Source organism: Rhodococcus sp. 105337 (assembly GCF_012844225.1).
GTDB lineage: Bacteria > Actinomycetota > Actinomycetes > Mycobacteriales > Mycobacteriaceae > Rhodococcus.
In genome coordinates, this window is the sequence record NZ_JABAGQ010000015.1 from 1 (window position 1) to 57,671 (window position 57,671).

The 57,671-nt window shown below is 67.5% G+C and carries 49 protein-coding genes and 3 tRNA genes (1 of these 52 running past the window's edge); 30 read left to right on the forward strand and 22 right to left on the reverse strand.

What is annotated here, in order from left to right; genetic code table 11:
* The first annotated feature begins 397 nt into the window (after nucleotides 1–397).
* The 4 genes from ehuB to ehuA are packed head-to-tail and all read left to right on the forward strand — an operon-like array spanning nucleotide 398 to nucleotide 3,422.
* On the forward strand, nucleotides 398–1,213 hold the full coding sequence (gene ehuB, locus HF886_RS19040) for an ectoine/hydroxyectoine ABC transporter substrate-binding protein EhuB (RefSeq protein ID WP_240952126.1): 816 nt from the start codon (nucleotides 398–400) through the stop codon (nucleotides 1,211–1,213).
* 16 nt (nucleotides 1,214–1,229) lie between these two features.
* Nucleotides 1,230–1,967 carry an ectoine/hydroxyectoine ABC transporter permease subunit EhuC gene (ehuC, locus tag HF886_RS19045; RefSeq protein ID WP_169620404.1) on the forward strand — a complete coding sequence of 246 codons (738 nt, stop codon included), beginning with the start codon at nucleotides 1,230–1,232 and terminating at the stop codon, nucleotides 1,965–1,967.
* Nucleotides 1,964–2,608, forward strand: a complete 645-nt coding sequence (gene ehuD / locus HF886_RS19050) for an ectoine/hydroxyectoine ABC transporter permease subunit EhuD (protein ID WP_169620405.1) — start codon at nucleotides 1,964–1,966, stop codon at nucleotides 2,606–2,608. The genes ehuC and ehuD overlap by 4 nt, the downstream gene beginning before the upstream one ends.
* Before the next feature lie 49 nt (nucleotides 2,609–2,657).
* The gene (ehuA, locus tag HF886_RS19055; RefSeq protein WP_169653184.1) at nucleotides 2,658–3,422 is read left to right on the forward strand and encodes an ectoine/hydroxyectoine ABC transporter ATP-binding protein EhuA; all 765 of its coding nucleotides are present in this window, start codon (nucleotides 2,658–2,660) and stop codon (nucleotides 3,420–3,422) included.
* A gap of 15 nt (nucleotides 3,423–3,437) precedes the next feature.
* On the opposite strand, the gene HF886_RS19060 is transcribed toward ehuA, so the two are convergent.
* On the reverse strand, nucleotides 3,438–4,982 hold the full coding sequence (locus HF886_RS19060; RefSeq protein WP_169620407.1) for an adenylate/guanylate cyclase domain-containing protein: 1,545 nt from the start codon (nucleotides 4,980–4,982) through the stop codon (nucleotides 3,438–3,440).
* Between the two features lie 42 nt (nucleotides 4,983–5,024).
* Here HF886_RS19060 and nucS point away from each other — a divergent pair, with 42 nt between their 5' ends.
* The 3 genes from nucS to HF886_RS19075 all read left to right on the forward strand — a co-directional run bounded on the left by nucS (nucleotide 5,025) and on the right by HF886_RS19075 (nucleotide 6,839).
* The gene (gene nucS, locus HF886_RS19065) at nucleotides 5,025–5,699 is read left to right on the forward strand and encodes an endonuclease NucS (protein WP_169620408.1); all 675 of its coding nucleotides are present in this window, start codon (nucleotides 5,025–5,027) and stop codon (nucleotides 5,697–5,699) included.
* 2 nt (nucleotides 5,700–5,701) lie between these two features.
* Nucleotides 5,702–6,028 carry an ATP/GTP-binding protein gene (locus tag HF886_RS21190; protein ID WP_169620409.1) on the forward strand — a complete coding sequence of 109 codons (327 nt, stop codon included), beginning with the start codon at nucleotides 5,702–5,704 and terminating at the stop codon, nucleotides 6,026–6,028.
* 136 nt (nucleotides 6,029–6,164) lie between these two features.
* The gene (locus HF886_RS19075; protein ID WP_169653185.1) at nucleotides 6,165–6,839 is read left to right on the forward strand and encodes a DNA alkylation repair protein; all 675 of its coding nucleotides are present in this window, start codon (nucleotides 6,165–6,167) and stop codon (nucleotides 6,837–6,839) included.
* A gap of 12 nt (nucleotides 6,840–6,851) precedes the next feature.
* On the opposite strand, the gene HF886_RS19080 is transcribed toward HF886_RS19075, so the two are convergent.
* On the reverse strand, nucleotides 6,852–8,105 hold the full coding sequence (locus tag HF886_RS19080) for a hypothetical protein (protein ID WP_240955229.1): 1,254 nt from the start codon (nucleotides 8,103–8,105) through the stop codon (nucleotides 6,852–6,854).
* A 90-nt stretch (nucleotides 8,106–8,195) separates the two neighbouring features.
* Nucleotides 8,196–8,681, reverse strand: a complete 486-nt coding sequence (gene mce, locus HF886_RS19085; protein WP_169620411.1) for a methylmalonyl-CoA epimerase — start codon at nucleotides 8,679–8,681, stop codon at nucleotides 8,196–8,198.
* A gap of 102 nt (nucleotides 8,682–8,783) precedes the next feature.
* Between mce and HF886_RS19090 the strand changes: the two genes are divergently transcribed.
* The 3 genes from HF886_RS19090 to HF886_RS19100 all read left to right on the forward strand — a co-directional run bounded on the left by HF886_RS19090 (nucleotide 8,784) and on the right by HF886_RS19100 (nucleotide 11,416).
* Entirely contained in the window at nucleotides 8,784–9,974 is a 1,191-nt protein-coding gene (locus HF886_RS19090) for an acetyl-CoA C-acetyltransferase (protein WP_169653186.1), read from the forward strand.
* Between the two features lie 101 nt (nucleotides 9,975–10,075).
* Nucleotides 10,076–10,435 (forward strand): DUF3817 domain-containing protein, encoded by a 360-nt coding sequence (locus HF886_RS19095; RefSeq protein ID WP_169620413.1) that lies wholly within the window; start codon nucleotides 10,076–10,078, stop codon nucleotides 10,433–10,435.
* A 93-nt stretch (nucleotides 10,436–10,528) separates the two neighbouring features.
* Nucleotides 10,529–11,416: a tetratricopeptide repeat protein gene (locus HF886_RS19100; RefSeq protein ID WP_169620705.1), complete on the forward strand. Its 888-nt coding sequence runs from the start codon at nucleotides 10,529–10,531 to the stop codon at nucleotides 11,414–11,416.
* Nucleotides 11,417–11,454: 38 nt separating this feature from the next.
* Here HF886_RS19100 and HF886_RS19105 read toward each other — a convergent pair whose 3' ends face one another.
* The 3 genes from HF886_RS19105 to HF886_RS19115 are packed head-to-tail and all read right to left on the reverse strand — an operon-like array spanning nucleotide 11,455 to nucleotide 17,162.
* Nucleotides 11,455–12,906 (reverse strand): metallopeptidase, encoded by a 1,452-nt coding sequence (locus HF886_RS19105; protein WP_169653187.1) that lies wholly within the window; start codon nucleotides 12,904–12,906, stop codon nucleotides 11,455–11,457.
* A 30-nt stretch (nucleotides 12,907–12,936) separates the two neighbouring features.
* Nucleotides 12,937–15,141, reverse strand: a complete 2,205-nt coding sequence (glgB, locus tag HF886_RS19110) for a 1,4-alpha-glucan branching protein GlgB (RefSeq protein ID WP_296549323.1) — start codon at nucleotides 15,139–15,141, stop codon at nucleotides 12,937–12,939.
* Between the two features lie 2 nt (nucleotides 15,142–15,143).
* Nucleotides 15,144–17,162, reverse strand: a complete 2,019-nt coding sequence (locus HF886_RS19115; RefSeq protein ID WP_169620416.1) for a maltotransferase domain-containing protein — start codon at nucleotides 17,160–17,162, stop codon at nucleotides 15,144–15,146.
* 390 nt (nucleotides 17,163–17,552) lie between these two features.
* On the opposite strand from HF886_RS19115, the gene glgP reads away from it, so the two are divergent.
* Nucleotides 17,553–20,129 (forward strand): alpha-glucan family phosphorylase, encoded by a 2,577-nt coding sequence (gene glgP / locus HF886_RS19120; protein WP_346765415.1) that lies wholly within the window; start codon nucleotides 17,553–17,555, stop codon nucleotides 20,127–20,129.
* A 53-nt stretch (nucleotides 20,130–20,182) separates the two neighbouring features.
* Here glgP and HF886_RS19125 read toward each other — a convergent pair whose 3' ends face one another.
* Both HF886_RS19125 and HF886_RS19130 read right to left on the reverse strand, forming a co-directional pair.
* Nucleotides 20,183–22,210 carry an ATP-dependent DNA helicase gene (locus tag HF886_RS19125; RefSeq protein ID WP_169653188.1) on the reverse strand — a complete coding sequence of 676 codons (2,028 nt, stop codon included), beginning with the start codon at nucleotides 22,208–22,210 and terminating at the stop codon, nucleotides 20,183–20,185.
* A 64-nt stretch (nucleotides 22,211–22,274) separates the two neighbouring features.
* The gene (locus tag HF886_RS19130; RefSeq protein ID WP_169653189.1) at nucleotides 22,275–23,606 is read right to left on the reverse strand and encodes a nicotinate phosphoribosyltransferase; all 1,332 of its coding nucleotides are present in this window, start codon (nucleotides 23,604–23,606) and stop codon (nucleotides 22,275–22,277) included.
* A gap of 111 nt (nucleotides 23,607–23,717) precedes the next feature.
* On the opposite strand from HF886_RS19130, the gene clpS reads away from it, so the two are divergent.
* From clpS to rdgB, 7 genes are all read left to right on the forward strand, one after another.
* A complete protein-coding gene (gene clpS / locus HF886_RS19135) occupies nucleotides 23,718–24,008 on the forward strand; it encodes an ATP-dependent Clp protease adapter ClpS (protein WP_240952139.1) in 291 nt (96 codons plus the stop codon).
* A 27-nt stretch (nucleotides 24,009–24,035) separates the two neighbouring features.
* Entirely contained in the window at nucleotides 24,036–24,614 is a 579-nt protein-coding gene (locus HF886_RS19140) for a DUF2017 domain-containing protein (RefSeq protein ID WP_169620421.1), read from the forward strand.
* Nucleotides 24,611–25,705: a P1 family peptidase gene (locus HF886_RS19145; RefSeq protein WP_169653190.1), complete on the forward strand. Its 1,095-nt coding sequence runs from the start codon at nucleotides 24,611–24,613 to the stop codon at nucleotides 25,703–25,705. Before HF886_RS19140 ends, HF886_RS19145 begins: the two co-directional genes overlap by 4 nt.
* A 27-nt stretch (nucleotides 25,706–25,732) precedes the next feature.
* Entirely contained in the window at nucleotides 25,733–26,359 is a 627-nt protein-coding gene (locus tag HF886_RS19150; protein WP_169653191.1) for a rhomboid family intramembrane serine protease, read from the forward strand.
* 130 nt (nucleotides 26,360–26,489) lie between these two features.
* Nucleotides 26,490–27,251, forward strand: coding sequence for a cyclic nucleotide-degrading phosphodiesterase (locus HF886_RS19155; RefSeq protein WP_169653192.1), 762 nt, complete (start codon nucleotides 26,490–26,492; stop codon nucleotides 27,249–27,251).
* 32 nt (nucleotides 27,252–27,283) lie between these two features.
* Nucleotides 27,284–28,072, forward strand: coding sequence for a ribonuclease PH (gene rph / locus HF886_RS19160; RefSeq protein ID WP_169620425.1), 789 nt, complete (start codon nucleotides 27,284–27,286; stop codon nucleotides 28,070–28,072).
* A gap of 1 nt (nucleotide 28,073) precedes the next feature.
* Nucleotides 28,074–28,700, forward strand: coding sequence for an RdgB/HAM1 family non-canonical purine NTP pyrophosphatase (rdgB, locus tag HF886_RS19165; RefSeq protein ID WP_169620426.1), 627 nt, complete (start codon nucleotides 28,074–28,076; stop codon nucleotides 28,698–28,700).
* Between the two features lie 111 nt (nucleotides 28,701–28,811).
* On the opposite strand, the gene HF886_RS19170 is transcribed toward rdgB, so the two are convergent.
* Both HF886_RS19170 and HF886_RS19175 read right to left on the reverse strand, forming a co-directional pair.
* Nucleotides 28,812–29,270: an ATP-binding protein gene (locus HF886_RS19170; RefSeq protein WP_169620427.1), complete on the reverse strand. Its 459-nt coding sequence runs from the start codon at nucleotides 29,268–29,270 to the stop codon at nucleotides 28,812–28,814.
* Between the two features lie 24 nt (nucleotides 29,271–29,294).
* The gene (locus tag HF886_RS19175; protein ID WP_346765083.1) at nucleotides 29,295–29,687 is read right to left on the reverse strand and encodes an STAS domain-containing protein; all 393 of its coding nucleotides are present in this window, start codon (nucleotides 29,685–29,687) and stop codon (nucleotides 29,295–29,297) included.
* A gap of 127 nt (nucleotides 29,688–29,814) precedes the next feature.
* Here HF886_RS19175 and HF886_RS19180 point away from each other — a divergent pair, with 127 nt between their 5' ends.
* From HF886_RS19180 to HF886_RS19190, 3 genes are all read left to right on the forward strand, one after another.
* Entirely contained in the window at nucleotides 29,815–31,017 is a 1,203-nt protein-coding gene (locus HF886_RS19180; RefSeq protein WP_169653193.1) for a fused response regulator/phosphatase, read from the forward strand.
* A gap of 119 nt (nucleotides 31,018–31,136) precedes the next feature.
* Nucleotides 31,137–32,663, forward strand: a complete 1,527-nt coding sequence (locus tag HF886_RS19185) for a sensor histidine kinase (protein ID WP_240955232.1) — start codon at nucleotides 31,137–31,139, stop codon at nucleotides 32,661–32,663.
* Nucleotides 32,660–33,100 carry a response regulator gene (locus tag HF886_RS19190; protein ID WP_169620430.1) on the forward strand — a complete coding sequence of 147 codons (441 nt, stop codon included), beginning with the start codon at nucleotides 32,660–32,662 and terminating at the stop codon, nucleotides 33,098–33,100. The genes HF886_RS19185 and HF886_RS19190 overlap by 4 nt, the downstream gene beginning before the upstream one ends.
* A 91-nt stretch (nucleotides 33,101–33,191) precedes the next feature.
* On the opposite strand, the gene HF886_RS19195 is transcribed toward HF886_RS19190, so the two are convergent.
* From HF886_RS19195 to HF886_RS19210, 4 genes are all read right to left on the reverse strand, one after another.
* Nucleotides 33,192–33,572 carry a DUF3817 domain-containing protein gene (locus HF886_RS19195; RefSeq protein WP_169653195.1) on the reverse strand — a complete coding sequence of 127 codons (381 nt, stop codon included), beginning with the start codon at nucleotides 33,570–33,572 and terminating at the stop codon, nucleotides 33,192–33,194.
* On the reverse strand, nucleotides 33,569–33,985 hold the full coding sequence (locus HF886_RS19200) for a transcriptional regulator (protein WP_169620432.1): 417 nt from the start codon (nucleotides 33,983–33,985) through the stop codon (nucleotides 33,569–33,571). Before HF886_RS19200 ends, HF886_RS19195 begins: the two co-directional genes overlap by 4 nt.
* A 68-nt stretch (nucleotides 33,986–34,053) precedes the next feature.
* Nucleotides 34,054–34,138, reverse strand: a tRNA-Leu gene (locus tag HF886_RS19205).
* A 17-nt stretch (nucleotides 34,139–34,155) separates the two neighbouring features.
* A complete protein-coding gene (locus tag HF886_RS19210; protein ID WP_169620433.1) occupies nucleotides 34,156–34,653 on the reverse strand; it encodes an HNH endonuclease in 498 nt (165 codons plus the stop codon).
* 418 nt (nucleotides 34,654–35,071) lie between these two features.
* Here HF886_RS19210 and HF886_RS19215 point away from each other — a divergent pair, with 418 nt between their 5' ends.
* Complete coding sequence (locus HF886_RS19215; protein ID WP_169653196.1) at nucleotides 35,072–44,356, forward strand: type I polyketide synthase; 9,285 nt, start codon at nucleotides 35,072–35,074, stop codon at nucleotides 44,354–44,356.
* Between the two features lie 21 nt (nucleotides 44,357–44,377).
* Nucleotides 44,378–44,782 carry a holo-ACP synthase gene (locus HF886_RS19220; RefSeq protein WP_169620435.1) on the forward strand — a complete coding sequence of 135 codons (405 nt, stop codon included), beginning with the start codon at nucleotides 44,378–44,380 and terminating at the stop codon, nucleotides 44,780–44,782.
* A 10-nt stretch (nucleotides 44,783–44,792) separates the two neighbouring features.
* Here HF886_RS19220 and HF886_RS19225 read toward each other — a convergent pair whose 3' ends face one another.
* Nucleotides 44,793–45,581, reverse strand: coding sequence for a TetR family transcriptional regulator (locus HF886_RS19225; RefSeq protein WP_169653197.1), 789 nt, complete (start codon nucleotides 45,579–45,581; stop codon nucleotides 44,793–44,795).
* 215 nt (nucleotides 45,582–45,796) lie between these two features.
* On the opposite strand from HF886_RS19225, the gene HF886_RS19230 reads away from it, so the two are divergent.
* Complete coding sequence (locus HF886_RS19230; protein ID WP_169653198.1) at nucleotides 45,797–47,161, forward strand: dipeptidase; 1,365 nt, start codon at nucleotides 45,797–45,799, stop codon at nucleotides 47,159–47,161.
* On the opposite strand, the gene bcp is transcribed toward HF886_RS19230, so the two are convergent.
* Nucleotides 47,158–47,631 carry a thioredoxin-dependent thiol peroxidase gene (gene bcp / locus HF886_RS19235; RefSeq protein WP_169620438.1) on the reverse strand — a complete coding sequence of 158 codons (474 nt, stop codon included), beginning with the start codon at nucleotides 47,629–47,631 and terminating at the stop codon, nucleotides 47,158–47,160. The genes HF886_RS19230 and bcp overlap by 4 nt on opposite strands.
* Before the next feature lie 73 nt (nucleotides 47,632–47,704).
* Here bcp and HF886_RS19240 point away from each other — a divergent pair, with 73 nt between their 5' ends.
* Nucleotides 47,705–47,929: a DUF3618 domain-containing protein gene (locus tag HF886_RS19240; RefSeq protein ID WP_169653199.1), complete on the forward strand. Its 225-nt coding sequence runs from the start codon at nucleotides 47,705–47,707 to the stop codon at nucleotides 47,927–47,929.
* Nucleotides 47,930–48,051: 122 nt separating this feature from the next.
* Here the strand turns inward: HF886_RS19240 and HF886_RS19245 are convergent.
* Nucleotides 48,052–48,127: transfer RNA gene (locus tag HF886_RS19245), tRNA-Lys, on the reverse strand.
* 337 nt (nucleotides 48,128–48,464) lie between these two features.
* Here HF886_RS19245 and HF886_RS19250 point away from each other — a divergent pair.
* Complete coding sequence (locus tag HF886_RS19250; protein ID WP_240955235.1) at nucleotides 48,465–49,604, forward strand: Ig-like domain-containing protein; 1,140 nt, start codon at nucleotides 48,465–48,467, stop codon at nucleotides 49,602–49,604.
* Nucleotides 49,568–50,785 (forward strand): lipase family protein, encoded by a 1,218-nt coding sequence (locus tag HF886_RS19255; RefSeq protein WP_346765416.1) that lies wholly within the window; start codon nucleotides 49,568–49,570, stop codon nucleotides 50,783–50,785. The genes HF886_RS19250 and HF886_RS19255 overlap by 37 nt, the downstream gene beginning before the upstream one ends.
* A 92-nt stretch (nucleotides 50,786–50,877) precedes the next feature.
* On the opposite strand, the gene HF886_RS19260 is transcribed toward HF886_RS19255, so the two are convergent.
* Both HF886_RS19260 and orn read right to left on the reverse strand, forming a co-directional pair.
* Nucleotides 50,878–50,950: transfer RNA gene (locus HF886_RS19260), tRNA-His, on the reverse strand.
* A gap of 84 nt (nucleotides 50,951–51,034) precedes the next feature.
* The gene (gene orn, locus HF886_RS19265; protein ID WP_169653200.1) at nucleotides 51,035–51,634 is read right to left on the reverse strand and encodes an oligoribonuclease; all 600 of its coding nucleotides are present in this window, start codon (nucleotides 51,632–51,634) and stop codon (nucleotides 51,035–51,037) included.
* 85 nt (nucleotides 51,635–51,719) lie between these two features.
* On the opposite strand from orn, the gene HF886_RS19270 reads away from it, so the two are divergent.
* Nucleotides 51,720–53,327 carry a helicase HerA-like domain-containing protein gene (locus HF886_RS19270; RefSeq protein ID WP_169653201.1) on the forward strand — a complete coding sequence of 536 codons (1,608 nt, stop codon included), beginning with the start codon at nucleotides 51,720–51,722 and terminating at the stop codon, nucleotides 53,325–53,327.
* Here HF886_RS19270 and cmrA read toward each other — a convergent pair.
* On the reverse strand, nucleotides 53,324–54,130 hold the full coding sequence (cmrA, locus tag HF886_RS19275; protein ID WP_169653202.1) for a mycolate reductase: 807 nt from the start codon (nucleotides 54,128–54,130) through the stop codon (nucleotides 53,324–53,326). The genes HF886_RS19270 and cmrA overlap by 4 nt on opposite strands.
* A gap of 111 nt (nucleotides 54,131–54,241) precedes the next feature.
* Here cmrA and HF886_RS19280 point away from each other — a divergent pair, with 111 nt between their 5' ends.
* Nucleotides 54,242–55,573: an MFS transporter gene (locus HF886_RS19280; protein ID WP_169653203.1), complete on the forward strand. Its 1,332-nt coding sequence runs from the start codon at nucleotides 54,242–54,244 to the stop codon at nucleotides 55,571–55,573.
* 24 nt (nucleotides 55,574–55,597) lie between these two features.
* Here HF886_RS19280 and HF886_RS19285 read toward each other — a convergent pair whose 3' ends face one another.
* Nucleotides 55,598–56,281, reverse strand: a complete 684-nt coding sequence (locus tag HF886_RS19285; protein ID WP_346765417.1) for a TetR/AcrR family transcriptional regulator — start codon at nucleotides 56,279–56,281, stop codon at nucleotides 55,598–55,600.
* A 135-nt stretch (nucleotides 56,282–56,416) separates the two neighbouring features.
* On the opposite strand from HF886_RS19285, the gene HF886_RS19290 reads away from it, so the two are divergent.
* Nucleotides 56,417–57,643 carry an oxygenase MpaB family protein gene (locus tag HF886_RS19290; protein WP_169653205.1) on the forward strand — a complete coding sequence of 409 codons (1,227 nt, stop codon included), beginning with the start codon at nucleotides 56,417–56,419 and terminating at the stop codon, nucleotides 57,641–57,643.
* A gap of 21 nt (nucleotides 57,644–57,664) precedes the next feature.
* Here the strand turns inward: HF886_RS19290 and HF886_RS19295 are convergent, their stop codons facing one another.
* Nucleotides 57,665–57,671 carry the 3' end of an alpha/beta hydrolase gene (locus tag HF886_RS19295; protein WP_169653206.1) on the reverse strand. It continues 839 nt past the right edge of the window, so only the last 7 of its 846 coding nucleotides appear in the window; its start codon lies off the right edge, out of view; it ends in the stop codon at nucleotides 57,665–57,667.

The window sequence follows — 57,671 nt, forward strand, 5'->3', positions numbered from 1 at the left end:
CTAAGCCCCATTGCGCCGATGGTACTGCACTCGACAGGGTGTGGGAGAGTAGGACACCGCCGAACACCCGTTTGCTGGAGGCCCCCAACTTTTGTTGGGGGCCTTCAGTGTTTTGTGTGGAGGAGGGGACCCGCGGGTGTGGTTCCCTTTTTTCGTTCGCGCGGAACCGTCAGGTTACGAGATGGTAACGACGTGGTTCCGGGTCCCGCTTTGCCACGTGATGTGGGTAACGTCCGCTGGTGCAAGATCCGCTTGGATCGTGCTGCACGGCGGTGCGCATCCTCCCGGGTCGTTCTGGGGCGACGAGAGGGATCAGACCATGAAGAACAGGTTCGGCTCGGCCGGAATTGTGAAGGCCGCTGCCACTCTTGCGGGATTCGGACTTGTCGGCGCGTCCATGACGGGATGCACAAGCGTCGACAACTCGGGCGAGGGGTCGACTCTCCAGCGACTCCAGGACTCCGGCACCGTCACGGTCGGCTTCGCCGGCGAGGCGCCCTACAGCTTCATGCAGGACGGCGAACTGACCGGCGCAACGGTCGCGCTGCACAGGGAGATCTTCTCGAACCTCGGCATCGACAACGTGGAGGGCGTGGCTACCGACTTCGGTGCCCTCATTCCGGGTCTGCAGGCTGGACGCTTCGACGTCGTCAGCGCCGGCATGTCGATCCTTCCCCAGCGGTGCGAACAGGCTTTGTTCAGTGAGCCGGAGTTCAACTACACGACCGCTCTGATGGTTCCTCAGGGCAACCCTCAGCAGCTCAGTGACATGCAGACCATCGCGGACAAGGATGTCCGGATGGCTGTGCTGACCGGTGCGATCGAGTCGGACTACGCGTCGTCGCTCGGTATCGACGCGATGCAGGTGTCCTCACCGCAGGACGGCATGGACGCGGTCATCAACGGACGTGCCGATGTCTTCGCATTGACCGGTATCTCCCTGAACTGGATGAAGCAGAACAACGAGAATGCTCCCGTCGAGGTCACCGAGTCGTTCGTCGCCGAAATCGACGGCGTTCCCCAGGTGGGAGCGGGTGGCACCGTGTTCCGCACGGAAGACACCGAACTCCGCGATGCCTACAACGCCGAACTGGCCAAGATCACGTCGGACGAGGCCACCTACCTCTCGATCGTCGGGGATTACGGCTTCACCGCGGAGGAGATGCCGGATCCGAACCTGACCACGGAGACACTGTGCGAGGGCACCGCCTGAGCGCGGGCTGCGGACAATGGCTTCGGAGTCCAACTTCGAGCAGTTTCGAGATGCAATCCCGCGCCTGTTCGACGGGATCATCGTCACGCTCGAACTGACCATCGGTAGCGCGTTCTTCGCGTTCCTTCTGGCGCTTGCGCTGGGCCTTGCCGGCGGCGCGAAGAATCTCGCGCTGCGCGGCAGTGCGCGTGTGTTCATCGAATTCTTCAGAGGCACCTCACTGCTGGTCCAGTTGTTCTGGTTCTTCTATGTGCTGCCTCTGTTCGGGTACCGCCTCGAACCGATCGTGTGCGGCATCCTGGCTTTGTCGCTGAACTACGGCGCCTACGGTGCGGAGGTCGTCCGCGGCGCCATCGCGTCGGTTCCACGACCCCAATGGGAGGCGGCGACCGCCTTGAACTTCGGGTACTGGCAACGGCTGCGCCGAGTGATCTTTCCTCAGGCCTGGGCGGAGATGATTCCTCCTCTGACCAATCTCCTCATCCAGTTGCTCAAGGGCACTGCGCTTGCGAGTTACATTCTGCTGCAGGATCTCACGTTCGAGATCGAACAGTTGCGGCAGAACACCGGCGACACGTTGTTCGCGTTCGGAATCGGCCTCGTCCTCTACTTCGTGGTCGGGTACATCCTCACGCTGGTGATGAACGCGCTCGAGGTACGCGCGAAGAGTCGCCTCGGCACCGGTCCGAGTATGCGTGAGATCTTCGGGGTCGCGCCGGCTCTGGACGAACCCGCGGGGGTGGTGAAGTCGTGACCGTCGAATGGAGTTGGCAACGCGCCGGAGAGGCGCTGCCCGTGTTGCTCGAGGGCTTCCGCATCACGCTGCTGGCGACGGTGCTGGGTTTCGCTCTCGCTGCTGTGCTGGGTCTGGCCGTGGCGATCATGCGGCGCTCGCTCCCCAAGGTGCTCGCAAAACTGCTCTCGGCGATAGTCGAGTTCATCCGGCTGACACCGCTCGTCGTGCAGTTGCTGTTCGTCTACTACCTGCTCCCGCAATTCTCGGCACTGCAAATCGGTATCGCGGTACTCGGTATCCACTACGCGACGTATATGGCCGAGGTCTACCGGGCGGGGATCGAAGCTGTCCCGGTGGGGCAGTGGGAAGCGGCACGCGCGTTGTCTTTGCCACCCGCCCGAACGTGGCGGGCGGTGATCCTGCCACAGGCGATTCGCCGGGTCGTTCCGGCTCTCGGCAACTATGCGGTCTCGATGTTCAAGGACACCCCGTACCTCTTCACCATTTCCGTGGTGGAGATGGTGACGGCCGCGCAGCAATTCGGGGCAAGAAACTTTCAATATCTCGAGCCACTGACGATGGCGGGGCTGATCTTCCTCGCCGCGAGCTATCCCACGTCGGTGCTCATCCGCAGATTGGAGCGTCGACTTGCCTACTGATCCGGCCCTCGAGGAACACTCCCTCACGGGCGACAGGTCCACTGTGCCGATGATCGAATTCGACTCGGTCGTCAAGAAATTCGGCGACAACGTCGTTCTCGATCATCTCGACTTCACGGTGGCGGCAGGGGACAGGGTGACGCTGATCGGCCCCAGCGGCTCCGGCAAAACCACCATCCTGCGTCTGCTCATGACGTTGGAGAAGGTGGACGGCGGGGTCATCCGGGTCAAAGGTGAACCGCTCAGCCACGAACGAAAAGGGGACCGTCTGGTTCCTGCGTCGGAGCGGCACCTTCGATCGATGCGTCGCAGCATCGGCATGGTGTTCCAGCAGTTCAACCTGTTTCCGAACATGAACGTGATGGAGAACCTCACGGAGGCGCCCATCCACGTGCTCGGGCGCAAGAAGTCCGAAGCGCAGGAGCGCGCGCGGGAACTGCTCGCGACGGTCGGACTGTCGGATAAGGAGAGTGCGCATCCGACGCAGCTGTCCGGTGGGCAGCAGCAGCGTGTGGCGATCGCCCGGGCGCTCGCAATGGACCCCGACATCCTGCTTCTCGACGAGGTGACCTCGGCGCTCGACCCCGAACTCGTTGCGGATGTGCTCGACGTGCTGCGCACCATCGCCGACACGACCGACATCACGATGCTCATCGTCACGCACGAGATGCACTTCGCGCGAGACGTATCCAATCGCGTGCTGATGTTCGATCAGGGTCGCATCGTCGAGGAAGGCTCGCCCGAGCGCATCTTCACCGATCCCGCTCACGAGCGAACACGGAGATTCCTCGACGCGATCATCGCGGGAGAATGAGCACGCGCGGGATCGTCAGTAGGACGGAACGGCCAGGTGGGTAGCTTCGGCCCGGCCTCGGAGCACCACTTCTTCGCCCAGCGTCCACCGGGAGCGTTCCGCGCCGGACGTGGCGTCGAGCGCACGGCGTGACGCGACGACGTGTCCGGGCACGGTTTTCGCGAGTTCGGAGAGGCGTGCCGCCTCGTTGACCGGGTCTCCGATCACCGTGTACTCGAACCGCTCCTCGGCACCGATGTTGCCGGCCACCGCAATCCCGGCGGTGATGCCGATGCCCGCACGGCATTCGGGTACCTCGGCCTCGAGACGCTGCGCCATCTTCCGGGCGGCAGCCAGTGCCCGCCCGGGGGCATCGTCGACGGCAACCGGGGCACCGAAGATCGCAAGCGCGGCGTCACCCTCGAACTTGTTGACGAAACCTCCGGCGGAATGGACCTCGTCGACGACGACGGCGAAGAATCGGTTCAGCAGTTCCACGACCTCGGAGGGGGGTCGGCTCGCCGCGATCCCGGTGGACCCGATGATGTCGATGAACAGCACCGCGACGTCCCGTTCCTCACCCCCGAGGGTCTCTGCCCGGTTCAGCGCTGCCGCTGCGACGTCACGTCCGACATGTTTACCGAACACCTCCCGCATACGTTCCCGTTCACGCAGGCCCTCGGCCATCCGGTTGAAGCCGGCCTGCAACTGGCCGAGTTCGGTGCCGTCGTAGACGACGACCGCTTCGTCGAATCGTCCCTCTTCGATCCGGCGCATCCCGAAACGCACGGACTCGATCGGAGCGATCGTGGATCGTACGGTCAGGTACATCAGGAGTGAGCCCGTGAACAGCGCCACCGTTCCCAGGACGAGGATCGTGATCGCGAGGCGGGTCGTGGTGACCGGGCGGACGAAGGTGAACACCGCGACGAAGATCAGCCCGACGACGGGCACGGCGCTGCCGAGTGCCCACGCGAGCATCACCCGGCCGGTGGTGCCGGCGAACTTCCGGCGTGGTGGTGTGCCCGCTTCGAGGGCCCTCGCGGAAATAGGGCGGAGTGCGAACTCCGTGAACATGTATGCGAAACCGCACACGGTAACCCCGGCGAGCGTGATGGTCAGGGCCACCTTGGGAATCGTCTCGGCGTCGACGATGCCGAAGCACGTGGTGAAGAAGACGAACCCGACGAACCACAGTGCACCCTGCTGAAGGGTGATCCGCCACGGCATCGTGAGAGCGATGCGCTGCTCGTCGGCGGTGGGTGGCCGGTTCTCCAGCGCCCACCGCAACCGGCGGAGGGCCCCGCGGGTGAACAGGACCGACCCCAGGACGATCGCCACCCCCACGTACACCGGCGCAAGGATCGCGGTGATCACGAGGAATTCGGAGGTGAGGACCGATGGGCCGGGGATCACCACGTTGATGAGCGCGGCCACGATCGCCGCCCCCACAAGGTGCGTCCCGATCAGCGACAGGGTGAGCAACAACTGGATGCGGATGCGCTGCCGCCGGACGGGTTCGGCGGGCTCACCGAGGATCGCGGACCCGAGCGGTGCGGTGCGGTTGCTGCGTGCTGGCATGGTCGTTCGAGAGTAGTCGAGCAGATCCACTAGGGTAGGTCCGTGCGTCTAGTGATTGCCCGTTGCCGTGTGGACTACATCGGACGCCTGACGGCGCACCTGCCCACGGCGCGCCGACTCCTGCTCGTCAAGGCCGACGGGTCGGTGAGTATCCACGCCGACGACCGCGCCTACAAACCTCTCAACTGGATGAGCCCGCCGTGCCGGCTCGTCGAGGAACCGGCCGACGAGGCGCAGGCGCTCTGGGTGGTGACCAACAAAGCCGGCGAGGAACTGCGGATCACGCTCGAGGAGATCGAGCACGACTCGAGTCACGAACTCGGGGTGGACCCCGGTCTCATCAAGGACGGCGTGGAAGCGCACCTGCAGGAACTTCTCGCGGAACACGTGGAGACGCTCGGCCAGGGATTCACGCTCGTCCGGCGCGAGTACCCGACAGCGATCGGTCCCGTCGATCTGCTGTGCCGGGACGCCGACGGCGCCACGGTGGCCGTGGAGATCAAGCGTCGCGGTGAGATCGACGGCGTCGAACAGCTCACGCGCTATCTCGAACTTCTCAACCGCGACCCGCTCCTCGCCCCGGTCACCGGAGTGTTCGCTGCCCAGCAGATCAAGCCGCAGGCGAAGACCCTGGCGACGGATCGCGGGATCCGCTGCCTCGTCCTCGATTACGAGGCTCTGCGTGGCACCGAGAGCACCGAGTTCAGATTGTTCTGACGGTGCCCCGCCGCAATCGTCCCCCTACGTCGTCGCGCAGACGCGGACACGCCGAATCGGAGAGCGCCTCCTTCGGTTACGCCACCAGCCGCACCGAGAACGGTCCGGCAGGAGCTGACGACGAGAGGTACACGGTGCGGACAGTGCCGGGAAGCCGCGCCACCAAGCCGTACCGGTGCCCGGGATGCGACCACGAGATCGCGCCCGGCACACCACACGTGGTGGCATGGCCCGTCGACACTCCGGGCGGCGCCGACGACAGACGGCACTGGCACAACGGGTGCTGGAAGGGACGCGGAACGCGGCGGCCCACGCGTCGGTGGTCCTAGCCGGCAGTGCTCCCAGTGGTGCTAGCCGACAGTGCTCCAGGGGTCCCCGCCTGCAAGAGCGGGTGGTGTCCGTCTGCACGTCGTAGTCTGGCGGCGTGCGCTGGCCGATGGCGGAACGTGATCACTGGAGGCACGGATGGCCGAGACGACTGTGGCAGATGTGATGGCCGAACTGGCCGCACTCGAGGACCCGAAGGCACGGGCGGTCAACGAGAAACACGGCGACGACCACGGCGTGAATCTCAGCAGGCTACGGGCGCTCGCGAAGCGGTTGAAGACCCAGCACGAGCTCGCGCGGGGGCTCTGGGGCACCCGGGACACAGCGGCGAGGCTGCTCGCGCTCCTGATCTGCCGGCCCAGGTCGTTCGAGCGTGACGAACTGGACGCGATGATGCGTGACGCGCGTGCTCCCAAGGTGCGGGTCTGGCTGGTGAGCTACGTCGTGAAGAAGAGCCCGCACGCAGAGGAACTCCGCGCGCGCTGGTTCCGTGACCCGGACCCGGCGGTCGCGAGTGCCGGCTGGGATCTGACCGCCGGACTGGTGGCCACGGATCCGGCCCGGCTGGACCTGGACGGACTCCTCGACATCGTCGAGACAGGGATGAAAGATGCTCCCGACACACTGCAATGGTCGATGAACACCTGCCTCGCCCAGATCGGGATCGAGCACGCTCACCACAGGCAACGCGCGCTCGAGATCGGGGAGCGGTTGAGAGTTCTCGAGGACTACCCGACGTCACCGGGCTGCACGTCGCCGTACGCCCCGGTCTGGATCAGCGAGATGGTAGGCCGCCGCCAGGGAGCAGGGTAGTCGCGCGACGCGTCAGTTTCTGACCTTGCTGGCGACCGCGGGGGAACGTCCCTGGATATTCGGTCCGGAGCCCGTGGTGTTCCGAGGCTGCGTTCCGGAACCGCGGACGCCGTCGGCGGATTTCGGGGTCTCGGTCTTCTCGGTGTCGGTCTTCTCGGCGGTGTCGGATTTCCCGGTGCCGGCGTTCTTGCCGCTGTCCGTGGTGCGTCCGGTCTCACCGGCTGCCGCGTCGTCCCGGTCCGCTCGCGCAGGCGGGGCGACCCGTCCCTCGGTATCCGCGGTCGCCTTCGGCTTCGCCGCGGGAGTGCCGCCCTCCGTGTTGCGATCGCGGGGAGCGCCGCCACCGGCCGTGTTCCCACCGGCCGAAGTGCTGCCACCGCCCGGACGGGGGGTATCGAGCGAGATCTCCCGGTCGAGCAACTCGCCTTCGCGGTTGATCGCGGCGAGCATGGTCGGCACGTCGTCGAGCTGTTCGCGCACCGCATCGAGCTGGCCGAGGATGCGTCCGCGCAGCATCCGCATTTCCTCCGTGAGGTCGCGGGCGTTGGCGACCTTGCGCTCGGATTGTTCGGTGGCAGTCGCGAGTCGACGGGCGGCTTCCTGCGTCGCCACATCGATACGTCGTTCGGCTTCGGCCTTGCTCGTGCGCTCGAGGTTGTCGAGTTCGCCGAGAAGCTTGCTGCGACGTTCGGCCATCGTGATCTCGAAGTCCTGCTGAACCTGCTCGCGCTTGCTTTCGGCCTCGGCGGCGTGGCGGTCGGCCTCGGCGCGCGCAGCCGCGACGATGCGGTCGGCTTCCTTGCGCGCGGCAGCCATCGTCCGCTTGTGCTCGTCCTCGAATGCGCGGCGCCGTTCTTCGAGCTCTGCGAGCTTCTGTTCGTAATCGCCGCGGAGTCTGATGCCCTCCTGCTCGGCGAGCGAAATCATTTCCGCGGAGTCGGCCTCGGCACGCGCCCGCAACTCGGATGCTTCGTCCGAGGCGAGGCGCAGCATCCGGGAGATGCGGTCACTCATACCCTCGGCGGTGGTGGGGGGCACCGACAGCCGGTCCACATCGCGGCGGAGCTCGTCGATCTCGTTGCGCGCATTCTCGAGCTGGCGCGCGAGATCGCGGGCCTGCGCGGACGCGGCGTCGCGGTCGGTCGCGGTCACGCGTAACTCGGCCTCGAACCGCGCGAAGTAGTTGGTTACCTCGTCGCGGTCGAAGCCTTTTCGCACGATCGAGAACGGCAGGTGGCTGGGGGTGCGATCACGATCGAAGACCATGGCGACAATCTACCTGCTGAGGCCGGAGGACACGCTGCGCTCCCGCCGAAACGCGGGCGGGAACGCAGACTCGTGATCCGTCCGCGTGGCTCAGTGCGCGGCGTGAGCGGCCGGCTCGACCAATTCGACGAGAACGCCGCCCGCATCCTTCGGGTGGAGGAAGTTGATGCGGGAGTCGGCGGTGCCGCGACGCGGGGCGTCGTACAGCAGCCGGACGCCGTTGGCTCGCAATGCGGCGGAGACCGCGTCGAGATCGGACACGCGGTATGCGAGCTGCTGCAATCCCGGACCGCTGCGGTCCAGGAACTTGGCGATCGTCGAATTCTCGTTCAGCGGAGCGAGCAGCTGGATCTGGGTCGCGCCCTCCGGACTGCCCGGCACGGACAGCATCGCTTCCCGGACACCCTGTTCCTCGTTGACCTCTTCGTGTGTGGACACGAGGCCGAGGTTCTCGGCGTACCACGTGAGAGCGGCATCGAGGTCGGGCACCGCGATACCGACGTGATCGATCGCGGTGACGAGCCCGGTCGCGAGAAGCGCAGCGGCCGGCGTGGAGGTGGGAGAGATCTCGGTCATGTTCTAGACGGTAGCGTTAACGTTGAATGCGTTCATATCGGGAGTGATGTTTCAGGCCCGGTTGGGCGCCCCACATTTCCCCGATCGTCGGAGGTCGTTTCCGTGAGCAGTTCTGTCATCGTCGCCGGAGCCCGTACGCCCATGGGGCGCCTGCAGGGTTCACTCAAGGACCTCTCCGGCTCCGACCTCGGCGGCGTCGCGATCAAAGGCGCCCTCGAGAAGGCCGGCGTTGCGCCCGAACAGGTCGAGTACGTGATCATGGGGCAGGTTCTCACCGCGGGTGCCGGTCAGATCCCCGCGCGGCAGGCCGCAGTGGCCGCCGGCATTCCCATGGACGTGCCCGCGCTGACCATCAACAAGGTGTGCCTGTCGGGCATCAACGCGATCGCCATGGCCGATCAGATGATCCGTGCCGGCGAGTTCGACGTCGTCGTCGCCGGTGGGCAGGAGTCGATGAGCCAGGCGCCGCACATGCTCGAGAAGAGCCGTGCCGGATTCAAGTACGGCGATGTGACGCTGCGCGACCACATGGCGTACGACGGGCTGCACGACATCTTCACCGACCAGGCTATGGGCAACCTCACCGAGTCCGCCAACAGCGGAGAACGTTTCGTCTCGCGCGAGGAGCAGGATGCCTTCGCCGCGGCGTCGCACCAGAACGCGGCGCGCGCCTGGAAGGACGGCCTGTTCGACGAGGAGGTCGTGCCCGTCGCCATTCCGCAGCGCAAGGGCGACCCCATCATGTTCGCCGCCGATGAGGGAATTCGCGCCGACACCACCACCGAGTCCCTCGGCAGGTTGCGTCCGGCGTTCTCCAAGGACGGCACCGTGACGGCCGGTTCGGCCTCGCAGATCTCCGACGGTGCCGCTGCGGTCGTGGTGATGAGCAAGGACAAGGCCGAGGCACTCGGCCTGAGCTGGATCGCGGAGATCGGCGCCCACGGTGTGGTCGCCGGACCGGACTCGACGTTGCAGTCGCAGCCGGCCCGTGCGATCGCCAAGGCGTGCGAGCGCGAGGGTGTCGATCCTCAGGACCTCGATCTGATCGAGATCAACGAGGCTTTCGCGGCGGTGGGCATCGTCTCGGCCCGTGAACTCGGCATCGACGCCGACAAGGTCAACGTCAACGGTGGCGCCATCGCGCTCGGGCACCCCCTCGGCATGTCCGGTGCCCGCATCGCCCTGCACCTCGCGCTGGAGTTGAAGCGTCGCGGCGGTGGCATCGGCGCGGCTGCGCTGTGCGGCGGCGGCGGCCAGGGCGATGCGCTCATCGTTCGCGTGCCGAAGGCCTGACGCGCACTGAGCACGATCACGGCCCCGGCGCACTCCGCCGGGGCCGTGATGTCTCTCACCCCCACTACGGGTCGTCGTAGTCCTCCGGCACAATGGGCGCCATGACGAACATCTTCGACCTGTCCACCCCCGCGAAGCGGTTCCGCCTCGTGGCGATCTGGGAAGCTGTGACGTGGCTCGCGCTCTTGATCGCCATGTTCTTCAAGTGGGTGCTCGGGTACGAAGAAGCGATCGCCATCCCGGGCATGGTGCACGGCGTGGCCGGTTTCATTCCGTTCGTTCTCATCGCGCTTCTCACCGCGTGGGCGCTGAAGTGGGACCTGAAGACCACCTTCCTGGCGCTCGTCTCGAGTGTCCCGCCGTTCGGCACCATCGTCTTCGAGCGCTGGGCTGTGCGCACCGGCCGGCTCGCCGAACTCTCCGCGCCCGAAAGCGCCGAAAAAGTCGACACGGCTGCCTGACCGCCCGGCACACCACCGCCCGGGCATGACAAACTGGAGAGCGTGACTCGACCCGGTTCCCGTCCAGCACGTTCCGCTGCCGCAGCCGCAGCAATGTCCGGCGCGGTGGATCTCGCGCCGCTCAAGGCGAGGGCCACCGCCCCACCGCCACCTCCGCCGAGTGCCGGTGCCTCCGGCGCAATCCCGTCGATCATCGACGTCACCGAAGCGACGTTCGAGGCCGAGGTTCTCGAGCGCTCGATGCAGGTGCCCGTGATCGTCGACCTCTGGGCGACGTGGTGCGAGCCCTGCAAGCAGCTGACCCCCTCCCTCGAGAAGCTTGCCGCAGAAGCCGGCGGCGAATGGGTGCTCGCGAAGGTCGATGTGGACGCCAACCCGCGGATCGCCCAGGCGTTCGGTGTGCAGTCGGTGCCCACCGTCGTCGCGATAGCAGCCGGGCAGCCTCTTGCCGACTTCCAGGGCGTCCAGCCCGAAGCCGCGCTCCGGCAGTGGCTCGACGCGATCCGCGAGGCCGTCGCCGGCAAATTGTCGGGGCCCCCGAGCGCCGACGGTGAACCGGCCGAACAGCCCGTCGACCCGCGTTTCGAGGCTGCGGAGCAGGCTCTCGAGCAGGGCGATTTCGAGGGCGCCGAGGCCGCCTACCGGCTGATCCTCAACTCGGAGCCGAACAACACGGACGCGCAGGCCGCACTGCGGCAGGTCCGGTTCCTCGGCCGTGCGCAGCAACTCCCCGCCGACGCCGTCGAGCGCGCAGACGCGGCCCCGGCCGATCTCGACGCTCAACTGGCGGCGGCAGACGCCGAATTGTTCGCTCAGGACCCCGAAGCGGCGTTTGCACGCCTGATCGAATTCGTCCGTCGCAGCGCGGGTGACGAACGCACCGCGGCGCGTACCCGGCTGCTCGAACTGTTCGAGTTGTTCGACCCGGCAGAGGACTTCGTGGTCTCGGCTCGGCGCAAGCTCGCCATGGCGCTCTACTAGAACTCCACGACCGACCACACGTGTGTAACGGCCGCTGCCTACCGGTAGCGGCCGTTACACGCTGCTTCACCGCCGAGCACGCCGGTGCGGAACGCGTCGACCCGTGAGAAACCACTGGGGACCGTGTTGCCGTTGACGTCGCTCGCGGCCAGGCCGTCGGTGAGCAGACCGGACACCGCCTCGTCGAGGTCACCGGGGGAGAGCCACACCATGTTCGCGTCGGGCCCCACCTCGGCCGCGAGCGGGCTCATCGGGCTCAGCGCGGCGCTGATCACGCCCGACAGACATGCCGCGCGGAGCGCCGTGCGAGGCTCGGTCAGCGATTGACCGTTCGCGTGCTGGACAGCCAGCGCATACCGCGACGCGATCAGCACGTACGCGTTGTAGTCGCCGCGGACATCGGCGCTGAATTCGTTGCCGGAGGAGTCCTCCGGTGTGCTGCGCTCGGTGAGCGCGGCGAGGTCCACTCCGATCGTGTTCGTGGCAGGGCAGTACGACACCGGGGAGGTGAACGCGGCGTCCGCACACGCGAGTTCGGCTCCCGAAAGATCCAGTGCCGGCGGGTCTGCCAGCTCGAATACGCGCTCGAACGACCGGAAGATGAGGTCGACGGAGTCCGCGGTGACCGGAAGCTCGCCGTCGTCGCTGCCGTCGAAGTATTGCGGCAGGTCCGCGCGGCGGGTCTCCACCTCCGCGGCGTCGATCTCCGCGCACGCCGCGGCGCCGTCGGTGAAGCCGATCTGGACGGCGGTGACCCGCTCGAACGCCGAACCGTGGATGGAATCCGGATCGTTGGGATCGGTGTCGCGGAACAGCACCATCGACGCGAGCACCTTGTTGAGGCCGTCCGAGGTGTTGAGTTCGAAATGCGCCGCACGCCCCTCGGCGACGTGTCGCATGAACGCACCGGCGAAACAATCGGCCTGCTGTTCGAACACGATGCCGGGGTCGTCGTCGGCGATCAGGCCCGCCGTGTACTGGATCGCGTGACCGTACTCGTGCGCGAGGACCATGACGGCCGCCATCGGGCCGAAGTCCTCGATCAACTGGGGCATCAGATAGGAGCGGTCCCATCCGATGACGTCGCCGAAACTGCAATACGCCGCATTGACGAAGTCGAACGTCGGTTCCCCGCAGAACCGGGGGCCGCGCCGTTGGGAGGGATCCCACGACATGATGGTGGACACCGGCTCGAACGAACCCTTCGCGATCGTTCCGAACTCTCCACGCCAGTAGTCCTCGATATCGCCGATCGCGTTGCCCGCGAGAGTGTCGATGGGACCACCGTCGGTGTTCTCGATGACGACCCCGGCGTCGGGAACCCCGTCACGGGGCCCGCTGTACCCGCTCGTGACGGGCAGGCCGGCGACCGTGAAGGGGTTGTCGTAGACCGACACGGGCGTGCCGTCGATCTGTTGCGCACACCCTGCCAGCAGAACCATCGCGATCACCGGCACCGCCACCCGCTCGAACCGGCGTGTCCGTCTCACGTTGTGGTGCTCCTGTCGTCGAATGCGGGTTTACCCCCGCAGCGACAACCAGATGGCACCGTGCGCGGGCAACGTGACCCGAGCCGACGCGGGACGTCCGTGCCACGAATGCTCCGTGGCCTCCACCGCACCGAGGTTTCCGGTGCCGTGACCCTGATAAGCGGTCGCGTCCGTGTTGAGAATTTCTTCCCACGTGCCGGGTTCGGGTAAACCGACACGATAGTCCGCGTGAGTGCTGCCGGAGAAGTTGTGCAGGCACGCGACGACCGAGCCGTCACTGCCGAACCGCAGAAAGCTCAGCACGTTGTTGTGCGCGTCGTTCGCGTCGATCCACGAGTAACCCTCGGGTGAACTGTCGAGCGTGTACAGCGCGGGGTGCGCACGATAGGTCCGGTTGAGGTCGCCGACGAGCCGCTGGATGCCGCTGTGGAGTGGCTGGTCGAGCTGCCACCAGTCCAGTCCGCGTTCCTCCGACCACTCGGCGACCTGACCGAACTCCTGACCCATGAACAGCAATTGCTTGCCCGGGTGTGCCCACATGTAGGCGAGCAGTGACCGGAGACCCGCGGCGCGGGTGTCGTCGTCGCCCGGCATCCGGGTCCACAGTGTGCCCTTGCCGTGCACGACCTCGTCGTGGCTGATGGGCAGCACGAAGTTCTCGCTCCACGCGTACATCAGCGAGAACGTGATTTCGTGGTGGTGGAAGGTGCGGTGCACGGGGTCGCGCGACAGGTAACCGAGCGTGTCGTGCATCCAGCCCATGTTCCATTTCATGGTGAACCCGAGTCCGCCGACGTTCGTCGGGCGGGTGACACCGGGCCACGACGTGGACTCCTCGGCCACCGTCACGACCCCGGCATGCTGCTTGTGGATCGTCGCGTTCAGTTCCTGGAGGAATCCGACCGCCTCGAGGTTCTCGCGACCGCCGTAGATGTTGGGGGTCCAGCCGCCCGCGGGCCGCGAGTAGTCGAGATAGAGCATGGAGGCGACCGCATCGACACGCAGCCCGTCGATGTGGAACTCCTCGATCCAGTACAGCGCGTTCGCGACCAGGAAGTTCCGGACTTCGGCTCGTCCGTAGTCGAAGACGTAGGTACCCCAGTCCAGTTGCTCACCGCGCTGCGGATCGGCGTGCTCGTACAGCGCCGTTCCGTCGAATCGCGCGAGTGCCCATTGATCCTTGGGGAAGTGGGCCGGAACCCAGTCCATGATGACGCCGATACCTGCGGCGTGAAGCCGGTCGACGAACTCGCGGAAATCGTCGGGTGTGCCGAAACGCGAGGTCGGGGCGTAGTAGGACGTGACCTGATAGCCCCAGGACCCGCCGAACGGGTGCTCGGCGACGGGAAGCAGTTCCACGTGCGTGAAACCCGTCTCGAGGACGTACTCGGCAAGCTGGTCCGCCATTTCGAGGTAGGTCAGGCCGGGGCGCCAGGACCCGAGATGTACCTCGTACACGGCCATCGCCTCGCGCACGGGTTCGGAGGTCGCGCGGGCGGCGATCCAGTCGTCGTCGCGCCAGGTGTGGCTGCTCTCGGTGACACGGGAGGCGGTCGCCGGCGGCACCTCGGCAGCGAACGCCATCGGATCGGCCTTGTCGAGCACCGAACCGTCGTGACCGTGGACCCGGTACTTGTACAGGTCGCCCGGTCCGACTCCGGGGATGAAGACCTCCCACACTCCGCTGGAACCGAGCACCCGCATCGGTGCGGTTCGTCCGCCCCAGCCGTCGAAGTCGCCGACGACGGTCACGCCGCGTGCGTTCGGAGCCCACACGGCGAAGGACGTCCCTGCGACGGGGCCGTCCGGGGTGTCGTAGTGCTGCGGGTGCGCGCCGAGGATCTCCCACAGCCGCTCGTGCCGTCCCTCGTTGAACAGGTGACGGTCGAGTTCGCCGAGCGTCGGCAGGAACCGGTATCCGTCGGCGACGACGACGGTGTGGTCGAACGGGTACGTCACGACGAGGCGGTAGTCGGCCAAGTCGAATTGCGGGACCAGTGCGCTGAAGACGTCGTGGCCCACCGGTTCGAGCGGGTAATCGATACCGCCGATCCGCGCGGCAACCTTCTCCGCGCCCGGACGCAACGTGCGCACGACCGTGCCCTCCGGATGCGGGTGTGCGCCGAGGACGGAGTGGGGGTCGTGGTGCTCACCGGCGGCCAGTCGCGCGAGGTCTTCCGGGCGCGGACTGTGCCGCCGCCGCGGTGGTTCCTCGGAGGAAGTCGGTGGGGGCACTGTCACGTGAGTCTCCTGTAGGCGAGAGTCGATCGGGCCGGAATCCCGATCGGGGGCAGCACCATGATGTGCGCGACCGATTTCCACGGTTCGAGCCGCACATAGTTGGCTTGTCCCCAGATGTACTGTTCCCCGCTCACCTCGTCGTAAACGGGGAGCTGGTCCTGCCACTCGTGGCCGATGGACGGCATGTCCAGCCAGACGGTGCCTTCCTCGGCGCCGTACGGGTTGAGATTGACCACGACGAGCACCGCATCGCCGGTCACCGGATCGTGCTTCGAGTAGGCGATCAGAGCGTCGTTGTCGATGTGGTGGAAGGTGATGTTGCGCAACTGCTGTAAGGCGGGGTGTGCGCGCCGGATGCGGTTCAGGGTGGTCAGCCACGGCTCGAGCGATTCGCCGCGGCGTCGTGCCTCGTCGAAACGGCGTGGACGCAACTGGTACTTCTCCGAGTCGAGGTACTCCTCGCTGCCGGGACGAACGGCGAGGTGTTCGTAGAGCTCGTATCCGGAGTAGACGCCCCAGGTGGGGGACAGGGTCGCGGCGAGCGCGGCTCGCAACGCGAACATTCCGGGCCCGCCGTGCTGCAGCGTCTCGTGCAGGATGTCGGGCGTGTTGACGAACAGGTTGGGCCGGGCCTCGTCGGCCTTGGCAGCGATCTCACGTCCGAATTCGGTGAGTTCCCACTTGGCCACGCGCCAGGTGAAATACGTGTACGACTGCGTGAATCCGCGTCGTGCCAGGCCGTACATCCGCGCGGGCCGAGTGAACGCTTCCGCCAGGAACAGCACGTCCTGATCGGTTTTCTTCACCTCGGCGATGAGCCATTCCCAGAAGTCCGGGGGCTTGGTGTGCGGGTTGTCGACCCGGAAGATCTTGACCCCCAGAGAGATCCAGTGCCGCACCACCCGGAGCACTTCGGCGTAGATCCCCTCGCGATCGTTGTCGAAGTTCACCGGATAGATGTCCTGGTACTTCTTGGGCGGGTTCTCGGCGTACGCGATGGTTCCGTCCGGCAGCACGGTGAACCACTCCGGATGGTCACGGGCCCAGGGATGATCGGGCGCGCACTGCAAAGCGAGATCGAGCGCGACCTCGAGTCCGAGTTCCTCGGCCCGCAGCACGAACTTCCGGAAACTGTCCTCGTCGCCGAGTTCCGGATGGATCGCGTCGTGGCCACCTTCCTCCGCCCCGATCGCCCACGGTGAACCCACGTCGTCGGGCCCCGCGACGAGGGTGTTGTTGGGGCCCTTCCGATTGACCCTGCCGATCGGGTGGATCGGTGGCAGGTAGACGACATCGAACTCCATCGCCGCGATGCGCGGCAGATCCTCGGCCGCGGTCTCGAAGGTGCCGTGCCGGGGCGTGCCGTCCTCGTTCCAGCCTCCCGTCGACCGGGGGAAGAACTCGTACCATGATCCGAACAGGGCCCGCTTCCGGTCGACCACGATGGTGAAAGCTTTTCCCCGCGTGATGAGTTCGCGGAGGGGCTGAGCGCGGACGATCTCGGTGACGTCGGCGGAGAAGGCCGGTGCGACCCGCTCCGCCAGCGGCCGCTCGGAGCGCAGAGCCGCGGCGACGGCGAGCAGGGCGGGCCGGTTTCCGCGCAGTACGCCGCGCGCAGCCTTCTCGAAAATCCGTGCGCCGCTCTCGAGATCGTTGGCGAGGTCCTCCGGGCCCTGTCCCGCGGTTATCTTCGCGTCGACAGCGTGACGCCATGTGGACACCGGGTCGCTCCAGGCCTCGATGCGGTAGGTCCAGATGCCGGGGGTTGTGGGCGCGAACACCGCGTGGAAGGTGTCGGGTTCGGAGCCGGGCACCATCGGAATGCGGGTGAGCTTGGCCGGTGTCCCGGGTGCCGTGGCGGGCCCGCGCACGGCGAGCGTCGCGGCGATGGCGTCGTGGCCTTCGCGCCAGACGACCGCAGCGACCGGTACCACCTCGCCGACGACTGCCTTGGTGGGATACCGACCACCGTCGATCGATGGCTGGACGTCGTCGATGCCGAGGCGACCTGTCACGCTTGCTCCGTTCCGTACGGGACCGGGACGTACCCGGGCCGGGGCGTACTGCGGCCGTAGTTCGTGTCAACCGTAATGGAGGCGGCGGCACGGGGCCGATCATGTGGTGGTGACCTCGGGGATACCCGGTAACCGATGTGACGAACCGTATCGGTTACCCACGGTTCACCGCGCGTGACTCCTGGGCAACACGGACTTCCCTAACGTCTCCGGGGTGAAGTTCGACCGGTCTGCGGAGCCACACCGAAAGGGCGTACACGATGGGCACAGGCGGCGGGAACGGCCGGAATTGTCGGGCCTGTTCGGTTGTGGACGGGAATGTGCTCTGCGGCTTGTCGGTTCCGGCACCGGAGGCACCGCACACCGGCGGACATGAGTAGGCTTCCCAGAGTGAAAGCCTTGCGTCGGTTCACCGTACGAGCCCACCTTCCCGAGCGCCTCGCCGCGCTGGGGACTCTGACCTCCAACCTGCGGTGGTCGTGGCACCCGGAGACCCAGGATCTCTTCGCCGCCGTCGATCCCGAACTGTGGGAGCGATGCGGAAGCGACCCCGTCCGACTGCTCGGCGAGGTCCCGCCGGAGCGCCTCGACGCGCTCGCCGAGAACCAGGAGTTCCTCTCCCGGCTCGACGCCGCCGCGGCAGACCTCGACCACTATCTGGCCCGGCCCCGATGGTATCAGCAACAGCAGGAGCGCGGGACCGCCGTGCCCGAGGGCATCGCCTACTTCTCGATGGAGTTCGGTGTCTCCGAAGTTCTGCCGAACTACTCCGGGGGACTCGGCATCCTCGCCGGTGACCACCTCAAAGCGGCCTCCGACCTCGGTTTGCCGCTGATCGGCGTCGGATTGCTCTACCGCTCCGGCTATTTCCGGCAGTCGCTCAGCGCCGACGGCTGGCAGGTCGAGCATTACCCTGCCTACGACCCGCAGGGACTGCCGATCAAGCTGCTCACCGAAGCCGACGGCACCACGGCGCTCGTCCAGGTGGAGATCCCGGGCGGCCGCACGCTCGACGCGCGGGTGTGGATCGCCCAGATCGGCCGGGTGCCGCTGCTGCTGCTCGACTCGGACATCGCGAGCAACGACGAACAACTCCGCGGCGTCACCGACCGGCTCTACGGAGGCGACCAGGACCACCGCATCAAACAGGAAATCCTGGCCGGGATCGGTGGGGTCCGCGCCGTCCGCGCGTACACCCGCATCCACGGCCTGCCCGACCCCGACGTGTTCCACATGAACGAGGGGCACGCGGGATTCCTCGGTGCCGAGCGCATCCGGGAACTCGTCACCGGCAGCGGCCTCGATTTCGACGAAGCGCTTGCCGCGGTCCGCGCCGGAACGGTCTTCACCACCCACACCCCCGTGCCCGCCGGCATCGACAGATTCCCGATCGAGCTTGTGCGCCATTACTTCTCGGGGCGTAACGGCGAAAACGAGTCGGCACTCCTTCCGGGCCTGACCGTCGACCGCATTCTCGCTCTCGGCCGCGAGTCGAACCCCGACGTCTTCAACATGGCTCACCTCGGGCTGCGGCTCGGCCAGCGCTGCAACGGCGTATCGAAACTGCACGGCGAAGTCAGCCGGCACATGTTCGAAGAGTTGTGGCCCGGTTTCGACGCCACCGAGGTCCCGATCGGGTCGGTCACCAACGGCGTCCACGCGCCCACCTGGGCGGCACGCGAATGGCTGGCACTGGCCGACCGGCTGGCAGGGCCGGATCTCGTCGAGGAATCGCGCGGCTGGGAACTGCTCCAGACGGTCGACGCCAAGGAACTGTGGGACATGCGCAACGACTTGCGCGGGATGCTCGTCCGCGAAGTGCGGCGTCGTCTGCGGAACTCGTGGATCGAACGCGGCGCGACCGACGCCGAACTGGGCTGGGTCGATTCGGTGTTCGACCCCGACGTGCTCACCATCGGTTTCGCGCGACGCGTGCCCACCTACAAGCGCCTGACCTTGATGCTGCGCGACCCGGAACGGTTGCGCGCGCTGCTGCTCGACCCCGAGCGGCCACTGCAACTGGTCGTCGCCGGCAAGAGTCACCCCGCCGACGACGGCGGCAAGGCGCTCATTCAGCAGGTCGTGCGATTCGCCGACGAGTACGGTGTCCGTCACCGCGTGGTGTTCCTGCCCGATTACGACATATCGATGGCGCGCTACCTCTACTGGGGCTGCGACGTCTGGCTCAACAACCCGCTGCGACCGCTCGAGGCCTGTGGCACGTCGGGGATGAAGTCGGCACTCAACGGCGGCCTCAACCTGTCCATCCGCGACGGATGGTGGGACGAGATGTACGACGGTGAGAACGGCTGGGCGATTCCGACCGCGGACGGGGTCGACGATGAGCGCCGCGACGACCTCGAGGCGGGTGCGCTGTACGAACTGCTCGAGCGTTCGGTCCTGCCGCGCTTCTACGATCGCGACATCGACGGGGTGCCCGGCCGGTGGATCGAGATGGTGCGGCACACCCTCGAAAACCTGGGACCCAAGGTGCTCGCGTCCCGCATGGTGCGCGACTACGCCGTCGACTACTACATTCCGGCAGCGGAGTCGGCGCGGACCGTCGCGGCCGACAACTTCGCCGGTGCGAAGGCTGTCGCCGAGTACCGGGAGCGCCTCGAAGCAGCGTGGCCCGGAGTGCGGGTCGCACACGTCGACACGGAGGGACTGCCCGAGGTTCCCGAGATCGGTGCACGGCTCGCGGTGACTGCTCACGTCGATCTCGGTGAGCTCACGTCCGGCGACGTCGAAGTTCAGGCCGTGATCGGCCGGGTCGGGTCGGACGACACGCTCAGCGATATCGTGTCCGTCCCGATGTCCCACACCGGCAGCGGATCGCTCGGCGACGTGTTCGAGGCCGACGTCCGGCTGCCGTTGGCCGGGCCCGTCGGTTACACCGTGCGAGTGTTGCCGCACCACGATCTGCTCGCCTCGCCGGCCGAGTTCGGGATGGTCGTGCTGCCCTGAGACCGGACCGGGTGGATCCGCAGTCCGTCGTGGAGGTGGGTCCACCCGGGCTGTCAGCTGCGCAGCCGGGTCAATGCCTTGCGCACGACCTCAGGATCCGTCGTCTCCCAGAACGGCGGAAGTGACGCGCGCAGGTAACCGCCGTAGCGCGCGGTGGCGAGCCGCGAATCGAGTACGGCGATGACGCCGCGGTCGTCGGTACTGCGCAGCAGGCGGCCAACCCCCTGCGCGAGGAGCAACGCCGCGTGGGTGGCGGCGACCGCCATGAAGCCGTTACCGCCGCGGGCTTCGACCGCCCGCTGCCGCGCGACGAGCAACGGATCGTCCGGACGGGGAAACGGAATGCGGTCGATGATCACGAGCGACAGCGACGGCCCGGGAACGTCGACGCCCTGCCACAGGGACAGGGTGCCGAACAGGCTGGTCGGCTCGTCGGCGGCGAACTTCTCGACGAGTGCGCCGGTCGCGTCGTCGCCCTGGCACAGTATCGGGGTGTCGACGCGTTCACGCAGTGCCTCGGCGGCCGCCTTCGCCGCTCGCATCGACGAAAACAGGCCGAGGGTGCGCCCGCCGGCCGCGGTGACGAGTTCGGTGATCTCGTCGAGGTGGCTCGGAGGCATGCCCTCGCGGCCCGGCGGCGGTAGTTTCTTCGCGACGTAGAGGATGCCGGACTTTTCGTGGTCGAACGGGGATCCGACATCGATCCCGTTCCACTTCAGGGCGCCGGTGTCGGACGGCGGTTCCGCCCCGGACGCCGACGTGGTGTCGCTGCGGACGGCAGCCTGCGGCGGAAGACCCCAATCGATGGCGAGGCCGTCGAACGACCCACCGACGGTCAAGGTCGCGGACGTGAGGACGACGGTGGACTCGCCGAAGAGCTTGGAGCGCAGCAAGCCGCCCACCGACAGCGGCGCCATCCGGACCGTGCGGCGGGCAACACCGCGGAACTCGTCGGCCGCGAGCCACACCACGTCCTTGCGCTGCGACGGATCGGGCTCGTCGAATGCCGTGAGGATGCGCACCGCGCAATCGTGGACGTCGTCGATCTCGGCGAGTGCCTGGTTGCGGGCTGCGGCGGCTTCGGGATCCATGCCCGGTTTGGGCGAGCCGATCGAGGTATGCACCGCCCATGCGGCGTCGCGGACTGCTGCCAATGCGGCACCGGCGCCGTCGGGCACGGCGTCCCACCGGCCGGGAGGAAGCTCGTCGAGCAACGAGTCCCAGTTCTCCGCGGCGCCCTCGAGGCGGTCGACCTCCTCGTCGCCGGCCAGTTTGAGGCAGCGCCGCGCAGCGGCGGACACCGTGCTGCCCGACAGTTCGGCGGTGGCGACCCCGGTGACCCGGTCCACGAGTTCGTGGGCCTCGTCGACAACCACCACGTCGTGTTCGGGGAGGATCTGGATTCCGGTGATCGCGTCGATCGCGAGGAGCGCGTGGTTGGTGACGACGACGTCGACCTGCGCCGCTTCGGCTCGGGCGATCTCGGCGAAGCAATCGTCGCCCACCGGGCACCGCGATTTGCCGAGGCACTCGCGCGCCGTGACGCTGACCTGACGCCAGGCCTGATCGGACACGCCGGGGGTCAGGTCGTCGCGGTCGCCGGTCTCCGTATCCGAGGACCACTCGGTGACCCGGCGCACCTCGCGTCCGATCCGCGACAGCGTGAAGGCGTCGAACAGACCGGTGTCCGGGGGTTCTTCCGCCAGACCGGTATTGATCTTGTTGAGGCACAGGTAGTTGCCGCGGCCCTTGAGGATCGCGAAGCGAGGAGGGCGGCCGAGCGACTCGGTGAGGGCCTTCGCCAGTCGCGGCAGGTCACGTTCGACGAGCTGCCGCTGCAATGCGATGGTGGCGGTGGAGACGACGACCGTGCGACCCGTGCGGACCGCATATCGGATGCTCGGAACGAGATATGCGAGGGACTTGCCGGTGCCCGTGCCGGCCTGCACGGCGAGGTGCTCACCGGTGTCGATGCTGTGCGCCACCGCCGACGCCATGGTCAGCTGATTCCGTCGTTCCTTGCCGCCCAGCGCGTGTACCGCGGTTCGTAACAGCTCGGGCACTTCGGGAAGATCGGGCACCCGTCAAGGGTAGCGGGAGGCACCGTCACGTTCCGGTGCCTACCCGCGCGGCTTCGCGGCCGCGTCACCCCGCCCGGACGAAGCGGGTCGGGATCGCCGGATCTCCCGCCGACAGCGTCATGCCCTCCCACGGCAGGCTCACCATGCCCTGGGCGAGGAACCGGCGGCTCTCCTCGAGTGTCGGCAGATCACTGACCGGCCGGCCGCCGCGCACCAGCGGAATCGTCAGGTCCTGGACCACGGATCCGTCGCCGTCGGGTACCCGGTCCAGGTGCGCCGGGTAGACGACCTCCTCGACGAGGGTCCCGCTGCGCCGCGCGTACCGGACCGCCTTCTTCGCGCCGCCGCGCGACTCCTTCGCCGCGCTGCGCTTCTCGACGGGGATCCCCGCCACCTCCACGAGCTTGTAGACCATCCCGGCCGTCGGCGCTCCCGAGCCGGTCACCACGGAGGTTCCGACCCCGTACGCATCCACGGGCTCGGCGCGCAGGCCCGCGATCCCGTACTCGTCCAGATCTCCCGACATCACGATCTGGGTACCGGTCGCGCCCAGGCCGTCGAGCTGAGCGCGGACCTGGCGGGCCAGCACGCCGAGGTCACCGGAGTCGATACGCACCGCACCGAGGCCGGTCCCCGCGACCTCGATGGCAGTGTTCACACCGGCCGTGATGTCGTAGGTGTCCACCAGCAGCGTGGTGTCCACGCCGAGGGTCTCGACCTGGCTGCGGAAAGCCGACGCCTCGTCGCGGCCGGCGGAGGTGGTGTGCAGCAAGGTGAACGCGTGCGCCGCGGTGCCCGCGGCGGGGATCCCGAACCGGCGGGCGGCCTCGAGGTTGGACGTCGAATCGAAGCCGGCCAGGTAAGCGGCGCGTGTCGCGGCTACCGCAGCCTCCTCGTGGGTGCGTCGAGACCCCATCTCGATCAGGGTGCGCCCGTCGGCGACGCTGACCATGCGGGCCGCTGCGGACGCCACGGCGCTGTCGTGATTGAAGATCGACAACGCGAGTGTTTCGAGCAGCACACACTCGGCGAACGTCCCGCTCACCGACAGGATCGGGGAGCCGGGGAAGTAGAAATCGCCTTCGCGGTATCCGTCGATGTCGCCGGAGAAGCGGAAATTGCGCAGCCACTCGACGGTGTCGGGCGCAAGAAACTCCGACACGGATGCCAGTTCGTCGTCCCCGAACGAGAACGTGGCGAGCGCGTCGAGCAGACGGCCCGTGCCGGCGACGACGCCGTATCGGCGACCGTTGGGCAAGCGCCGGGCGAACACCTCGAACACGCACGGACGATCGCCGGACCCGTCGGCCAGCGAGGCCTCGAGCATCGTCAATTCGTACTTGTCGGTGAACAGTGCGGTGCTGCCGTGAATCGCAGCGGCGGTGGCTTCGGACACCCGAACACTGTAGATCGAGGACTCGGCGGCGGGTTTTTCGGCGCGCGCGAACGCCGTACCCTGGACCGCATGGTGCCGGGTTCCACGACAGTTCGTTTCGACGTCCGCGCAATGGCGGGGCAGGCCGTCCCGGCCGAGGCCGAGCAGGTCCAGGAGACCGAATCCGTCGACCGGCCGTGGGTCACCGTCGTCTGGGACGATCCGGTCAACCTCATGCACTACGTGACGTTCATATTCCAGAAGCTGTTCGGGTACAGCAAGGCCAAGGCCACGGAATTGATGCTCGAGGTACACAACGAGGGTAAGGCGGTCGTCTCGAGTGGCTCGCGTGACAAGATGGAGCACGACGTGCAGCGTCTCCATGCCGCCGGCTTGTGGGCGACCATGCAACGGGACGAATGACCCCAGCCTCAGGAGGACCCGACCGACGTGCGGCCGTGGATCAGGAAGAACTCGCTCAGCGGACCGAAGCTTCGCTCGGAGATGGATGCCCACGAGGCATCGGTCCTCAGATCGCTCGTCGCCTCGGTCCTCGGGATGCTCGAGGATCGGGCCGGCCAGGCGCCGCAGGACGACCTCGCTCAGCTGACCGGCTTGCGCACCGGTAACGCCACGCCACCGGACAACCCGGCAGTGCGACGGCTGCTTCCCGACTTCCATCGGCTCGAGCAGGACTCGGCACAGCACGCCGACGACGAGTCTGCCGACCTCAACGGAGCGATGCGCAGCCTCCACGAACCGGACATCATCGACGCGAAACTCGCAGCGGGAGCAATGATCCTGCGCACGGTTCCGGAGACCGGCGGTCGCGTGGTCCTGACTCCCGAACAGGCCGAATCCTGGCTGTACGCACTCAACGACGTGCGCCTGGCGCTCGGCGCAACACTCGACATCGACGACGACACCCCCGAGGTGCTCGACGACGACGACCCGCGTGCGCCGCACCTCGACGTCTACCACTGGCTCACCTGGGTGCAGGATTCGCTCGTGCAGGCCCTTCAGCCATGACCGTCGCCGGGCCCACCGACTCGATTCTCGACGTGAGCGGTCTGCGCGTGGGGCACTGGCAGGCTCTCGACACCGACGTCCGCCTCGCGGACGGGGACACCCCGGGCAGCGGATCCGCCACCGGATGCACGGTCGTGCTCGCCGAGCCGTCTGCGGTTGCGTCCGTGGACGTGCGTGGCGGGGGACCGGGTACCCGGGAAACGGACCTGCTCGATCCCAGCCATTCGGTTCAGCGGGTCGATGCGGTACTGCTCACCGGAGGCAGCGCGTACGGACTGGCCGCCGCGGACGGCGTCATGCGTTTCCTGGAAGAGCACGGCCGCGGCATCCCCATGGGTTCGCCCGGTGCGGTGGTGCCCATCGTCCCGGCCGCCGTGATCTTCGATCTCCTGGTCGGAGAGTGGGACGTCCGCCCGGATGCCGCCGGCGGCTATGCGGCCGCTGCCGCTGCGGGGGAGTCGTCGCTGCTGCGGGGAAGTGTCGGTGCGGGGACCGGCGCCCGGGCGGGTGTGCTCAAAGGCGGGGTCGGTTCAGCGAGCGTATACATCACCGACGGACCGGCCGCCGGAGTGACGGTGGCCGCACTCATGGTCGCGAACCCCGTCGGTTCCGTGTTCGATCCCGACACCGGCCTGCTCTGGGGGGTGGGACCCACCCGGGCCGCAGAACTGGGAATGACCGCGCCTACGGAGTCCGAGATCGCGGCGGCGCGTGCCCTGGGAGAGAAGCGCACCGTCCTGAACACCACGATCGGGGTGGTGGCGACCGACGCACCGCTGTCCAAGGCAGCGTGCCAGCGGGTCGCGGTCGCCGGGCACGACGGACTCGGCCGCGCGATACGCCCCGCCCACTCGCCGCTGGACGGCGACACGATCTTCGCTCTCGCCACCGGTACGGCGCATCTGCCGGACAACCCCGGCGTTGCGGACGCGTTCGCCTCCGAACTGCCCGTGCTCGCCGCCGTGGGCGCTGCCGCTGCCGAGGTGGTCGAACGTGCCATCGTCGATGCTGTGCTCGCGGCGACGGGAGTCGCCGGAATCCCGTCGTACCGCGACGTCTTCCCCTCCGTGTTCCGCTCGTCGATGTCCTGATCCGGCCGAGAGGGCCACAATGGAGTCATGACCACCCCGACCGGTACCGGCACCGACTCCACGCACAGGCCGATCTGGCAGCGCGCCGCGCTGTGGACCGGCGGTTTCGTTGTCCTCCTCTACGGGATCGAATTCGCCGACGTCGTCCTGCCCGCCGACCTCGATGCGGCCGGAGTGGAACCCCGCACCGGTGACGGACTGTGGGGGATCCTGTTCGCACCGATCCTGCACGCCGACTGGGCGCACCTGACCGCGAACACCGTGCCCGCGCTCGTGCTCGGGTTTCTCGTGATGCTCTCCGGAATCGGCCGGGGGATCGCGGCGACGGCGATCATCTGGCTCGTCGGCGGAATCGGCACGTGGCTGTTCGCCGGGTCCGGCGAGAACCACATCGGGGCCTCGACACTGATCTTCGGGTGGCTCACGTACCTGATCGTGCGCGGAATCTTCACGCGCAAAGCAGGACAGATCCTCCTCGGCGTCGTCGTGCTGTTCCTCTACGGCGGGATGCTGTGGGGCGTACTCCCGAGCGAGCCGTGGATCTCGTGGCAAGGGCATCTGTTCGGGGCGCTCGGCGGTATCCTCGCCGCCTGGATTCTGTCCTCCGCGGGCCGCACGACACGCAGGACCACGACCGTGCCTCCGCTGCGCTGACCCCGGGCCTCCCCTCGCAGGTTGTTCACTCGGAGGCCTGCGCGTCACAGCTTTGTCGCAACTGTGAGTCTGCGCCTGAAATGACGCATTGGCTTCATCACAGGGCGTCCGGCATGGCAGCATGACGGGTATGCGCATGACCGTTCTGGGGTGCTCCGGCAGTGTGGCCGGGCCGGATTCCGCCGCATCCGGATACCTGCTGACCGCACCGGACACCCCGCCTCTGGTCATCGATTTCGGTCCCGGCGTCCTCGGCGCACTACAGCGTCACGCGGATCCCGGTGAAGTCTCGGTTCTGTTGTCGCACCTGCATGCCGACCACTGCCTGGATCTGCCGGGCCTGCTGGTGTGGCGTCGCTACTCCCCGAATCCTCCGAACGGCCGGACTCTCGTGTACGGCCCCAGCGGTACGGCGTGCCGGATCGGTGTCGCCTCGGCCGAGGTCGCCGGCGACACGGACGACGTGAGCGACACCCTCGACGTGCGAACCATCGTCGAGGGAGAACCGATCCGTTTCGGAGCGCTCGAGATCACGCCCGCCCGGATGCAGCACCCGCCGGAGGCCTACGGATTCCGGATCACCAGCGATTCCGGGCGCACGATGGTCTATACGGGAGACACCGGCATGTGTGATGCCGTGGTCGATCTCGCACGCGGTGCCGATGTTCTGCTCTCCGAAGCATCGTGGACCCATGAGCCGGGGGAGCGCCCGCCGGGAATCCATCTGTCCGGCACCGAAGCCGGACAGATCGCCACCCGAGCGGGTGTCGGAGAACTGCTCCTGACCCATATTCCGCCCTGGACATCGCGCGAAGACGTCATCGCCGAGGCGAAGGCCGAATACTCGGGCCCGGTCCACGCGGTGTCCGCAGGCGACGTCTACCGCATCTGAACCGCCTCCCGTCATCGCCTAGGCTCGGGTGCGTGACGACACGAGAAGACGGCAGGGCGGACGATCAACTCCGCGACATCCGCATCACCCGAGGGTTCACCAACCATCCGGCCGGATCGGTACTCGTCGAATTCGGGCAGACCCGGGTGATGTGCACGGCGAGCGTCGAGGAGGGCGTGCCGCGCTGGCGTAAGGGCTCGGGACTCGGGTGGGTCACCGCCGAGTACGCGATGCTTCCGGCCTCCACGCACACGCGTAACGGCCGCGAATCCGTCAAGGGCAAACTCGGCGGCCGCACCCAGGAGATCAGCCGGCTGGTGGGCCGCTCGCTCCGCGCCTGCATCGACCTCGCCGCGATCGGCGAGAACACCATCGCGATCGACTGCGACGTGCTGCAGGCCGACGGGGGAACCCGCACCGCTGCCGTCACGGGCGCATATGTCGCGCTGAGCGACGCGGTGACGTGGCTGCGCGCCGCCGGCCGTCTCGCCGACCCGCAGCCGATCTCGTGCCAGGTCGCCGCGGTGAGCGTGGGCGTCGTCGACGGCCGGGTTCGTCTCGACCTGCCGTACGAAGAGGATGTCCGCGCGGAGGTCGACATGAACGTCGTCGCCACCGACACGGGCACGCTCGTCGAGGTCCAAGGCACCGGTGAAGGCGCGACCTTCCCGCGCTCGACGCTCGACAAGCTGCTCGATTCGGCCCTCTCCGGCATCGAAGAACTTTGCCGGATCCAGCGAGAGGTGCTCGCACAGCCGTATCCGGGTGTCCTCCCCGAGCCCGCGGTCGCCGACCACGGGAAGAAGAAGTTCGGGGTCTGACATGACCGTGCGAGTTCTCGTCGCCAGCCGCAACGCCAAGAAGCTCCGTGAACTGCAGCGGGTGCTCGACAGTGCGGGCATCGCCGGGATCGAACTGGTGGGACTCGACCAGGTCCCGCCGTTCCCGGAGGCACCGGAAACCGGTGCGACCTTCGAGCAGAACGCGGTCGCGAAGGCACGCGACGGCGCGGCCGCCACCGGTACGCCGTGTGTCGCGGACGACTCCGGCCTCGAAGTCGACGCGTTGCGCGGGATGCCCGGGGTCCTGTCGGCGCGGTGGAGCGGACGGCACGGCGACGACGACGCCAACACGGCGCTGCTTCTCGGCCAGCTTCAGGACACCCCCGACGAGCGTCGCGGCGCAGCCTTCGTTTCCGCCTGCGCGCTCGCCTTCCCCCCGGAAGACGGGGACATCGACGTAGCGGTCGTGCGAGGTGAATGGCGCGGCCGCATCGTGCGGGAACCGCGCGGGCAGAACGGGTTCGGCTATGATCCGATTTTCGTGCCCGAAGGTGAGGAGCGCACCGCGGCGGAACTCACCGCGGAGGAGAAGGACGCGTCGTCGCACCGGGGGCGTGCGCTCGCCCAACTCGTCCCGGCCCTGGCCGCGCTCGCCGCATCTCGATAGCGAGGTGGTCCGGCACCGCGGCGGCCGCACGTGCGGGACGGCATCGTGCCCGCGTGCGCCCCGGGAATCCCGGACGTGACCGACCGTCGACGAAGAACGACACCTCGGACGTCAGTGAACGTCCGAGGTGTCGTTCTCGTTCAGTGACCAGCGCATGTCGACGACGGTGCCCCCGGGCGAGCGGTCGACCGTCATCTCGGAGGTCAGGTTCCGAATCAGTGTCAGGCCATGGCCGCGGGAACGTCGAGACTCGTCGTCCGACGCGTCGTGCCAGATCCCGTGGTCGGTGACGAGCACGTGGAGTTGCCCGTCTGCTGGACGGTAGATCGCTTCGAAATCGAGTGTCGCTGCCGGGTCGCCCGGGGCGTAGGCATGCTCGACAGCATTGGCCAGTGCTTCGTAGCTGGCCAGAAGAATGTCCTGGCGACAATCGTCGTTCAGGGGCAGTTGCGCCAGCCAGCGACGCATGCTGCCACGGAGGAGTGCGATCTCGGATGGATCGGCCCGCACACCCCGATGGCTGATGCCATCGGGGGTGAACGATGCGGGCTCGTCATAGGCGGACGACATGGGTTCCTCGGTTCGTCGATGCTGTTACGCCTGCGGTGAGGAGTCCTCCGCCCCACCGCCCAGCGCGCCGAGTGCGTCGCCGAGGCGAGGATGAACCGAGAGCACCTCGCCGAGACCGAGCAGTTCCAGGGGCCGGGCGGTCGCACTGCCGTGTGCCACCACCGCGAAGCCGCGGTCGTCACCGGCGCGCTTGGACAGTTCGACCAGCAGGGCGATTCCCATGGACGCGAGGAAGTCGACTGCGGTGAGGTCCACGACGAGTCCGGTGGCATCGGTATCGAGGAGGGCGAGCGCCTGCTCTTCCAGCATGGGGGCGCTGGTCATATCGACCTCTCCGCTGATGGAGAGAACGGCGACGGATCCCTCCCTGGAGGTCGAGTACGTCATATGAGGATGTGCGGTAAGTGGATCGTTCACCGCCCTATCATGCAAGATCGCGCCGACAGAAGCGAGAAACAGGTTGAAGATTGCGCCGTCCCAGCCGTCGGGACCGACCCAAACGGATGTCTGTATTGTTCGAATGCAGCAGGGAAGGACGACCAACGTGGACGTGTACCGACCGGATGACTCGACGTACCATCCGTCGCTACTCCTCATCGAGGACGACCCCGGCGACGCCTTGCTCGTCGAGGAGTTGGTTGCGGACAGCGCTCCCGAGATGAAGGTCGTGTGGGTCCAGTCACTGGCTGCGGCCCGGGAGGAGTTCCGCGTCCGGATGCCGGACTGCGTGCTCCTCGACCTCCACCTCCCCGATGCCAGCGGTCTCGAGGCTGTCGCCAAGGTCAAGCAGATCGCCGAATCGGTGCCGATTGTCGTGCTCACCGGTCTGGCGGAGGAGCAGACCGGCCTCGCTGCGGTGTCGGTCGGCGCCCAGGACTACCTGGTCAAAGGCCGCGTCGAGCCGGATCTGTTCGGTCGTGCCGTCCGGTATGCGATCCAGCGAAAGCAAGCAGAACAGGCCGCGGCCGCTCTGCAGGCCGGTCAGCTGCGCGCGCAGGAGAACGCACGCCTGGAGCGGGGTTTGCTGCCGTCGCCGCTGTTGCAGGCGACCGGAGACTTCGACGTGGTTGCGCGATACCGGCCCGGCCGCACCTCGGCATTGCTCGGCGGTGACTTCTACGATGTCGTGCAGACCGAGGACGGCACCGTGCACGTCCTCATCGGCGACGTCTCCGGCCACGGACCGGACGAAGCGGCTCTCGGTGTCGGATTGCGTATCGCGTGGCGCACTCTTGTGCTCACCGGAGTCACAGGACCGCGCCGACTGCACAAGCTCGAGGAGATTCTGGTCGCCGAACGGTCGGAGAATCGGATCTTCGCCTCTGTGACCAACCTCTCGATGTCCCCGGATCGGCGGACCGTCGAAGTCATGCGCGCGGGCCACCCGGGACTGCTGCTCCGGAACGGTAGTAGCGTGGATTGGCTGGAGGCTCCGGGCGGACCGGCACTGGGTCTGCTGCCGAGTCTGTCGACCTGGCCGGTACACGAGATCACCTTGCCCTCCGGGGCGGCGATCGTGCTGTTCACCGACGGCTTGTTCGAAGGTCATCGCGGCGAAGGCCGCGAACGACTCGGGGAGGAGGGTCTGCTTGCTCTGGCACGGGCCTGCGCCGACCTGGGCCCCAACGATTTCACCGACTCCCTCATCGCACGTGCGGAGGAACTCGCCGAGAGCAATGGCGGACTGTCCGACGACGTGGCAGTGGTGTACGTGCAATGGAAGAAGGAAGTGGACGCACCCGCATGACGACAACCGACACCCCGGAGCCCGACGGCACGGCAGGGAACAGGGCAGGATCCTCCACGGTGACCAGCCGTGGAGGGGGCCCCACCGTGCAGGGCTGGTTCCTGATCGTGCTGAGCATCATGGGGGTGCTGGTCGTGCTGGGCGCCATCGTGGGCAGTCACTATCTGCGCGAGACGACCGCCATGTCCGACTACGTGAGGGATCGCATCCAGCCCGCCCGAGTCGAGGCGTACCGGCTGCAAGCGGCACTGGTGAACCAGGAAACGGGAGCGCGCGGCTATATCCTCGCCGCCGATCCTGCCTTCCTCCAGCCCTACGAGGACGGTCGCCTGGACGAGCAACAGGCAGTCGAGACGTTGCGGGGGCTGGTGCGCGGTGAGGAAGATCTCATCGCCGATCTCGATGCCGTCGAAGCGGCCGCTGAGGACTGGCGCCGCGTCTACGCCGTACCGCTCGTGTCGACCGTTGTCCCGGGTGATCCCCGCCCGGCCGATCCGGTTGCGGTGGAAGCAGGCCGTGTCGCCTTCGACCGGCTGAGAGTCCTGTTCGACGTCCAGAACGAAGGCCTCCTTCAGGCTCGCGAGGACGGCATCCGAGAACTCGAAGCCGTCCGGACCAACCGCGACACCATCTTCGCGTCGATGGTCGCGGTCTTCCTGGTCACCGGAGTAGGGATGGCGTTCCTCGTACAGATGATCGTGGTACGGCCCCTGGCAAGGCTTCGCGAAGCGACCCGCAAGGTCGTCGCGCGCGAGGAATTCGGCCACCACATCACGCCCGAGGGGCCGGCGGACATCCGCGCGCTCGGCCAAGACGTGGAGAACATGCGCGAACGGATCGTCCGAGAGCTGGAAGTGTCCCGCGAACGTCATTCCCAGCTGGAAAGTCAGGCGATCGACCTCCAGCGGTCCAACGCGGAACTCGAACAGTTCGCCTATGTCGCGTCCCACGACCTGCAGGAGCCGCTGCGGAAGGTCGCGTCGTTCTGCCAGCTGCTCGAGAAGCGCTACGGCGACAAGCTCGACGAGCGCGGAACCCAGTACATCGCGTTCGCGGTCGACGGCGCCAAGCGCATGCAGATCCTGATCAACGACCTGCTGACGTTCTCTCGGGTCGGGCGGGTGAGCGACGATCACGTCCGCGTGGCGCTCGATCCCACGCTGGATTCGGCACTGGGCAACCTCGCCCAAGCCGTCGAAGAGTCGGAAGTGATCATCGAGCGGCCCGAAAAGCTCCCCGAGATCGTCGGCGACCCCACGCTGCTGGTGATGCTGTGGCAGAACCTGCTCGGTAATGCCATCAAGTTCCGCCACCCGGACCGTCCGATCACGATCCGCATCGGATGCGAGCGACTCGGCGAGGGCGAGCAGGCGATGTGGCAGTTCTCGGTCGAGGACACCGGCATCGGCATCGCCCCTGAATTCTCGGACAAGGTCTTCGTCATCTTCCAGCGCCTGCACGGACGTGACGTCTACACCGGTACGGGTATCGGTCTTGCCATCTGCCGCAAGATCGTCGAATACCACGGTGGGGGGATCTGGCTCGACCCCGAGTACAAGGGTGGTGCCAGGTTCTGCTTTACCATTCCCGCTGTGGGTGACAAGGAGCCTGCACAAGACGAGGCTCTGGAAGGAGCATCTGCATGACGATTCCCGGCGAGCCCATAGACGTTCTGCTGGTCGAAGACGACCCCGGCGACGAGCTGATGACACGCGAGGCGTTCGAGGACAACAAGATCGGCAACACGTTGCACGTCGTACGCGACGGCGAGGAAGCGCTCGACTTCCTGTACCGGCGTGGAGCCCACGAGGGTGCGCCTCGGCCGGACCTCGTTCTGCTCGATCTGAACCTGCCCAAGTACGACGGCCGGCAGGTCCTCGAGAAGATCAAGTCCGACCCGGACCTCACCGACATCCCGGTCGTGGTCCTCACCACGTCGGCTGCCGAGGAGGACATCCTCCGAAGCTACAAACTGCATGCGAACGCCTACGTGACAAAACCGGTCGATCTCGACCAGTTCATCCGGGCGGTCCGGCAGATCGACGAGTTCTTCGTCCAGGTGGTACGCCTGCCGAGGCGCTGACCCGCGCGTACAACACTCGCGTGAGACGAATCGGGTGGATGTGGTCGGATCTCTCCGGCCGCATCCACCCGATCGTCACGCTGGGGAGTCGTCAGACCCCGAAGTCGGCCTTCACCTGCTGGGTGCGCTTGTGCTCGACGTAGAACGACAGGAACGGGATCGTGCCGGCGAGTAGCGTGCCGACGGTCCGGCCGAGCGGCCAGCGCACCTTGATCGACAGGTCGAAGGTGAGCACGAGGTAGATGGCGTAGACCCACCCGTGCACGATCGCGATCCACGCGGGCACGTTCTCGATGCCGATGATGTACTTCGCGACCATCTCACCCGTGAGGATGAGGAGCCAGATGCCGGTGGCGTACGCGAGGACGCGGTAACGCAGCAGGGCGGAACCGATCTTCTTGCGGTCCGCGTCGCTGACGACGCGCGTCGTGCCGGCGGTGCCGCCGGACGCCTGCTCGGGGGTGGTGCTCACTGAGCGCTCCTATCGGACCTGCGCGCCAGCTGCGCGAGGTACTCGTTGTACTCCTGGGTTTGCCGTGCCTCAGGATCGTCGGCCTCTTCGGCCAGCGCTTCCGCCACGGTGCGGGGGCGGGAGGGGAGCAGATCGGCGGGAATCTCGGTGGGTTCCTTCGGCTCCGACGGACGCGGGGCGCCGGTGGCCTCGGCTTCGGCCTCTTCCGCCTCGAGTTTGACGAAGCGGCGGTAGGCATAAACGCAGAAGAATGCGAAGGCCGGCCACTGGAACGCGTAGCCGAGGTTCTGGTAGGTGCCGCCGACTTCCTCGAAGCGCATCCACTGCCAGTAACCGAGCCCGAGGCATCCGCCTGCAGCTACCAGGACCAGGACAACCAGGGCGAACCGGCGGGGCGGTCGATACTCGGACACGCTCTCGACGGTACCCGAGCGGTGCACCGACCTGCCAAGACGGTCGATGCACCGTGGGTCATCTCACGTGGTGCGCGAGGGGGGACTCGAACCCCCACGTCCGAAGACACGGATACCTAAAACCCGGGCGTCTGCCAATTCCGCCACTCGCGCTTCACGGACACAATACGTTACGGCTCCTGGCATGCCGACTCGAAGCCGAACCTGTGCCTGCCGGCCCAGGTCGGCGTCTGACTGTGGCAGTTCGGGCAGAGAAATCGCACGTTCTCGGGGCGGGAGTCGTTGGGGTTGCCGTCCACGTGATCGACGTGGAAGACAAGCCTTTCTCCGTTCCAGACAGGCCCGGTGGTGCAGACGGCGCAGCGGTGCTCCCGGCCCGTCTCGAGAAGCGCGCGGCGAAGGAGATGTGGTTTCACGCGGGGAGCGCCACGGGGGCGCTCGGTGAGGATCTCCGTCCAGTGTTGTCGTCCTGCACCGCCGCTGGGAAGGCGTGGTCGTCCGGTGAAGTGGGAGGTGTCGATGCCGAGGGCCTTGATTCTGCGGCCGAGATGCGTGTGATGTCCCCCATTCGGTGTGAGTCCGAAGTACCTCATGACCTCCGCGACGTTCGTCGAATGTCGCACTGCTTCTTCCAGCACTTCCTTCGTGTACTTGAGCGGTCGTGCCATCCCTACCCCTTCGCCCGGTCGTAGAAGCGAACATGTGTTCGAACATGGGCAGATTAGCGGGCTCGTCCGACACGGTTTGCCTGCCTGACGCACGGCCGAGGTCCGCCGTCAAGGTAGTAACGATTCTATAACGATAAAACGTGAGGGTTCCTCGGGTTATTGGATATCCACGCACCGGTGCAGCCAGGCGTGATTCTGGTTACTCGCCGGTTCGGCTTCGCGCTGGATGTGAGGTAACTCACTGGTCCAGGGGCTGCGGCGGCCTTGGTGCGCCGCAAAACATGAGGAACCCCTCATGATTCTGTGCGAATCTGGGCGTGCCCGTCAGAGCACACCGAGTCCGTGCGACACACCTCGCCGGCAGTGCAGCACCACAGGAATGCCTCGACCAGGGGTGTCCAGGAGAGGAAATACACGCGTGACGATCGACGAGACCACACCAGGCGACAACGGACGGAACTCGAAGGCATCACGACGCACCGGTGAACGGGGAGCCGCCGGCGCATCCCGGGGTGCTCTGGTGGACAAGTTCCTTGCCGGCGAGCCGTATGCCCTTGCGTTCGGTGGCCAGGGTGCGCCGTGGCTGGACTCGCTCGGAGAACTCACCCGTGACAACGGCCTCGAGCCCGCGCTGACCGACCTCGTCAACGCGGCAGCGGCGCACCTCGCGCCCGTCGCCGCCGATCTCGTCGTGGTGCGCCCCGCGGGCTTCGACCCCGTCGCATGGATCCTCGAGCACGAACTCGCCGACGAGGACACCCCTCCCGTCGGGCCCACCGCTGCAACTCTGACATCCGCCGCCGTGTCGCTTCCCGGCGTGCTTTTGACCCAGCTTGCCGCGCTGCGTGCGCTGGCGAACCAAGGGCTCGACGTCACCGAGGTTCCGCCGTCCGCCGTGATCGGCCACTCCGCCGGTGTCCTCGCGGTCGAAGCCGTCTCCGCCGGTGGCCGCAGGGACACGGAGATTCTGGCGATCTCTCAGCTCATCGGAGCGGCTGCAGCGCTCGTCGGACGCCGCCGCGGTCTTCTCGCGGGCGCGGGCAGGTTCCCGATGCTTGCCGTCGCCGGCGTCGATCCCGAGCGCCTCCGCTCGATCGTCGCCGAAACCTTCCGAGACCAGGATCCTTCTCGGAGTGCGGTGGTCGCGATCCGTAATGCCCGCCGCCGCGTCGTGCTGTCCGGTCCGCCGGCCGCGCTCGAGCGCGTGCAACAGCGATGCGAGCAGATCACCGCTGCCGAGACCCGCGAACGTGAGTCCAAGCAGCGTGGCGGCGCGGTGTTCTCACCGACCTTCGAACCCGTCTCGGCCGAGGTGGCATTCCACCACCCCGCATTGGCGGACGCCGTCGACCAGGTCGCCGATTGGGCAGCCCGCTGCGGTCTCGATGCCCACCTGGCCCGCTCGCTCGCCGAATCGATCCTCGTGGCCCCGATCGACTGGGTGGAGCAGGTGGACACGGCACTCGAGTCGGGTGCGTCGTGGATTCTCGACCTGGGCCCAGGCGAGCTGCTCACGCGCATGACCAGTTCCGGACTGCGCGGCCGTGGAGTCGGAATCCTCGCCGCGTCCACCCGTGGTGGCCAGCGCAATCTGCTCACGCCCGGCGCGGAGCCCGAGATCCCGCGCGCATGGACCGAGTTCGCACCGACCCCGATCACGCTGCCGGACGGTCGCGTCGGTGTGGAGACGGCGTTCACCCGTCTCACGGGCCGGTCACCGATCCTGCTCGCCGGTATGACGCCGACGACCGTCGACCCTCGGATCGTCGCGGCCGCTGCGAACGCCGGCCACTGGGCCGAACTCGCGGGCGGCGGGCAGGTCACCGAGCAGATCTTCGCCGACAACGTCGCGGGCCTGCAGAACCTGCTCGAGCCCGGCCGCGCGGCGCAGTTCAACTCGATGTTCCTCGACCCGTACCTGTGGAAACTGCATGTGGGCGGTAAGCGCCTGGTGCCGAAGGCCCGCGCGGCAGGCGCACCGTTCGACGGTGTCGTCGTGACGGCGGGTATCCCGGACCTCGAGGACGCGGTGCAGATCATCTCCGATCTGCGCGACGCCGGCATCGAGCACATCGCGTTCAAGCCGGGCACCGTCGCACAGATCCGTTCGGTGATCCGGATCGCGAACGAAGTTCCGAACTTCCCGGTGATCGTCCACATCGAGGGCGGTCGCGCCGGCGGTCACCATTCGTGGGAAGACCTCGACGACCTGCTCCTCGACACCTACGCCGAACTGCGCACCCGCCCCAACCTCGTGCTGTGCGTCGGCGGCGGTATCGGTACCCCCGAGAAAGCGGCCGACTACCTGATCGGTCGCTGGGCGACGCGTCACGGTTTCCCGGCGATGCCGCTCGACGGCATCCTCGTCGGCACCGCGGCGATGGCGACGCTCGAGGCCACGACCGCGCCGGCCGTCAAGCAATTGCTCGTCGACACTCCCGGCACGCCCGACTGGGTCGGTGCGGGTACCGCATCCGGCGGTATGGCGTCGGGCCGCAGTCAGCTCGGTGCCGACATCCACGAGATCGACAACGCGGCCTCACGCACGGGCCGTCTCCTGGACGAGGTCGCCGGTGACGCCGACGCCGTGGCGGCGCGCCGCGACGAGATCGTCGCCGCCCTCGACATCACAGCCAAGCCATACTTCGGCGACGTCGGCTCCATGACGTACCTGCAGTGGCTGCGCCGCTACCTCGAGCTCGCCGTCGGAGCGGATCATGCACCCGAATTCGATTGCGGCGCAGACCTGTCCGACGCCGTCGCCGAAACGCATGTCAGCCTCTGGACCGATGTGTCGTGGCGCGAGCGCTTCCGATCGATGCTGCAGCGCGCCGAGGCACGCCTGCACCCCGTCGATCGCGGCCCGATTCCGACGCTGTTCGCCGACGACGCCACGCTGGAACGGCCGTACGCGGCGCTCCACGCGCTCACCGCTCAGTACCGCGACGCGGACGAGATCGTCCTCCACCCCGCCGACGTGCCGTTCTTCGTATCGCTGTGCAAGACCCCCGGCAAGCCCGTGAACTTCGTGCCCGTGATCGACCGGGACGTTCGCCGCTGGTGGCGTTCCGACTCGCTGTGGCAGGCACACGACCCTCGTTACGGCGCCGATCAGGTCTGTGTCATCCCCGGCACCGTCGCCGTCGCGGGAATCACGCGAGTGGACGAGCCCGTCGGTGAACTGCTCGATCGGTTCGAGAAGGCCACCGTCGACGAGTTGCTGGCTGCCGGTATCGAGCCGACGCCGATCGTCGCGCGGCGACATCTCGATCTCGCGCCCGGCGTGCTCGACGCGGTGCTCTCCTCCCCGGACGTGTACTGGGCCGGTCGCCTGACCCGCAATCCGGTGCACCGTCTCGGCGACCTGAACGACTGGAACGCGGAATCCGATTCCGCGGCGTCGCATGCGCCGACCGGCGCGACCCTGACCGTCCTCGACGACCGGCACGTCGGGTTGCGCGTCCCGCTCGCCCGGGACAAGGCCGTCGACATCCGCATCACCGTGCCCTCGTCCGTGGGCACCGGCGGAGCACCTGTCGTGAGCGACACCGACGCGGACGCGGCGATGTCTGCGCTGCTCGGCGTCGCAGCGGGCCAGGAACTGCCGGCCGTCAAGAAGGGCGCCGCCCGGGTCACCCTGGGCTGGCTGCCGGAAAAGATCGCGGACCACGCCGGAGTGACCGGTTCGGGCCTGCCCGAGAACCTGACTCCCGCCGGCAACGGCGTGCCCGACGTGCTCGTCGGTGCGTGCTGGCCCGCGGTGTTCGCCGCACTCGGGGCCGCACGCACCACCGCCGACCGGTCCGTCATCGAGGGCATGCTCGATCTCGTTCACCTCGATCACGCCATCGACGTCAAGAACGGTCTGCCCACCGAGCCCGCCTTCCTGGGTGTCAAGGCAGAGGTCGCCGGAGTCTCCGACGCCGATCTCGGTCGTGTCGTGCAGGTGAACGTTGTGATCACCGCCGACAACGGTGACGGTTCCGGCCACAACGTCGTCGCAACCCTCGTCGAGCGCTTCGCGATTCGCGGTCGTACCGGCAGCGCCGAACTGGCCGATCCGGTCCGCGCAGGTGGCGCCCTGAGCGAGGATGTCACCGACACGCCTCGTCGGCGCCGCCGCGATGCGGTGATCGTCGCCCCCACCGACATGACCGCGTTCGCGAGGGTCTCGGGGGATCACAACCCGATCCACACATCCGGCAACGCCGCGCTCCTGGCGGGGCTGGGCAGCCCGATCGTCCACGGTATGTGGCTGTCGGCGGCCGCTCAGCAGGTCGTCACGGCCGCCGAGACGGACGCGAAGCTCCCGGTGAGGAAACTGACCGCGTGGACGACGCGCTTTCTGGGCATGGTCCGGCCGGGCGCGAAGATCGACGTGCGCGTCGATCGGATCGCCACGGATCGCGGCGCCGAGGTCGTCGAGGTGAGTTGCCGCGTCGACGGGGATCTGGTCATGGTGGCCACCGGGCGCATCGCCGCCCCGAAGACCGTCTACGCGTTCCCGGGACAGGGCATCCAGCGTCCGGGCATGGGTCTCGACGCCCGCGCCCGCAGCCAGGCCGCCCGGGAGATCTGGGATCGCGCCGACAAGCACACCCGCACGGCTCTGGGGTTCTCGATCCTCGCCGTGGTGCGCGACAACCCGACAGTCCTCACAGCGCGGGGCGTGACCCACAAGCACCCCGACGGCGTCCTGCATCTGACGCAGTTCACGCAGGTCGCGATGGCGACACTCGGCGTCGCGCAGATCGCGGAGTTGCGTGAGGCCGGCGCGTTCCTCGAGGATGCGCTCCTTGCCGGGCACTCGGTCGGCGAATACAACGCCCTCGCGGCGGTCGCCGGTGTGCTGCCGCTCGAGGCCGTGCTCGAGGTGGTCTTCCAGCGTGGCTCGGCGATGCACGCTCTCGTGCCGCGCGATGCGCAGGGCCGCTCGGACTACCGCATGGCGGCGATCCGGCCGTCGCAGTTCGGCGTCGCCGACGAGGACCTCGAGGCGTTCGTCGCCGCGGTCGCGGACCGGTCCGGAGAGTTCCTCGAGATCGTCAATCTGAACCTGAGAGGATCGCAGTACGCGATCGCGGGCACGGTGGCGGGTCTCGACGCACTCGAGAAGGTGATCGAACGCAAGGTCGCCGAGTTCGGCGGCAAGCGCGCCTTCATTCTCGTGCCGGGCATCGACGTGCCGTTCCACTCGACCGTGCTGCGCGGCGGTGTGGACGACTTCCGGGAGCGCCTGCTGCACCTGCTTCCCGAGCAGATCGATCCGGACATCCTCGTGGGACGCTATATCCCCAACCTGGTGCCCAAGCCGTTCGACCTGAGCCGTGAATTCGTCCAGGAAATCGCGGATCTGGTGCCGTCCGAGCCGCTCGCCGAGGTCCTCTCCGACTTCGACGCGTGGTCGGCGGACCGGTCCGGGCTGTGCCGCGTCGTGCTGGCCGAGTTGCTCGCATGGCAGTTCGCATCGCCGGTGCGCTGGATCGAAACGCAGGACCTGCTGTTCGCGCCGGAATCCGAAGGTGGTCTCGGCGTCGAGCGGTTCGTCGAAATCGGCCTCGGTGCCGTCCCGACGGTGGCGAACCTGGCGTCGCAGACGTTGAAGCTTCCGGGCCGATTCGGTCAGCCCGTCGAGGTCCTCAACATCGAGCGTGAAGCATCGGTCGTGTACTCGACGGACGTGGATCCCGCACCGTTGGAAGACGACGAGCCCGAAGCACCGTCCGCCGAGGCCGCGCCCGCTGCGACCGCGGTCCCTGCTGCTGCCCCGGCCGCGCCGGCCGGTGGCCCGACCCCCGACGACATCACGTTCAAGGCCGCCGACGCCACGAAGGTGCTCATCGCCCTGTGGACGAAACTGCGCCCCGATCAGATCGGCCCCGCGGACACGATCGAGGCATTGTGCGACGGCGTGTCCTCACGTCGTAACCAGTTGCTCGTCGACCTCGGTTCCGAGTTGTCGCTCGGTGCCATCGACGGTGCTGCGGATGCGGACATGGGCGCGCTGGCCGGCACGGTCGATCGTCTGGCCCGTACCTACACCCCGTTCGGGCCGGTGCTGACCGATTCGATCAACGACCACCTGCGCAAGGTGTTCGGCCCGTCGGGCAAGCGTCCCGGCTACATCACCGACCGGGTCGCGAAGGTGTGGGGACTCGGCGAGGGCTGGGCCCGGCACGTCACCGCGGAGGTTGTGCTCGGTAGCCGCGAGGGCACGTCCGTTCGCGGCGGTGACCTCGGCGGGTTGTCGCAGGGTGCGCTCGCGGACACCGCGTCTGTGGACGCGCTGATCGACGCCGCTGTGCAGTCCGTCGGGTCGCGCCGCGGGATCTCCGTGTCGATGCCGTCCGCCGGTGGCGGGACCGGCGCGACCGTCGACGCCGCGGCACTCGGGGAGTTCACCGAGCAGATCACCGGCCGGGACGGCGTCCTGGCGAGTGCTGCACGCCTGGTGCTCGAGCAACTCGGCCTCGACCAGCAGGTTTCCGGCCTGGCCGACAAGGCCGACGACGAACTCGCCGAGTTGGTCTCGGCCGAGCTCGGCGCGGACTGGTCCCGGCAGGTTGCGCCCGCCTTCGACGCTCGCAAGGCCGTGTTGATCGACGACCGCTGGGCGACCGCACGCGAGGATCTCGCCCGGATCTGGCTCGGGGACCCGATCGGCGTGGAGCGCTTCGACGGTGCGGGCGCGACGGTCGCTGCGCACGCCGCGTTCTGGCGGGCCAAGGCCATCGACGCGGGCCGCGTGGTGTCGGCCGAGACCTACGGTCGTATCGCGGCCGCCGCCCAGGCCACGGGCGACGCCGCGTACACCGGAGAGGTCGCAGTCGTCACCGGAGCCAGCAAGGGCGGCATCGGCGCCGCGGTCGCAGCCGAGCTACTCGGGGGCGGCGCAACGGTGGTCGTCACCACGTCGCGTCTCGACTCGACGCGCCTCGGTTTCTACAAGGATCTCTATGCGCGGAACGCTCGCGCCGGTGCTGCCCTCTGGGTGGTGCCCGCGAACATGGCGTCGTACGCCGACGTCGACGCGCTGATCGAGTGGATCGGCACCGACACCGTCGAGAACGCGGGCGGCACCAAGAAGCTGATCAAGAATGCGCTCACACCCACCCTGCTGTTCCCGTTCGCCGCACCCCGTGTCGCCGGATCGCTGGCCGACGCCGGTGCTCGCGCCGAGATGGAGATGCGGGTTCTGCTGTGGTCGGTGGAACGGCTGATCGCCGGTCTGTCCGGCATCGGCGCGGACACCGACGTCGACACGCATCTGCACGTCGTGCTGCCGGGCTCCCCGAACCGTGGGATGTTCGGTGGTGACGGCGCGTACGGCGAGTCCAAGGCGGCACTCGACGCGATCGTCACCCGCTGGAGCGCCGAGCGCACCTGGGCCGAGCGCGTCACCTTGGCGCACGCGCTCATCGGCTGGGTCCGGGGGACGGGACTGATGGGCGGCAACGATCCGCTCGTCGAGGCCGTCGAGGCGGCCGGCGTGCGCACGTGGTCCACGTCCGAGATGGCCACCGAACTGCTGAAGCTCGTCGGACCGGAGGCCAAGCGACTCGCGAAGCAGGCGCCGCTGGTCGCGGACCTCACCGGGGGACTCGCCGAGGCAGCCCTCGATCTGCCGGCGCTCGCGAAGCAGGCCCGGGACGCGGCCGAGGTCGCGGACGCACCCGACCGGGACACCGACCCGGATGCGACGATCGCGGCTCTGCCCGCGGCCCCGCGTGTGGACGAGCTGCCGACGCCGGAGTGGTCCGCACTCGATATCGATCCCGCCGACATGGTGGTCATCGTCGGCGCCGGTGAACTCGGCCCGTACGGCTCGGCCCGCACCCGTTTCGAGATGGAGGTCGACGAGGAACTGTCGGCAGCCGGTGTGCTCGAGTTGGCGTGGGTCACCGGCCTGATCGAGTGGGAGAACGAGCCCGAGCCGGGCTTCTACGACGCGGAAACCGGCGCGCTGGTGCCGGAAGCGGAGATCGCCGATCGCTACCACGACGCGGTGGTCGAGCGCTGCGGGATCCGCCGCTACGCCGACGACGGTGCGATGACCGACAACACGGCACCGCTGTTGACCTCGGTCTTCCTCGACAAGGACCTGTCGTTCGTGGTGGGTTCCGAGGTCGAGGCCCGCGCCTTCGTCGACTCCGACCCGGAGAACACGGTCGCTTCGGTCGATGCCGAGTCCGGCGACTGGACGGTCACCCGCAAGGCCGGCACCGAGATCCGCGTGCCGCGCAAGGCGAAGCTGACCCGCACCGTCGGCGGCCAGATCCCCACCGGCTTCGACGTCACGCGGTGGGGCATCCCCGCCGACATGGCGGACTCGGTGGACCGGGTGGGGCTGTGGAACATCGTCACGACGGTCGACGCGTTCCTCACCGGAGGGTTCACCCCGTCGGAACTGCTGCGCTGGGTGCACCCGTCGCTGGTCGCCAACACGCAGGGCACCGGCATGGGCGGCATGACCTCCATGCGATCGCTCTACATCGACACGCTGCTCGGTGAGTCCCGTGCGAACGACATCCTGCAGGAAGCCTTGCCGAACGTCATCGCGGCGCACGTCGTGCAGTCCTATGTCGGTGGCTACGGCGCGATGGTGCATCCGGTGGCGGCCTGCGCCACGGCTGCGGTGTCCGTGGAAGAAGGCGTCGACAAGATCAAACTCGGCAAGGCGAAACTGGTCGTCGCGGGCGGCTTCGACGATCTCGGTATCGAAGGCATCATCGGCTTCGGCGACATGTCGGCGACCGCGAAGTCGGACGACATGCGGGCCAAGGGCATCGACGACCGTCGTTTCTCGCGGGCCAACGATCGCCGGCGCGGCGGGTTCGTCGAGTCGGCGGGCGGCGGCACGGTCCTGCTCGCCGCGGGTGATGTCGCACTCGAGATGGGCCTGCCCGTTCTCGGTGTGGTCGCCTGGGCCGGATCCTTCGCCGACGGTGTGCACACCTCGATCCCGGCGCCCGGCATCGGTGCGCTCGGGGCAGGTCGCGGTGGGCTCGAATCGGGGCTGGCCAAGGAACTGCGCAAGCTCGGCGTGACCGCAGACGACATCGCGGTGATCTCCAAGCACGACACGTCGACGGCGGCGAACGACCCGAACGAGGCGGAGTTGCACGAACGGCTCGCGGGAGCCCTCGGCCGCAGCGACGGCAACCCGATGTTCGTGGTGTCGCAGAAGTCGCTGACCGGGCACGCGAAGGGCGGTGCGGCAGCGTTCCAGCTCGTCGGACTGTGCCAGGTGCTGACCCAGGGCGTCGTCCCGCCGAACCGCAGTCTCGACTGTGTCGACGAGAAGATGGCCGAGTTCGAGCACCTCGTGTGGCCGCGCACCCCGTTGCGGTTCGGTGAGCAGTATGCGCTCAAGGCAGGCCTGCTGACGAGCCTCGGGTTCGGGCACGTATCCGGGCTGATCGCGGTGGTGCACCCGCAGGCGTTCGTCGAGGCGGTCCCGGCAGATCGTCGTGAGGAGTACCGCGCGGCAGCAGCGGCACGCACGGTCGTCGGCAAGCGGCGCCTGGCGTCGGCGATGGCCGGGGGTGCGGCGCTGTACCAGCGGCCCGCGGACCGTCGTTTCGGTGGAGACGCGGTGCCCGCCGCCGCCGCCCGTCATCTCGAAGCGGCTGTGCTGCTCGACGCGGATGCACGACTCGGCGACGACGACGTGTACCGCCCGGGCCTGCCCGGCTGCAAGTAACGACGGGACAGGGACAGCAGGGTGGGAGTTGCGGGTATCGGGTTCGACCTCGTGTCGGTTCCGGAGTTCGCCGAGCAGTTGAGCCGTTCGGGCACGACGATGCTGGGGAACTTCACGCCGGGGGAGCGCCGTGACGCGAATACCCGCAGCTCCGATCCGGCGCGGCATTTCGCGGCCCGGTGGGCCGCGAAGGAAGCGGTGATCAAGGCGTGGTCGGCCGCACTGTTCGGCCGCCCGCCGGTGCTGCCGGAGACCATCCACCAGCAGATCGAGGTGGTCTCCGATGCGTGGGGGCGCCCGAGCATCCGGCTGCACGGCAAGGTTGCGGAGCAGTTGACGGGGATGTGCATCCACGTGTCGTTGACTCACGACGGCGACATGGCCGGTGCGTTCGTGGTGCTCGATGCCGCTGACGGCCACGGGTAGGAGCGGCCGGTCAGCTCAGGGAGGAGGGCGTGGGCTCCGCGCGGTGCGCACCCGCAGGTTCGGTCTCCCGGGACCGTTCGGACTCCTCGCGCCGTTTGCGCTTCTTCGCCTGTGTCCGTGAATCACGCTCGGCCACTTGGAGATACGCGACCATGATGCGCTTGAGTTCGGCCACCGCCTCGGCGTGGGTCTGGTCGTCCTGCACGGAGAAGTTCAGCATCGAGTAGACGACGTGGACGAGCACCTCGGCCATGAGCTTGCGACGAGGGCGAGGCGTGTCGGGAGTCAGGGGCGCGAGCATCCGCGCGACCTGCTCGGCGAATTCCCTCTCGTGGATCGCGCCGGTGGCCCGGGTGGACGGAGTGGACTGCATCGCGAGCCAGACCTCGCGCCGGGAGGGATCGGTCGCCCACAATCCGGCCATGTGATCGACGAAGCTGTTGAGAAACCGCAACCAGTCGACGGAGGGGATCTCGCCGTTGAACTTGGCGAGTTCTTCCTGGACGCCGACGAGATCCTGGCGGTTGAGTTCACACACGATCACGTACTTGTTGGCGAAGAACTGGTACAGCGTGCCGATGGGTACGTCGGCGCGGGCTGCGACTTCTTCGCAGGTGAACGACTCGAACCCCACCTCGGTGAGCAGCTCCCGGGACGCGGCGAGCAGCGCGTCGAACTTGCGCCGGCTCCGTTCCTGAGTGGGCCGCCGGCGGGGCACAAGCTCTTGTGGTTCCGTCTGGACCTCGAGCGCCGGGTCGATCCGGCGCGGGGCGCGGCGGCTGTTCGATGCTGACTCCACCCGCCCAGGCTAGCCGTACCCTTCACGAATACCGAGCACTTGCTGTGTACGCGAGTGGCAATAACCCGGCTTGTGCTGAGTTCCGGGCGCGGAACACGGAAGGGTGACATCGTCGCGGCGTGCGCACGTGGCGGTACCGGCCCCGGTCCTAGGATGTGAGGAGACCACCTCGGGTCGACGCGGAGGTTGTCGTCCCGGCCGCAGGAGGAGATTCGATGACCGACGCAGAGACCGTGCAGCGGATACGTGACCGGGTGCGGGATTCCATGGGCACCGCGCGAAGCGAACTCGAAACGCTGGTCGCGTTCCGATCCGTGGCCGACCCGCGCCAATACCCGGTCGAAGAATGCGTCGCGGCGGCCCGGTGGGTGTGCGACGCGTTCGCAGCGGCCGGCATCGAACAGGTCGATCTCGTCGAGACGGTGGACGGATCACATGCCGTGATCGGTCACACCCCGGCTCCGCCCGGAGCACCGACCGTCCTGCTCTACAGCCATTACGACATCCAGCCTCCCGGCGACGAATCCGAATGGGAAAGCCCGCCTTTCGTGCTCACCGAACGCGACGGCCGCTGGTACGGCCGGGGCGCGGCGGACTGCAAGGGCAACATCGTGATGCACCTGCTCGCCCTGCGTGCGTTGCTCGCGGACGGCGCGCTGCCCGTCGGGGTGCGAGTGGTCGTCGAAGGTTCGGAGGAGATGGGCGGAGAGGGCCTCGAACACCTCGTGGCCGCGCGACCCGACCTGTTCACCGCGGATCTCATCGTCGTCGGGGACTGCGGAAATGCCGAAGTAGGGCAGCCCACTCTGACCACCACCCTGCGCGGCACGGCGAACGTCGTCGTTCACCTCGAAACCCTCGCCGGCCCCGTCCACTCCGGTATGTACGGCGGAGGCGCCCCGGACGCGCTCGCCGCGCTGGTACGACTGCTCGGCACACTGCGTGACGACGACGGAAACACCGTCGTGGACGGCCTCGACGCCACCGCGACCTGGGACGGTGTGCCGTACCCCGAAGAGCGGTTCCGGTCGGATGCCGGGGTGCTCGCGGGAGTATCGCTCCCGACCTCCGCCACCGTGGCCGACGCGGTGTGGGCGCGACCCGCGCTCACCGTTCTCGGAATCGACGCCCCGCCGGTCGTGGGGTCCGCGGCGGCGATCGTGCCGCGCGCGTCTGCGCGCCTGAATCTCCGCGTGCCGCCGGGGGTCGATGCGCTGACAGCGCAGGACGCGCTCGTCGCACACCTCGAAGCACATGTTCCGTGGGGCGCACACCTGCGCATCGAGCGGGAAGTCGTCGGTGAACCGTTCCGCGCGGCTGCCGACGGCCCCGGCTATGCGGCGTTGCGTGCCGCCCTCGAGACCGCGTACGGCCGCGACGTCGGCTCGGCCGGGCAGGGCGGATCGATCCCGCTGTGCACCGCGCTGCAGCGTGCGGTACCGGGCGCCGAGATCGCCCTGCTCGGTGTGGAGGAGCCGCGCTGCGTGATCCACGCTCCCAACGAGAGTGTCGATCCGTCGGAAATCGAGAATCTTGCCGTCGCCGAAGCTCTGGTGATGCGCTCGCTCGGGTCCGGTTAGACCGACAGGTCGCGTCGCAGCTTCGCGACGTGCCCGGTCGCACGCACGTTGTACTGGGCAACCTCGATCTTGCCGTCCGCATCGACCACGAACGTCGACCGGATCACCCCGGTGACGGTCTTGCCGTACATCTTCTTCTCACCGAACGCTCCCCACGCGGTGAGCGTCGACTTGTCCGGATCGGACAGCAACGGGAATGTGAGGCCCTCGTTGTCGCGGAACTTGGCGAGCTTGGCCGGCTTGTCGGGGGAGATGCCGATCACGTCGAGTCCCGCGTCACCGAGTTCGGCGAGGCTGTCCCGGAAGTCACACGCCTGCTTCGTGCAGCCCGGCGTGCTCGCGGCCGGGTAGAAGTAGACGATCACCTTGCGTCCGCGATAGTCGGACAACGAGACTTCGTTGCCGTCGGCGTCCGGGAGTGTGAAGTCGGGAGCGGGGTCGCCGGGGGAGAGTCTGTTGTTTTCGGTCATGTCCGCGACAGTAGTAGACCGATCGTCCACTACCGTGGTCGCAGCACACTGCAGCGACCTTCTGGAGGATCACGTGGGTAGGGACACCGAGGACATCGAGCGGGAGATCGAAAAGGCCCGGAACCAGCTCGCGGGCACGCTGGACGAACTGAGCGTTCGCGCCAACCCGAAGAATCTGGTGGCGAGCACGAAGCAGACGCTCGTCGCGAAGATCAACCAGCCGGCGGTGAAGAAGTACGCGTTGGTGGCGGCGGGCACCGTGGTGGGTCTGCTGGTGCTGCGCAAGATCCTGCGCTGACACACCCGACCCGAACACTGTGCCCGCGCCGATGGCGCGGGCACAGTGCGTTTGGGGAACATCACAGTTCCGGTCGCGCAAACGAAAGATCCCCTACCGGCGTTGCCGGAAGGGGATCTTTGTGGTGCGCCATCAGGGACTCGAACCCCGAACCCGCTGATTAAGAGTCAGCTGCTCTGCCAATTGAGCTAATGGCGCTTGGCTGGTGTCTCCGGGCTGTTGTCCCGGCGACGAAAAGAAGATTACACACCTTCGACTACCGCACCAAATCGGCTGGTCACAGCGATTTCCGCGGCGAAGGCATGTAACGAACGCGCAGCGGAGACCGATTGTCATCGGAACGTTATCGACAGGGGGGGAGTCGGTCGTCGAGACGGACGACCGACTGGCATCATCTGAACAGGACGTATGACGTGCAATTTCGGTGCCTTGTGGGGAGGGGCGGAATCGGAGAATGGCAGTGAAGGCTGGAAGTGTGACGCATCCTCGGCGGCGAAGTGCCGGGGCGGTGCTCGGGATGTTGCTCGTCGGGCTCATGGCGTTCGTCACCGCATGCTCGGGCGGATCGGGTTCCGGCGCGGACGAGGTGCCGATCGATTCCAATCCTCTTGCGGCACTGATCAAGCCCACTGTCTCGTCCAGCGTCACCGACGGGGACATCGGGTTCTCCCCGATCGACCCCGTGACGGTGTCGGTGATCAACGGAAAACTCGACTCCGTGACGCTGCTCACTCCCGCGGGGGAACCCGTCGCGGGTGAACTCGCCCCGGACGGCCTGTCGTGGGTCAACACCGAACCGCTCGGGTACAACCGGGAGTACACCCTCGAAACCGTCGCCTACGGTCTGGGCGGGTCGGCAACGACCGTCGCGTCCTTCACCACGTCGGCGCCGGGCAATCTGACCCAGCCGTATGTGATGCCCGGCGACGGGGCGGTCGTCGGTATCGGGCAGCCCGTGGCCGTCCAGTTCGACGAGAACATTCCGGACCGGCGCGCGGCCGAGGAAGCGATCACCGTGGTGACCGACCCTCCGGTCGAGGGCGCCTTCTACTGGCTCAGCAACCGGGAGGTGCGCTGGCGTCCCGAGCAGTACTGGACACCCGGCACGACCGTCACGGTGGACGTGGACGTCTACGGCAAGGATCTCGGCGACGGCTTGTTCGGCCAGGACGACGTCCACTCCTCGTTCACGATCGGTGACGCGGTGGTCATCACCGCCGACGACAACACCAAGCAGGTCACCGTCAACCGCAACGGCGCCGACGTGATGACGATGCCCACGTCTTTCGGCAAGGACGACGCCCCCACCCCGAACGGGGTGTACGTCATCGGCGACCGCTTCGAGCACCTGATCATGGATTCCTCGACCTACGGGGTTCCGACGGATGCGCCCGAGGGCTACCGCACGCCGGTGGACTGGGCGACCCGCATGTCGTACAGCGGCATCTTCTTCCACTCGGCGCCGTGGTCGCTCGGTGACCAGGGCGTGCGCAACGTGAGCCACGGCTGTCTCAATCTGAGTCCTGCGAATGCCAAGTGGATCTTCGACAACACCAAGCGCGGCGACATCGTCATAGTCCGGAACACCGTCGGCGGAACCCTGGAGGGCACCGAGGGCCTCGGCGACTGGAACATCCCGTGGTCGACGTGGAAGGCCGGCAACGCCGATACCTGACCCGTCGTCCCGATCTCGAGGAGGCGTCCATGATGCGAGTCCGGGATCGGGAATCGTGGTGGATCCCCTCTGTGATCGCGACGGTGCTGGTGGCCTCCGTGACGGCGCCGCCGGCGGGTGCCGAGCCGGCGGGTTCTCCGCCGCCGGGAGAGATTGTGTCGGTGCAGCCACTCCCGCCCGAGTTGTCCCTCCCGGGTGCGCCGATCGCGGAAAAGCTCGAATACCGCACCGAGTGGCGCTCCGGAGAGGCCACGATCGCCACCGGCGCGCTGTTCCTGCCCGAGAGAACAGCGCCGGAGGGCGGATTCCCTGTGGTCGCCTGGGCGCACGGCACCGTCGGTATAGCCGACGACTGCGCATTCACCACCGAGACGCCTCGGCCGGCACGCGAGAAGTCGTACCTCCGGCACTGGCTCGACCAGGGATACGCCGTGGTGGCCGCCGACTATCCGGGGCTGGGCTCGGAAGGCCTGCACCGCTACCTCGACGGGCCGAGCGCCGCGAACAGCATCGTGGACAGCGTCCGCGCCGCACGTGCCACCGGCGCCCCGCTCTCCGAGCGGTGGGTGGTGGTCGGTCATTCGCAGGGTGGCCACGCCGCAGTCCACACCGCGCACATCGCGACGCGGCGTGCCCCCGAACTGGACTTCCGGGGCACGGTCGCGACCGGAGTGCCCGCCAACCTCGAGAACCTGTTCATCCTGGGCGTGCCGGGCTTCCCGGATCCCGGCCTCTCGGGACTGACGGCATTCAGCGGCTATCTGTTCGCCGGCCTCCGCGACGCCTATCCGCAGGTCGACGTGGACGGCTACCTCACCCCGGCCGGCCGCGAGGTGCTGGACCGAGCGGAAGTTCTCTGCATCAGCGAGCTCAACGCGTCCGTGCGGGATACCGGAATCGGCGACTTGCCCGCACGTCCGCTGTCGCAGGGCGACCTCCCCGCCGCTCTGGCCGAGTACCTCGCCGTCCCCACCACCGGCTACGACCGTCCCCTGTTCTTCGGTCACGGTGTGGACGACAGGGTGGTGCCGTTGCCGTTGTCTGCAAAGCTCGCCGCCGACATGTCCGCCGGGGGTGCCGACGTCGACTACCGCGTATACGACGCCGATCACCTCACGGTCATCGAGCTCTCGGCACTCGACTCCACGCCGTTCGTCGCGCGCGTACTCGCAGATCGATAACGACCGGAAACGAAGGTTGCGTCCTGCGGCCGGGACATCACGGCAACGGAAAAGGCCCCCGACCGGGATCGCCGGTCGGGGGCCTTCTATCGGGTGAGTGACGGGACTCGAACCCGCGACAGCCAGGATCACAACCTGGTGCTCTACCAACTGAACTACACTCACCATCGCATTCGCATGTGGCCGGGGCCGCTTGCGCCTGCGGTAGAGATACTAGCGTGACTTTGCCGGAAATAACGAATCGGCAGGTCAGGCCGGTCCGAGGTCCTCCACGACCGCGGCGATGTCCTCGGGGGACGGTCCGGGTGCGGCAACGAAGGCGGTACGCCGGTAGTAGCGGAGTTCGCGGATCGACTCCTTGATGTCGGCCAGTGCCCGGTGCGACAACCCCTTCTCCGGCTGCCCGAAGTAGATACGCGGGTACCAGCGGCGGCACAACTCCTTGATCGAACTCACGTCCACCATCCGGTAATGGAGGTAGCTGTCGAGTTCGGGCATGTCGCGGGTGATGAACCCACGATCGGTGCCGATCGAGTTACCGGCGAGCGGCGCCGTGCCTGCTTCCCCGACGTGTTCGCGGATGTAGTCGAGCACCAGCTTCTCGGCTTCCGCGAGCCCGACCGTCGAGCGGCGCACTTCCTCGGTGAGCCCCGAGCGGGCGTGCATCTGCTGCACGACCTCCGGCATCGCCGCGAGTGCTTCGTCGTCGGCATGGATGACGATGTCCACGCCTTCGCCGAGCACATTGAGTTCGCTATCGGTCACCAGTGCCGCGATCTCGATCAGCTTGTCGCTGTCGAGCCGCAGTCCGGTCATCTCACAATCGATCCATACGAGTTTGTCCTGCACGAGATACAGCGTAGTCAGGCGTCGGACAAGTTAAGGTCGGCAGTGGCATTGCAGTGGTCACACGCGCGCCGTAAGGAGCATCCGTATGCCGGACGACACCGAGCTCCCCGACCACCACGACGACGAGTCCACGCCGGCGGGCGCGGCCGCACGGATCGCCGCCGGGTACGCGGCGACAGGTCCCGCGCTCGAACTCGGCGCCGTCGTACTCGACGGCGTGGCCGATCCGTCGGCGAAGGTGCGCATCCCTCTGGCCACGATGAACCGGCACGGGCTCGTGGCGGGCGCCACCGGAACGGGCAAGACCGCAACACTGCAGTTGATCGCCGAGCAGCTGTCGTCCGCCGGAGTGCCCGTGGTGATGGCCGATGTCAAAGGCGATCTGTCCGGTCTCACCGGAGAAGGCGTGATCGAGGAGAAGATCGTCGCGCGCGCGATCGACACCGGCGACGAGTCGTGGGAGCCGCGTGGATATCCGGTGCAGTTCTATTCGCTCGGCACCGAGGGGGCGGGCATCCCGGTCCGTGCGACCGTCACGTCGTTCGGACCGATCCTGCTGAGCAAGGTGCTCGAACTCAACGCGACCCAGGAGTCCACACTCGGCCTGATCTTCCACTGGGCCGACCAGCGGGGGCTGGCGTTGCTGGACCTGAAGGACTTGAGCGAGGTCATCAGGCACTTGACGAGCGACGAGGGAAAGGCCGATCTCAAGAGCATCGGCGGGGTGTCCGGAGCCACAGCCGGGGTGATCCTGCGCGCGCTCGTCAATCTCGAACACGCCGGGGGCGACACCTTCTTCGGCGAGCCGGAATTCGAGACCGAGGATCTGCTCCGGTTCGTCGACGGCCAGGGCGTCATCAGCCTGTTCGAACTCGGCGATCGAGCGACACAGCCGGCGTTGTTCTCCACATTTCTGATGTGGCTGCTCGCGGACCTGTTCCAGGCTCTGCCGGAGGTCGGGGACCTCGAGAAGCCGAAGTTGGTGTTCGTGTTCGACGAGGCGCATCTGCTGTTCACCGACGCGTCCAAGGCGTTCCTGCGTCAGGTCGAGCAGACCGTCAAGCTGATCCGCTCGAAGGGCGTGGGGATCATCTTCTGCACCCAGTTGCCCTCGGATGTGCCCCGGCCGGTGTTGTCTCAGCTCGGGGCTCGTATCCAACACGCAGTGCGTGCGTTCACCCCGGAGGATCGCGATGCGCTGGACAAGATCGTTCGCACCTATCCGGCGACGGACGCGTACGACCTCGGCGAGGCACTGACCGCGCTCGGAACCGGGGAAGCGGTTGTGACGGTGCTGTCGGAGACCGGCGCGCCCACACCTGTGGCATGGACGCTGATCCGGCCGCCTCGCTCCCGGATGGGGTCGGTGGGGGAGAACGCGATCCTTGCGGCCGCCCAGTCCAGCCCGCTCTACGGGAAGTACGGCCGCACCGTCGACCGTGAATCGGCGTACGAGAAGCTGTCCGCGTCGGTGGCCGGCGCCCCGGATGTCGATCCGGAGTTCGAGGCCTCGCCGCTGCCCGCGGGTGCCGACGAGGTCCTGCCGGAGTCTGCACGCGACGACGAGCCGTCGACGATCGAACAGGCACTCGGGAGTCCGGCGGTCAAGAGCTTCCTGCGGTCGGCGGCGTCCGCGGCGGGCCGGGAGATCGGCCGCAGCATTTTCGGAACCGGACGCCGCCGCAGGCGTTAGTCCGACCCGAGTTTGCGGTAGAAGGCACCGGCGATCGGTGCGGAGACCGACCGGGGGGCGAACTGTCCCGCCGCCGACATCGCCTTGCTGATCACACCGGGCACGATGCGCATCCGGTTGGCAGCGAGGGCGTCGAGCGACACCTTGGCGGTGTGGGCGCTCGAGATCCACAGGAAGTCGGGCACGAGTTTGTCGACGATCGACGCCTCGGCAGGGTCGGGTTCCTCGGTGCGCACCGGTCCGGGAGCGAGAAGCGTGATGTGGACGCCGGTGCCTTTGAGCTCGCCGCGCAGCGACTCGGAGAACGTGTTGACGAAGGCCTTGGTCGCGGCGTAGGTCGCGTTGTGGGGGATGGGCATGTTGCCGGCAGCAGACCCGACCATGAGGATTGCACCGGACCTGCGCTCGACCATCTGCGGCAGCACCGCGAGGGTGAGATCGTGCACCGCGACGGCGTTGAGTTCGACCTGCGCGCGTTCGTACGCCGGGTCGAGTTCGGCCACCGCACCGAAGGTGGCGATTCCCGCGTTGTTGCAGAGAATGCTGATGCGGCGTCCGGCGAGTTCGCCGACGAGGACTGCGCGCGCGTCGCGGTCGGACAGGTCGCAGGCACGTACCTCCACGGCGACGCCGTGCTCGGTGCGCAACGTCTCGGCGAGGGATTCCATGACCTCGCCTCGTCGTGCGACGAGAATCAGGGAGTGCCCACGTGCGGCGAGTTCGGTGGCGAGGGCTTCGCCGATACCGGAAGAAGCTCCGGTGACGACGGCGCGGGCATCGGGATGGGGATTCGGCAGAGTCACGGTGGGTCAGCCTAGCGGGATCGGGGCGGGACGGGTCCGCGGTGTCGGCCGGGTGCGACTCGCGACGCCGGTGCGGGGACGATCGGTCCCGAGCGGCTTAGGCTGCGCACCATGAGCGCACACACGCACGCTCCGGCCGGGGCCGGGGGTGCCGCGACGGGCAGACAGGTCTTCGCGTGGGGTCTGTGGGACTGGGGATCGTCCGCGTTCCACGCGGTGATCCTCACTTTCGTCTTCTCGGTCTATCTCACCGATGCGGTGGGAGACGACCTGCCCGGCACCGTCTCTGCGACCTCGTGGCTCGGGTGGGCACTGGGTATCTCGGGTGCGATCATCGCCGTCACGGCACCGATCTTCGGACAGAGGTTCGACGCGGCGGGACGCCGGAAACGTTCGCTCGCGATATTGACTGCGCTGACGGTCGCGGCGATGGCAGGCATGTATTTCGTGCGCGACGACTACCGCTATCTCTGGCTCGGTCTGGTGCTGCTCGGTGCCGCATCCGTGGCCGCCGAGCTTGCGCAGGTCCCGTACAACGCGATGCTGCGGCAGGTCTCCACCGAGGACAATCTCGGACGAGTTTCCGGATTCGGTTGGGCCATGGGCTATTTCGGCGGGATCGTGCTGCTGCTGGTGTGCTATGCCGGTTTCATCTCGGGCGACGGAGACGTGCGCGGTCTGTTCGGGATCTCCACCGACGGCGGTGCCAACATCCGCCTCGTGGCGTTGCTGGCAGCGGTGTGGTTCGCAGTCTTCGCGCTGCCTGTGCTGTGGTCGATACCGGAAAAACCGGTCGAGCGGGGCGACGAGACACGTCGGGTCGGCATCGTCGAGTCCTATCGCGTGCTCTGGCGCGATCTGCGTGAGCTGTGGCGGGTCGACCGCCGCACCATCTGGTATCTCGGCGCATCTGCGCTGTTCCGGGACGGTTTGGCGGGTGTGTTCACCTTCGGTGCGGTGCTGGCCGTCAACGTGTACGGGATCAGCGCGGCGGATGTGTTGCTCTTCGGCGTCGCGGCCAACGTCGTCTCGGCCCTCGGTGCCCTCGCCGCCGGGCGCATCGACGACCGGTTGGGCCCCAAAACCGTCATCGTGGGCTCGCTGATCGCGATGATCGCGGCGGGAACGGTGCTGCTGGTGGTCTCCGGTCCGACGATGTTCTGGATCTTCGGACTGGTGCTGTGCCTGTTCGTCGGCCCCGCCCAGTCGTCGGCCCGCACGTTCCTCGTCAGGCTCACGCCGCCCGGGCGGGAAGGGCAGATGTTCGGCCTCTACGCGACGACCGGTCGTGCGGTGTCGTTCCTCGCGCCGACGCTGTTCGGATTCTTCGCATGGTGGTTCGCCACCGACCGCGCCGGCATCGTCGGTCTCCTGCTCGTGCTCGCGATCGGTCTCGCGGCGCTTCTCGCAGTTCGCGCGCCCGACGCGCACGCCCGTCCGTGAGCTCGTGTACGCCGATCGGCGGATCTACACGGTAGGGCCGGACGAGTCGGCCGGATCCAGCATCGGCACGAGAAACCGGCGTGCGATTCGCGCCAGCTGGGCATCGTCGTCGAGATCGACCAGACGGCTGGGATAGGTGAGGAAGGATGCGGAGATCCGCACCATCATCTCGGCGACCAGATCCGTATCCAGCGCGCGAGAAATGTTGCCGGCCTGTTGTTCACGGCGAAGCTGGCCCGCGACGAAAGCCCGTACGGTTGCCAGCATTTCTTCCCCGTTGCCCACCACGGAACCGGCGAGCAACGTGGGTTCCGTCTCGAGGAGACCGCCGATGAGCGGGTTGGTGCGGACGGCGTGGAGTGAACTGACGAAGCCGGCGACGACGCGATCGGCGGCGGTGTCGGCACGTGCGATGTCGTCGAGGAACCGCGTGAAATAGCGGCGGATCTCACGAAGGACCACTTGATCGACCAGAGCGTCCTTCGACTCGAACTTCCGGTACACCGTGATCCGCGACAATTGTGCGCGCCGCGCGATGTCTTCCATCGAGGAGCGCTGGATGCCGAGGCGGCAGAACTGCTCGTATGCGGCGTCGAGGAGTCGCGTGCGGGTGCGGTCCTCGTCGCCGGGCTGTTCGACGGCGTCGTGATATGCGCGATCGAGCAGCGACTCCACGTTTGTGCTGCGGACGAGCGGGGCTTGTTCCACGGTGTCCTCCTGGGATCCCGAGTCTACTGCGGCGCCTGTCGGAAAACCCCCGCCCGGGAAGGGCGATTGTGGTCTGATGTTACAGAGACACAAAATATGTCTCATTGCATCATCTGCCGGCCGGGGAAGGTACCGATGGAGAATCTGAGTAGACGCAGAATGCTCGAACTGAGCGGCGCACTCGGCGCACTGGGAGCGTTCTCGCTTGCCGCTCCTGCCCACGCGCAGCCGTGGAGATGGTCGCCCGCCGGGTCGATTCCCGGCGCGGGGAGCGGTGCCGATCCGAGGACGGTATGGGACACGGAGGCCGATCCGCTGGTGGCCTCGCTGCTGGACCGCGGGGATGTGCCGAGAGTCAACGAACTCCTCCGGACCTGGACCAAGAACGGCCAGCCGCTCCCCGACGGCCTGCCGGGGGACCTGAAAGAGTTCATGGAGGAGGCGCGGCAGTTGCCGGCCTGGGCGGATCCGGGCAAGCTCGAGACAGCCGTGCGTTTCAACGAGAAGCGCGGGTTGTATCTCGGCGTCCTCTACGGCTTCGCCAGCGGCATGATGAGCACGGTCATACCCAAGGAAGCGCTCGCTGTCTACTACTCCCAGGGCGGCGCGAACATGAAGCGCCGCATCTCGAAAACGGCAAAGCTGGGATACGACATCGGAACTCGCAACGCCTACCTACCCGACGGCGAAATGGCAGTGACCGCCGTGAAGACCAGGCTGGTTCATGCTGCGGTTCGTCATCTCCTGCCGCAGTCTCCGCACTGGGAGCACGCCGCTCCCGAGAACATCCCGATCAGCCAGCACGACATGATGGTGACCTGGCACAGCCTGCCCACCACGGTCATGCGCACCTTGAAGGCATGGAAGGTGCCCATTGCGGCTGCCGAAGCCGACGGTTTCCTGCACTCGTGGCAGATCAGTGCCCACATGCTCGGCATCGAGGACCAGTACATACCCGCCGCGTGGGACCAGGCCGAATCCCAGGCCGTGGAGGTGCTGGATCCGATCCTCGCTCCCACGCCGGAGGGCATCAAGCTCGCCGACATCCTGCTCGATCTCGGTGCGGGACTCGACTTCACGCTGCTGACCCGGCCGATCCTGGGTGCCCTGACTCGTTTCATGCTCGGAAACGAGATCGCCGACTGGTTGAACATTCCCCGGGAGCCGGTGTGGGGCACCCTCCTCGACGTCGCGTGGGGACCGTTCGTCGCGGTCCGTGAGGGGCTGCTCCCGCTTCCGCTCGCTCCCGAGGCGTATTGGACGTTCGACGAGTTGCTCCGTCAGTTCGTGCTGCTCTACATGTCCGAGTTGCGGCCCATCAGCATCGAGATACCGGAGTTCAACAATCCGAACTACCGCTGACAGAATCTCGCCGGTGAGCGGTCAGCCG

Bases quoted from the DNA above. Each gene is read 5' to 3' on its own strand.
- ehuB (WP_240952126.1), top strand. From the start codon at position 398: ATGACGGGATGCACAAGCGTCGACAACTCGGGCGAGGGGTCGACTCTC.
- ehuC (WP_169620404.1), top strand. From the start codon at position 1,230: ATGGCTTCGGAGTCCAACTTCGAGCAGTTTCGAGATGCAATCCCGCGC.
- ehuA (WP_169653184.1), top strand. From the start codon at position 2,658: ATGATCGAATTCGACTCGGTCGTCAAGAAATTCGGCGACAACGTCGTT.
- HF886_RS19060 (WP_169620407.1), bottom strand. From the start codon at position 4,982: ATGCCAGCACGCAGCAACCGCACCGCACCGCTCGGGTCCGCGATCCTC.
- HF886_RS19075 (WP_169653185.1), top strand. From the start codon at position 6,165: ATGGCCGAGACGACTGTGGCAGATGTGATGGCCGAACTGGCCGCACTC.
- HF886_RS19080 (WP_240955229.1), bottom strand. From the start codon at position 8,105: ATGGTCTTCGATCGTGATCGCACCCCCAGCCACCTGCCGTTCTCGATC.
- mce (WP_169620411.1), bottom strand. From the start codon at position 8,681: ATGACCGAGATCTCTCCCACCTCCACGCCGGCCGCTGCGCTTCTCGCG.
- HF886_RS19095 (WP_169620413.1), top strand. From the start codon at position 10,076: ATGACGAACATCTTCGACCTGTCCACCCCCGCGAAGCGGTTCCGCCTC.
- HF886_RS19100 (WP_169620705.1), top strand. From the start codon at position 10,529: ATGTCCGGCGCGGTGGATCTCGCGCCGCTCAAGGCGAGGGCCACCGCC.
- clpS (WP_240952139.1), top strand. From the start codon at position 23,718: ATGGCGGGGCAGGCCGTCCCGGCCGAGGCCGAGCAGGTCCAGGAGACC.
- HF886_RS19145 (WP_169653190.1), top strand. From the start codon at position 24,611: ATGACCGTCGCCGGGCCCACCGACTCGATTCTCGACGTGAGCGGTCTG.
- HF886_RS19150 (WP_169653191.1), top strand. From the start codon at position 25,733: ATGACCACCCCGACCGGTACCGGCACCGACTCCACGCACAGGCCGATC.
- HF886_RS19155 (WP_169653192.1), top strand. From the start codon at position 26,490: ATGCGCATGACCGTTCTGGGGTGCTCCGGCAGTGTGGCCGGGCCGGAT.
- rdgB (WP_169620426.1), top strand. From the start codon at position 28,074: ATGACCGTGCGAGTTCTCGTCGCCAGCCGCAACGCCAAGAAGCTCCGT.
- HF886_RS19170 (WP_169620427.1), bottom strand. From the start codon at position 29,270: ATGTCGTCCGCCTATGACGAGCCCGCATCGTTCACCCCCGATGGCATC.
- HF886_RS19185 (WP_240955232.1), top strand. From the start codon at position 31,137: ATGGGGGTGCTGGTCGTGCTGGGCGCCATCGTGGGCAGTCACTATCTG.
- HF886_RS19190 (WP_169620430.1), top strand. From the start codon at position 32,660: ATGACGATTCCCGGCGAGCCCATAGACGTTCTGCTGGTCGAAGACGAC.
- HF886_RS19210 (WP_169620433.1), bottom strand. From the start codon at position 34,653: ATGGCACGACCGCTCAAGTACACGAAGGAAGTGCTGGAAGAAGCAGTG.
- HF886_RS19230 (WP_169653198.1), top strand. From the start codon at position 45,797: ATGACCGACGCAGAGACCGTGCAGCGGATACGTGACCGGGTGCGGGAT.
- bcp (WP_169620438.1), bottom strand. From the start codon at position 47,631: ATGACCGAAAACAACAGACTCTCCCCCGGCGACCCCGCTCCCGACTTC.
- HF886_RS19250 (WP_240955235.1), top strand. From the start codon at position 48,465: ATGGCGTTCGTCACCGCATGCTCGGGCGGATCGGGTTCCGGCGCGGAC.
- HF886_RS19270 (WP_169653201.1), top strand. From the start codon at position 51,720: ATGCCGGACGACACCGAGCTCCCCGACCACCACGACGACGAGTCCACG.
- HF886_RS19280 (WP_169653203.1), top strand. From the start codon at position 54,242: ATGAGCGCACACACGCACGCTCCGGCCGGGGCCGGGGGTGCCGCGACG.
- HF886_RS19290 (WP_169653205.1), top strand. From the start codon at position 56,417: ATGGAGAATCTGAGTAGACGCAGAATGCTCGAACTGAGCGGCGCACTC.